Below are 57671 nucleotides of genomic sequence, written 5' to 3'. Positions count from 1 at the left end.
ACGACGTCCGAGCACCTCGCGGGCGATGCAATCGGCAAGGCTGTCCTCGACGCGTGGGTCCGCCACGACGTCGCGCAATGCGGTTACTGCCAGAGCGGCCAGATGATGAGCGCGGTCGGGCTGCTGCGCGGCAACAAGGCGCCCACCGATGCCGACATCGACGGCGCGATGGCCGGCAACCTGTGCCGTTGCGCAACCTACCAGCGCATCCGCGCCGCGATTCACGATGCAGCCAGCGCGCTTGCCTGAGCCTGCCGGGAGACTGTGATCATGCGTATCCGTACCGCCGTTCGCCTGGCTAACACCGACACCCCTACCCTCGACGCTTCGCCGGTCGCCGGAGCCGGTTCTCCGATGCTCGGCCGGCGCGATTTCCTGAAACTCACGATGGCGGCGAGCGGCTGTCTCGCACTCGGCATCGCGCCGACGCGCGCCAGCGCCGAAGCCGGCAGGCCCCTTCTGACTTCGCCACCTCAAGCATTCCTGATCATCGAACCTGACAACACGGTGACGGTGGCCGTCAACCGGACGGAGTCCGGCCAGGGCGTCAGCACCGCGCTGCCGATGGCGCTGGCCGACGAACTCGATGCCGACTGGCACAACGTGCGCACCGTGCTCGCGCCGGCCGGCGAGCCGTACAAGGATCCGGTGACCGGGATCCAGATGACGGGCGGCTCGACGTCGATCAACCACTCGTTCACGCAATACCGCGAACTCGGCGCATCGGCCCGCGCGATGCTCGTTGCTGCGGCCGCCCGGCGCTGGAACGTCGATCCGGCCACGTGCCGGACCGCGCATGGCGTCGTGACGTCCGGCAGCCACAGTGCGACCTACGGCGAACTCGCGCCGGACGCGATGGCAATGCCGGTGCCGCAGCACGTGCCGCTGAAGTCGCCCGACCAGTTCCGCATCATCGGCAAGCCGACCCCGCGCGTCGAATCGCGCGCCGTGCTCGACGGCACGCTCAAGTACGGGATGGACTGGCGCCTGCCGGACATGATGGTGGCGGTGGTCGCGCGCCCGCCGCGCTTCGGCGGACAGGTCGCGAGCTACAACGCCGCAGCGGCCCGGGCCGTCAAAGGCGTGGTCGAGGTCGTGGAAATCCCGACCGATCGCGGCGGCACCGGCGTGGCCGTGATCGCGAACGGCTACTGGCCGGCCAAACTCGGTCGCGACGCGCTGCAGGTCACGTGGAAGGACACCGGCTCGACCGTCACGTCCGCCGAACAGATGCAGGCGTACAAGCAGCTCGCCGGTACGCCCGGCACCGTGGTGCGCACAGCCGATGCCGGCAACGCGCCGCCGGCCGCGACGCGCATCCGGAAGGACTACGAATTTCCATATCTTGCGCATGCGCCGATGGAACCGCTCAGCTGCACGGTCGACGTCGGCCCGCCGAGCTGCGCGTGCGGGATCAAGATCTGGGGCGGCTCGGCGATGCAGACGACCGATCGCGCCGCGGTCGCGAAGGCACTCGGCGTCGCGCCCGGGAAAGTCCAGATCTTCACGATGATGTCGGGCGGCGACTACGGCCGGCGCTCGACGCCAACGTCGGATTACGTGGTCGAAGCCGCCCGCGTGTCGGCCGCGTACCTGGCGGCCGGCCACCTGGGCCCCGTCAAGACGATCTGGACGCGCGAGGACGATCTGCGCGGCGGTTATTACCGCCCGATGGTGCTGCATCGCGTCGACATCGGCGTCGACGGCAGCGGCGCGGTGCGGGACTGGCAGCACGTCGTCGTCGGCCAGTCGGTGCTGAAGGGTTCGCCGCTCGAGCGCACGACGATTCGCAAGAGCGGCACCGATCCCGACCTGACCGAAGGCGTGGCGAACAGCCCGTACGGTTTCCCGATGCGGGTGTCGGTCCACCAGCCGGACGTCGACGTACCGGTCCAGTCATGGCGCTCGGGCGGCAATACGCATACGGCGTTCGTGATGGAGACACTCGTCGACGAACTCGCGCACTCGGCCCGCCAGGACCCGGTCGCCTACCGGATGGCGCGGCTCTCCGGTCCCGAGCACACGCACCATCGCCAAGCGCTTGCGCTGGCCGTCGACAAGTCGGGCTACGGCACGCGCAGGCTGCCCGCCGGGCACGCGTGGGGCGTCGCGATGCACGAAACGGCCGGCACGGTCGTCGCGTACGTAACGGAAGTGTCGATCGAAGCGCAGCAACCACGCGTGCATCGCGTGACGGCAGGCGTGCATGCCGGCCGCATCGTGAACCCGACCGGCGCCGAAGCGCAGATCCAGGGCGGTGCGTTGTTCGGCCTCGCGACGACGAAGCCTGGTTTCGCGATCGACGTCGAGCACGGCGCGGTCCGCAACGCCGGGTTCGCCGACTACTCGCCGGTGCGGATGCAGGAAGCGGCGCCGGTGGACGTGTTCTTTGTTCCGTCGGACGCGCATCCGACCGGGTTGAGCGAAGCCGGGGTGCCGCCGATCGCGCCGGCGGTCGCCAACGGCGCGTTCGTGCTGACCGGCGAGCGGCTGCATGCGTTGCCGTTCGCGCCGATGCTGGTTGCGTCGAACGCGCCCGTGCTGCCTGCCGCGACGGCCGCCGAAGACGATCCGTACGCCGACCTGCCGGCCGGCGGCTGCCGAATGCCGCGCAAGGCGAAGACGGCCGCGTTGAAGCCGAAGGTCAGTCAAAGCCAGGCGGGCGTCGGGCAAGGAAACGCCGTGCCCAGGTTCCTCCGGCCAAAGCGGAGAGCAGGCATCCCGTGCGTCGACGATCTCAAGAAGCCAACGACGACCTGATGCCCCTTCTCGGAGCCCCAACGGCTCCGGGCTCGAGATTGAATGTCGCTGGCGAATGCCCTGCGACCCTGCGAAAAGCCCTGGCCACGTCAACGTGCGGTCAGGGCGAGAAGGGACAGGCTTCGGCGAGCTGGTCTTCTGATTTCAGCGATTCCGGGAATCGCCGACAAGCGGGGAAGGCGCGCAGGAATGGAGGGCATCGAGCTGATCGACGGCGCGGGTCACTGGATCCAACAGGAGCAGCCGGTTCGGCTCGGCGAGCTCCTGCTCGCCTTCGCCAAGGAGGTGGTTGGGGCGGATCACACCCGCAGTTGGGTCGGGGAATGGCTATCGTGGCTCTTGAAAATATCGCGTGGCGTCCAGACTACCGCCCCGCCAGGTCCGTCACGTTTCAGTGGCGCTCGCGGCGATACGCTCGACACTTGTTCTGCGATCTGCCGCCCCGGTCGTTTTCATCGCTGTTCCTGCAGTGCAGCAAAATGAGTATCCTATTGCCCGTACGGCCCCGATGCGTGGCGCACTCGAAGGCGTGATCCTCCCGATCATGGTGCCTTTGCTCGGACCAGACGTCGGCGCCAGCCGGCGTGTCGCACCATCCGGATTCGAGGCGCCTGCCCCGGCGCGGCCCACGCGATGATGTGCCATGACCAACATGAGAGATGGAATGACGACTGCATTCGACGAGGCGACAACGGCGGCGATCGCCGCGTTTGCCCAATTGGATTTCTACACGGCTGTGCAAGCGATGCGCGCCGAAGCCGATTACGACCACGAACGAGACCAGTGGATCTCGCGCTACATCGACGAGCACGGCGGCGGTGCGGACGATGCAGCATACGACGCCTTGCACGCGCAGGCCCAGGCATCACCGGAATACGCGCAGTTCGTCGATGCGGTTCGCCGGGAAATCCTGGAATACTTCGGCGTGACCGACGATCAACTCGACGGGATGGTCGTGCTGCGCAATGACGACAGCGATGAGCTTTGGGCGGAAGTCAACCGGCAACGGAGCGCGCTGGGAACCGGTGAAGTGCGCGGAGATCTCTGACCATTGCTTGCCATTGGGGTCTAAAGTCGTGCGGGGTGCGGCGTGCGTGGCGAGAGCCAGGTCAGTCACGTGGTGCGCCGGTCTCTTAGTTGCTGCAACTGATCCGCTAACGAAGGACCAGCTTTCGGATCTTCGGAACCAAAGCCGTCGGCGGTATCCGGAATTTCGTGTGCGAGGCGGGTTGAGACCCAGACTCCAATGATGAATCGTTCCGGGTAAAGCAGGGCGAAGTGGGTCATGACGCTCTTCCAGTCGCGCCCGCTTGCACGCTCTTGCCCGGACGTCCCAACGAGTGCAGACCGAATCGCATCGTCCTCCACGGCAACAAGCGGACGACGGCGATCTCGCTTGCATTCGCCCGGACTTCGCATTCCTGAACGAACCCCGCCACGAAGACGACCGCAAAGCATCGTGCGGCGATCGTCACCAGGCGAGCCCCGTGCCATTCATTCCTTATTTGGATGACCGGCACCCACCCTCGCCCTGAAGAACACCCGCGGAACTTCCGACCGCTCCTGTCCGCTTTGCATTCCGTTGGCGACCAGCCCCTGCGCCGAGGCGGCGGCAACCCTCGTTGCGTCGTCTCCGGCTGCATGCATTTGCGCAAGCGGGCTGAGCACCGACAGCCGAAGCGCCATCCGGGCGATGCCGGGCACCGCGTACGCCCCTGGACCGACGCGTATCGGGCGACGCCATCACCACCGCACACCTTCCGATGCATGCCGCCCCATCGTGTCATCGGGCAGCTCAATTCGTGCGGTAACATTGCGATTCGATGGAGCAACCAGCAGGATTCAAAGCGGACACCATGACTCAAGAATCCATCCAGTCCCGCCCTGATCGAGCTGTTACGCCGCTGTCTCTATCGGTCGCCAGCGATTCCGTTGATACAAGCGGGCCCCTTTCCGGTCCCGGGCCACACGGCACCTCCGGTACACCTGCCGCCGGTACGCTCGACGCACCGAAGCACGCCGCCACTTTCCGCACCGCTTCGGCCGCCGCTGATCCGGGCACCACGCACCCGGCCCGGCCGCGTATTTCCCCTGACGCCACGGCACTCAAACCGCACAACGTCCCCGTCGCGAATCGGCGCAACGCCACGCTTGGGAGCACGAAATGAAGCTCGGAGGGCTGGGCCGCAAGATTGCAGTGTCGATGGCGGAGCTGGCGCTCGGCATCATGCTGATCGTCGTGCTGATGGTCTATGCGTTCTACTACGTGATGCTCCGGCACTGGAGCGCGTTTTGCAACCAGGCGAGCTGGATTCCGTCGAACCCCGAGTTGGTATGCCTGGGCATCACGCTCCTGCTCGGCCTGATACTCGCGATCGTCGTGTCGACCCGGCTCGCGCATCGCATTCTGGTGCCGCTCAACTCCGTCGCGGACAGCATTCGCCGTGTCGCCAAGGGCGACCTGACCGCACGCGCCGTCGCCGGCGATCGATCGATTCGCGAAGCCGCACTGATCGCGGACGACTTCAATGCGCTCGCGGCCCAGCTGCAGCGCATGACGGACGAACAGGCATTCTGGAATGCCGCGATCGCTCACGAACTGCGTACGCCGGTCACGGTCCTGCGCGGGCGGTTGCAGGGGCTGGCGGAAGGTGTCTTCCAGCCGGGCGAGGCGCTGTTCCGGAACCTGCTGACCCAGGCGGAAGGACTGACGCGCCTGATCGAGGATCTCCGCGTGATCAGCCTCGCCGAAAGCGGGCATCTGAGCGTCAGCATCCAGGAGACCGACCTGGCCGCACACGTCAAGGCAGCCGTCGAGATGTTCGAGGATTCGCTGGCCGCGGCCGGTCAACACATGGTGCTCGATCTCGATACGCGGCCCGTACACTGCGACCCGTTCCGGATGCGTCAGGCGCTGCTCGCGCTGCTGGAGAATGCGCGGCGCTATGCGGTGCCCGGCGCGATACGCATTCGCACGCGCGTCGAAAACGGTACGTGTCACTTGCAGGTCGAAGACGAGGGGCCGGGCATTCCGGCCGATTGCGCGGCCCAGATTTTCGATGCATTCCGGCGCGTGGACGATACGCATTCCAGCCAGAAAGGCGGCAGCGGCCTGGGGCTGGCCGTGGTCGCGGCCATCGCGCAGGCGCACGACGGCGAGGCGTCCTGCCGCCCGACGGCGTGCGGCGGCACGGCGTTCGAGTTGCGCTGGCCCAGCAGCCCCGCATCGCAGCGCATCGCGACGCCGAACCGGAAGGACGCGGCGTCCACCACCCGGGGCACCGCCGATACCGATCCGCGCTGAACCGTTCGGCGCGCGGCCGACGCGCCCGTTGCGCCGGCCTGCCGCCTCGCAGCGCGGCGCACGCGCCCTCCACCGCTGAACGGGAGGTGCGCGTGGCCCGCGCAATGCGCCCGCCGCCCGCTCCAACGCGAACCTCGCGATAGCAGCCCCGAGCGCACGGCCGGGCATCCCGATGGCACGCACGGCAATCGGGATTTCGTCAGACGATTGTGGCGATCCGGGATTTCCGCGCCGCCCATCGCGCTTCCGGATACCGCCGAGCCACCTCGGAGTCCGTCATCTTCGGGCGCCACCCGCCTCCGCATCCCCCTCCCGCGATTCTTTCGCGCCCTCCATCAAACCTCCATCTTTTCGCACAAAAAACTCCATCGGGCGCACGCACACTGCGAACCGAAAATGCGGGCCATTGGGTGCCTGCGTCCCAAGGAGTCCACATGAAGAACCAGAAACGATGCTGCTACAGCGCCGTGTGCGCGCTGGTGGCGGCGATGCTGGCGGGCTGCGGGCCCGCCGAACAGCAGGCCGCCGCGCCGGCCACCCCGGTCGCAGCGATGACGCTCGCCGGTTCGCCGCTCGACCTGACCGAAGACCTGCCGGGCCGCGTCGCGGCCGTCCGGATCGCCGAGATCCGGCCGCAGGTCAGCGGCATCGTGCAGCGACGGCTGTTCGAACAAGGCACGGAAGTGCGTGCCGGCCAGCCGCTGTTCCAGATCAACCCGGCGCCGTTCAAGGCCGACATGGACACGGCCGCAGCGGCCCTGCAACGCGCGGAAGCCGCGCTCGAACGCGCCAAGGTGCAGACCACCCGGCTCAAGCCGCTGGTCGAGGCCGACGCGATCAGCCGTCAGGTCTACGACGACTCGGCGTCGCAACGCGACCAGGCTGCCGCCGACGTCGCGCAGGCTCGCGCGACGCTCGCACGACGCCAGCTCGACCTGAAGTTCGCGACCGTCGAAGCGCCGATCACCGGCCGCATCGACCAGGCGCTCGTGACCGAGGGTGCGCTGGTCGCGAGCAGCGACAGCCAGCCGATGGCACGCATCCAGCAGATCGACCAGGTCTACGTGGACGTGCGCCAGCCGGCCGCGTCGCTCGAATCGCTGCGCGGCGCGCTCACGGCGCAGCCGGACACCGCGGGCAACGGGCTGCCGGTCGACGTGCTGCGCGACGACGACTCGCGCTACGACGTGAAGGGCCGCATGCTGTTCTCGGGCGTCAACGTCGACCCGGGCACCGGCGACGTGCTGCTGCGCGTGCTGGTCGACAACCCGAAGCGCGAGCTGCTGCCGGGCATGTACGTGCGAGCCCGCATCCCGCGTGGGCACTACGACAACGCACTGACCGTGCCGCAACAGGCGATCATCCGCGCGGGCGGCAAGCCGCAGGTCTGGGTGCTCGACGCGAAGAGCCAGGCGCATCTGAAGGCCGTCGAAGTGGGCGAGCTGACGAACCGCAGCTACCGCATCAAGTCGGGCCTGCAGGCGGGCCAGAAGGTCGTCGTCGAAGGCATGGAGCGCCTGAGCGACGGCGCGACCGTGACGGCGACTGAATGGAAGGCGCCTGAAGCGGTCAAGACCGCTTCCTCGCACTGAGTCACGGGGAGTCTCCAGTCATGTCCCAATTCTTCATCCGGCGCCCGGTCTTCGCGTGGGTGATCGCCCTCTTCATCATCCTGCTGGGCCTGATCGCCATCCCCGAACTGCCGGTTGCGCGCTATCCGTCGGTCGCGCCGCCGACCGTCACCATTACCGCCACCTACCCGGGCGCCACGCCGCAGACGATGAGCGACAGCGTGCTGAGCCTCATCGAGCGCGAGCTCTCCGGTGTGCGGAACCTGCTGTACTTCGAATCGTCGGCGGATACCTCCGGCCAGGCGCAGATCACCGCGACCTTCAAGCCCGGCACCGATTCGGCGATGGCGCAGGTCGAAGTGCAGAACAAGCTCAAGTCGGTCGAGCCGCGCCTGCCGCCGGTCGTGCGGCAAAACGGCGTGATCGTGCAGTCGGCCGCCACGGGCTTCCTGTTGTTCGTCGGCCTCAAGTCGGAAAGCGGCCGCTACGACGAAAACGCACTCGCCGACTACATGGCGCGCAACGTCGTCGAGGATCTGCGGCGTGTCGAAGGCGTCGGCAAGGTGCAGCTGTTCGGCTCCGAACAGGCAATGCGCATCTGGGTCGATCCGCAGAAGCTGATCACCTACGGCCTGTCGATGAACGACCTGACCACGGCCGTCAGCCAGCAGAACGTGCAGATCGCCCCGGGCAGCCTCGGTGCGGCGCCCGCGCGGCCCGGCCAGCGCGTGACGGTACCGCTCACCGCGCAAGGCCAGCTCACGTCGCCGGAGCAGTTCGCGAAGATCGTGCTGCGCGCGAATGCGAACGGCTCGAAGGTCGTGCTCGGCGATGTCGCGCGGGTCGAACTCGGCCCGCAGGCGTTCACCTTCGTCAACAGCGAGAATGGCAAGCCCGCCACCTTCGCGGGCGTGCAGCTGGCGCCCGGCGCCAATGCGGTGAAGACCGCGGAGGCCGTGCGCGAGCAACTGGACATGATCGCCAAGACCATGCCGGCCGGCATGACCTACTCGATCCCGTTCGATACCGCGCCGTTCGTGAAGATCTCGATCGAGAAGGTGGTTCACACGCTGCTCGAAGCGATGGTGCTCGTGTTCCTGGTGATGTACCTGTTCCTGCAGAACGTGCGCTACACGCTGATCCCGGCGATCGTCGCGCCGGTGGCGATGCTCGGCACCTTCACGGTCATGCTGATGACGGGCTTCTCGATCAACGTGCTGACGATGTTCGGCATGGTGCTCGCGATCGGCATCATCGTCGACGATGCGATCGTCGTCGTGGAGAACGTCGAACGCCTGATGGTGGAAGAAGGCCTGTCGCCGAAGGACGCGACGATCAAGGCCATGAAGGAAATCACCGGCGCGATCATCGGCATCACGCTGGTGCTGACGGCCGTGTTCCTGCCGATGGCAATGTCGAGCGGCTCGGTCGGCGTGATCTATCAGCAGTTCACGCTGTCGATGGCCGTGTCGATCATGTTCTCGGCCCTGCTCGCGCTGACGCTGACGCCGGCCCTGTGCGCAACGATGCTCAAGCCGGTCGAGCACGGCCACCACGAGAAGCGCGGCTTCTTCGGCTGGTTCAACCGCCGCTTCGACCGCCTCACGCAATGGTACGAGACGCGCGTCGGCCGGCTGGTCGGCCGCACGGGCCGCGTGATGCTGCTGTTCGTCGCGATTTCCGCTGCGCTGGTGTTCGGCTTCCGCATGCTGCCGTCGTCGTTCCTGCCCGAGGAGGACCAGGGCTACTTCATGACCGGCTTCCTGCTCCCGGCGGATTCGACCGTCGAGCGCACGGGTGACGTGGTCAAGACCCTCGAGAAGCATCTCGCGTCGCGTCCGGCGATCCAGTCGAGCATCTCCATCATCGGCTACGGCTTCTCCGGCCTCGGCTCCAACGCGGCACTGAACTACGCGGTGCTCAAGGACTGGGACAAGCGCGAAGGTTCGTCCACGCTGGAAGAAGCCATGCACGCGCAGGCCGCGATGGGCGGCGTGACCGAAGGTACGGTCATGAGCCTGTTGCCGCCGGCAATCGACGGGCTGGGTACCAGCTCGGGCTTCACGATGCGCCTGCAGGATCGCGCCAACCAGGGCTACGCAGCGCTCAAGGCGGCCGAAACCAAGCTGCTCGAACTGGCCGCGCAAAGCAAGGTGGTGACCGGCGTCTATCCGGACAGCCTGCCGGCCGGCACGAGCGTGCGGCTGGACATCGACCGCGAGAAGGCCGAAGCGCTGGGCGTGTCGTTCACGACCATCAGCGACACGCTGTCGGCCGCGATGGGTTCGACCTACGTGAACGACTTCCCGAACGCGGGCCGCATGCAGCAGGTGATCATCCAGGCCGATGCGCCGGCACGCATGCAGATCGAGAACGTGATGAAGCTCTACGTGCGCAACGCGACCGGCGGCATGGTGCCGCTGTCCGAAGTGGTGCGTCCGGTCTGGTCGGAAGCCCCGCTCCAGATGGTGCGCTTCCAGGGTTATCCGTCCGCGCGTATCTCCGGCGGTTCGGCCCCCGGCTACTCCAGCGGCGCGGCAATGGCCGAGATGGAGCGTCTGGCCGCGCAGTTGCCGCCGGGCTTCACGGTGGCGTGGACCGGCCAGTCGCTGCAGGAGCGTGAGTCGGCTTCGCAGGCGCCGATGCTGATGGCGTTGTCGATGGTCGTCGTGTTCCTCGTGCTCGCGGCGCTCTACGAGAGCTGGGCGATTCCGTTGTCGGTGATGCTGGTGGTGCCGCTCGGCCTGATCGGCGCACTCGCCGCGGTGATGCTCCGCGGGCTGCCGAACGACGTGTTCTTCAAGGTCGGGATGATCACCGTGATCGGCCTGTCGGCGAAGAACGCGATCCTGATCGTGGAGTTCGCGAAACAGCTGCGCGAGGAAGGCAAGGGGCTGATCGAGGCTGCCGTGCAGGCGTCCAAGCTGCGCCTGCGCCCGATCCTGATGACGTCGCTCGCGTTCGGGCTCGGCGTGGTGCCACTCGTCATCGCCTCCGGCGCCAGCTCCGAGACGCAGCACGCGATCGGCACCGGCGTGCTGGGCGGCATGATCACCGCCACCGTGCTGGCCATTTTCTTCGTTCCGGTTTTCTTCGTGTTCGTGATGAGCATCCAGGAACGCATCTCGGCATGGCTCGCATCCGGCAAGAAGCGCGCCACCGTGACCCCCGAACAAGAAGGTTGATGCCATGCGATTACTCATTCTTTCCGCTGCGGTTTCCGCCGCGCTCGCGCTGTCGGCGTGCTCGATGGCGCCGAAGCTGGTCAGGCCCGAGATGCCGGTGCCGACCGCCTATACCACCGCTGCCGCGGCCGGCCCGCAAGCGAACGCGGCCGATCTCGGCTGGCGCACGATGTTCGGCGACCGTCGCCTGCAGCGCCTGATCGAGCTCGCGCTCGAGAACAACCGCGACCTGCGCCTGGCCGCGCTGAACGTCCAGGCCGCCGAAGCGCAGTACGGCATCCAGCGTTCCGCGCGCCTGCCGTCGATCGGCGCCGGCGCGAGCTTCACGCGCCAGCGCACGGCCGCCGACTCGCAATCGAACCCGCCGCTGCTCGAAAACACGCAGAACCAGTACGGCGTGAACGTCGGTCTCAGCGCATTCGAGATCGACCTGTTCGGCCGCGTGAAGTCGCTGTCCGATGCGGCGTTCGCGCGCTACCTCGCGACCGATCACGGCCGCCGGGCGGTGCAGATCACGCTCGTCGGCTCCGTGGCCAACGCGTATTTCACCGAGCGTCTCGCGCAAGAGCAGCGCGCGCTGTCCGAACGCACGCTGAACGACTGGCGCCAGTCGCTCGACCTCGCGCGCCGCCTCAAGCTCGCCGACCAGGCGAGCGGCGTCGACATCGCGCAGGCCGAAGGCCAGGTCGCGAGCGCCAGCGCCGATCTCGAGGCGCGTTCGCGCGCCGTCGAGCAGGCGGGCAATGCGCTGCGGCTGCTGGTCGGCACCGACCTGCCGAAGACCCTGCCCGATCCGCTGTCGCTGGAGCGCCAGCCGGTGATGACTCAACTGCCGGCCGGACTGCCGTCGGAATTGCTGTACCGCCGGCCGGACATCCAGCAGGCCGAGCAGAATCTCGTCGCCGCCAACGCCGACATCGGCGCGGCGCGCGCGGCATTCTTCCCGCGCCTGTCGCTGACTTCTTCGATCGGCTTCCTCAGCCCGGGGCTGGGCAGCCTGTTCGACGGCGGCCAGCGCGTGTGGAGCTTCGCACCGCAGGTCACGCTGCCGATCTTCCAGGGCGGCCGGCTGCGTTCCGAGCTGAATCTCGCGGAGGTGCGCAAGTCCAGCGCGGTCGTCGAGTACGAACGCTCGATCCAGACCGCGTTCCGCGAAGTGGCCGACGGGCTCGCCGGGCGCGAGACCTTCAGCCGCCAGATCGACGCGCAGGCCAAGGTCGTCAAGAGCGCCGAACGCCGCACCGATCTCGTGAACCTGCGCTATCGCGCCGGCATCGAGGATCGGCTGGAACTGCTCGACTCGCAGCGACAGCTGTATGCCGCGCGCCAGGCGTTGCTGGATCTGCGCAACGCCGAACTGGACAACGCGGTCGCGCTCTACAAGGCGCTCGGTGGCGGGCTGACCGACACCGACGTGCCTCCCGCCAACAGCGTGGCAAAAAACTGAGCAATGGGCCGTCGCCAATCCGTTCGCGACGACTGAAAGCACGGTGAAGTCCGGCGGCGCACGTGCCGCGCCGCCGGCCCGCCCAAGGTCACGCTCACTTCCAGTGAACCCGATGAACCCTCTGATACTCATAGCCGAAGACGATCCGGAGATCGCCGACATACTCGACGCGTACCTCGCCCACGACGGCTTTCGCACCTACCGCGTCGGTCACGGCCAGGCCGTGCTCGACGTGCAGCCCGTGCTGAAGCCCGACCTGATCCTCCTCGACGTCAGGATGCCGAAGAAGGACGGCTGGGAAGTCCTGGTCGAACTGCGCCGCCGCAGCGACACGCCGATCGTCATCATCACGGCGCTCGACCGCGAGATCGATCGCTTGCAGGGGCTGCGTTTCGGCGCGGACGACTACATCACGAAGCCGTTCAATCCGGCCGAGGTGGTCGCGCGCATCCGCGCGATCCTGCGTCGCATCGAAACGGCCACGTCCGGGCGCTTCATCAAGATCGGCAACCTTGAAATCGACACGCAAAGCTATCTGACCACGGTCCGCACGGATGCAGGGGAAACCAGCGTCTCGCTGACGCTGACCGAATTCCGGCTGCTCACGCACCTGGCCGGCTCGCCGAACCGCGTGTTCACGCGCAGCGAACTGATCGACGCCTGCCTCGCCGACGTCGATGCGCTGGAGCGTACCGTCGACAGCCATATCAGCCGGCTGCGCAAGAAGCTCGAATGCGCGGGCGCGTCCGGGATGCCGGAGGTGATGCGCGGGGTCGGCTACCGGCTGCGCAGCACCCAGTGAACGCACGCCCAGGATCGCGGCGGCGCGTGGTGCGGATCGTCGGCCTCCTGACGGTCGCTGTCGTGCTGACGATCGCGACCGGATGGTTCGTCGCCTACGGCCTGATCCTGGCCGTTTCGTCTCCTGCGACCGACAACCCGATCGCGGTTGTGATCCGGGAGACGCCGAGCTATCTGATGCTTGCGGCCGTCTTGCTGGCCGCGCTGGTCGCGACGATCGTCGACCTCGTCAGACTGGCGCGCAGAACGGGCTTATAGCAGCAGGCCGACGCTCATCGCACGCCTGCGGCCGCGCTGCGATTCCTTTGTTTTTTAATCGGGTTGTTTCCTTAATCAAGATAAAAATTGGATTTTTGACTTAATTACCGGAAAACATTTTTTTTCCAGAGATCTGATCAACTGCATGCGCGCAGCGAGGTACGAAATGAGAAATCAGGGAAATGTCGCTTCGTCAATCGATGGCGATTCCAGCGAACTGGAAAGAAGCGACGATTCACTGATCGGCTGCATAACGTTGATTCCGACCGACGCAATCGAACCGGAAGAACGCTGGCGCCACATGATGCACTCACTCAACGCATGCAGCGACGGCGCGCGAATCGACCGGCAGCGCAAGGATTGCGCACTGGATTCACGTGGAAAAATGACTTCAGGCGATCGATCGAGGTGCAGCGCAACGATCGACATTCTTGATCAACCGACGTCCAGCACGGTGGTGCTTTCGTGGCGGGATTCGGCTGGCGGACATTATGGCTACCAAAATTGGCATAAAGGATTTGCCAGACGGCCAGGGTTATGCGCGATGAGCGGAATGCCCATCACCCCGGGCGACGAGATTTTTCGGCCAAGCGTGCGAAATGGCCGACCGACGAACTGGTCCGCGATGATTCTCGCGATTCACATCGCCTGCATCGACTTTGCCCGGATCACGAAATAGAAGCGGCTCCCTTCACACTCCCAGCCGGGCGCTAACGCTGTCCGGCTCCTGGAAACCGGGCCTCTCATTGCGCCTTCCGTCCGACTGAAGCGCTGATGGGCAGCTCATCACCGAAGCGCTGGCAACAGAACCATCACCATGGCTATTTTCGAATTGATGATCGCGCTGCTACTGGCGATCCTTGTCTTGCACTATGTCGGGCATAAGCTCGGGCTCCCCCCTGCCGTCGCACTGATCATCGGTGGCGGTTTCATCGCCTTTCTGCCCGGCCTGCCCGAGGTGCATATCGATCCGGAACTGGTGCTGGTGATTTTCCTGCCCCCGTTGCTGATGGACAGCGCCCTGGGCATTTCACTCGACCACCTGCGCCGGCACATGCTGGGCGTCGGGGCACTGGCGATCGGTGCGGTGCTCTTCACCACGGTCGTGGTGGCCCTCGTCACCCACTGGCTCGTGCCCTCCCTGCCCTGGGCGGCTTGCGCGGCCTTGGGCGCACTGGTCGCGCCGCCGGATGCGGTGTCGGCCCGCGCCGCGCTGCAGCAAGTCAAACTGCCGCGCCGCCTCCTGATCCTCCTGGAGGGCGAGAGCCTGTTCAACGACGCGACGGGCCTCGTGCTGTTCCGCTTTGCGGTGGCAGCGGGCGTGACGGGCCTGTTCAGTCCGGCCGAAGCCCTTGGCAGCTTCGCACTGCTGGCGCTGGGTGGCGCACTGGTCGGCGCCTTCGTGGGTGGCGCCTGGGTGATCCTGACGCGCCATCTCGACGAAGATAGCCTGGTCATCGCCGCCGGCCCGCTATGTGCGTGGGGCTCCTATCTTCTGGCCGAACGCTTCCACGTCTCGGGGGTGATCGCCACCGTGACGACGGGCCTCATCTGTGCCTGGTTCCAGCATCGCGTGCTCAACGCGTCGGCGCGCCTGTACGGCACGGGCTTCTGGACTGTCACGATCTTCCTGCTCGAAGCGTTCGTCTTCCTGATCATCGGATCCTCGCTGCATGAGGTGATCCAGCGGGGCGACGGGCTCGACACGATGCTCGCGGAGATGGGCGTACCGGTGCTGATCGTCGTTCTTTCCGTCATCCTCGCGCGGTTTGTCTGGGTGTATGCCTCGGACGGCGCGCTCATCCTGCTGCGAAAGTTTCGCGTGACCCGCTTCCAGCCGCTCGGGCTGGCCGATGCCACGGTATTGAGCTGGGCCGGCATGCGAGGGGTGATCACCCTGGCGCTCGCCGCCAGCCTGCCGGACAGTTTTCCGGGGCGCGATTTCATCCTTGTCACGGCCATTGCCGTCATCCTCGCCACCGTGCTGGTGCAGGGACAGACGCTCGGCGCCGTGATCCGCTGGACGGGGCTCGTGGCGCCGGAAAGCGACAAGCCTCGCCTAAGCATGAGCGAGGCGGAGGCCGTGATTGCCAAGGTGCGCCATGAATTGATGGCAAAACTGGCATACAACGAGGCAGGCGAACTCGTTCACCCCATGCTCCTGGACATTCACAAGCACAAGGCCGAGGACATGGCCCGCTATGCGCGGCACGCTGACGAATACAAGCCCCACCTCGATGCACGCTCGGATACCGTGCTGAAATTGATCGCGGCCGGACGGGCCGAGCTCATGCGCCTCTACCGCGCCGGCGACATCGACGAGCACACGCTGCACGAACTGACACGCGACCTCGATCTCGAGGAGCTCAGCGCGATTTCCGCCAAGGCGTGAGGGGATGGCTATCGATGGGGACGCAACGCATTCAAGCACGGCGTCGCAATCAGAATGCTGGCGAAGAAGGTCCGCGGTCTGCAAGCCCGGCTCCATCATTTCTCCATCAAACCGCACAAAAGCGTCCATCGACGCCAAGCACACTGCGAAGCAAATCATCGAGTACGCATGCGCGAGCAACACGAATCCATGGACACGTTTCCGACCCTGATCACCTGCGAGCATTGCGACAGCGTCTACCGACGCCGCGCGCTGGCGCCGCACGAGGTCGCGCGTTGCGAACGATGCGCCGCCGTGTTGTATCGATCGAGCTGGCTCGATATCGACCGGTGGCTCGCGCTCGCGGTTGCCGCAGGCGTGGTATTTGCCATCGCCAACCTCTGCCCGATCATGCGGATCAGCGTGCAGGGGCTGCATAGCGAGGCCACGCTGTGGCAATCCGCGCTCGCGCTGGCCCAGGGCTTCGCCGCGCCGATCGCGATTCCGACGGCGCTCGCCATCGTGGTGGTGCCGTTCCTGCAGATCGCCACGCTGATCTGGTTGCTCGCCTTTGCCCGTGCGGGCCATCGCGCGCCCGCGTTCGGCCCGCTGATGCGGCTGCTCGTCGCGTTGCGGCCATGGAGCATGATCGAGGTCGGATTGCTCGGCATCCTCATCGCCATCATCAAGCTGTCGAGCATCATGCAGATCATTCCCGGCGCCGGCTTGTGGGCCACGGCCGTGCTGATGGTGCTGATCCCGCTGATCGCGGGCCACGACACGCGCCAGCTGTGGGACTGGGTCGTGCCGGTGGAACCCGCCGGAGGCCGCCCGTGAGCCTGCCCGTGCGCGCCGGCCAGCTGGGCATGATCGGGTGCCATGCGTGCGGCCTCGTCTGCCGCACGCACGCGAGCGCCGCGCCGGATGCGCACGCGCATGCCGCCGCGGTGGAACGTTGCCCGCGGTGCGGGTCCGCGCTGCACGCGCGTCGTTCGGACAGCCTCGCGCGCGCGTGGGCGCTCCTGATCGCCAGCCTGATCCTCTACATCCCGGCCAACCTGTTGCCGGTGATGCACACCACGCTGCTTGGCAGCCACAGCGAAGCGACGATCCTCAGCGGCGTCGTGGTGTTCTGGAAAGCCGGCTCGTACGGCATTGCGTCGGTCATCTTCATCGCGAGCGTCGTCGTGCCGTGCACGAAGTTTCTCGCGCTCGGCACGTTGCTCGTCACGACGGGCCGGCGCAGCGTGTCGGCCATGCGCGAGCGGGCCGTGCTGTATCGCGCGGTCGAGCTGGTCGGCTACTGGTCGATGCTCGACGTGCTGGTCGTCGCGGTCATCTGTGCGCTGGTGAGGTTCGGTCCGCTGTCCGAGATCGAGCCACGTGCCGGCATTTTGTTTTTCGGCATGGTCGTCATTCTCACGATGCTGTCTGCGATGAGTTTTGACCCACGCCTCATTTGGGACGCCGAAGAAGCATGAATCCTCCATCCGGCCCGCAAGGCCTCGAACCCCACGACCCGCCCGCGACGCGCAACCGCCTGCGGCTTTCGCTCGTCTGGCTCGTGCCGCTCGTCGCGGCGTTGATCGGCCTGTCGATGGTGATCCACGCGTGGTTGTCCGTCGGACCGGAAATCACGATCACGTTCAACACCGCGCAAGGCCTCGAAGCCGGCAAGACGCCCGTCAAGTACAAGGACGTCGTGATCGGCACCGTGACCGCCATTTCGCTGAGCGACGACAGTTCGCACGTGGTCGCGACGGTGTCGTTCGTGAAGAACGCACGCAACCTCATTCGCGACGACACGCGCTTCTGGGTCGTGCGCCCCCGCGTCGGCATGAGCGGCGTATCGGGCATCGATACGCTGTTCTCCGGCGCGTATATCGGCATGGACACGGGCCGCTCGGACCAAACGCGGAAAGCCTACACCGGGCTCGAGACGCCGCCGACCGTCATCAACGGCACGCCGGGGACGAGCTTCGCGTTGCGCGCCGCCGATCTCGGCTCGCTCGATATCGGCTCGCCGGTCTATTACCGCCATCTGATGGTGGGCCACGTTGCGTCGTACAAGCTCGACATGCAGCGCCGCGACATGAACCTGCAGGTGTTCATCGATGCGCCGTACGATCGCCTGGTAACCACCGATACGCGCTTCTGGAACGCAAGCGGCGTGGATCTTTCGCTCGACGCCAACGGCCTGAAGCTGAAGACCCAGTCGGTCGCGACGATCGTGGGCGGCGGCATCGCGTTCGCGACACCGGAAGACAGCGATGCGGCGGCGGCCACTGCCGGCCGCCTGTTTACGCTCGCCGACAACGAAGCTTCCGCGATGGCCGCGCCAGACGGGCCGTCCCAGCTCATCCGGCTCCGTTTCGAGCGGCCGTTGCGCGGGCTCGCGGTCGGGGCGCCGGTGGAGTTTTCCGGCATCGACATGGGCAAGGTCGTCTCGACCCAGCTCGACTACGACCGAGCCACCCGGCGCTTCCAGTCCGTCGTCATGGTGAAGGTCTATCCGTATCGGCTCGGCCCCGTCATCGACAAACTGCAGAAGACCGAAGGCAACGGTAATCCGCGCGTGGCCCAGTTTCTCGCGGGCCTGGTCGAGCACGGGCTCCGTGCGCAGGCGCGCACCGGCAACCTGCTGACGGAGCAGCTCTACATTTCGTTCGACTTCGTGAAAAACGCGCCGAAGGTGCCGTTCGATGCCAATGCCACGCCGCTGACCTTGCCCACCGTCGCGAGCACGTTCGACAAGCTGCCGGAGCAAGTCGCCGACATCGTCGACAAGATCAACAAGATGCCGCTGGATTCGATCGGCAAGCATGTCGATTCGAGCCTGACGAACCTGGATGCGACGCTCAGGCAGGTCAACGGCCAGTTGCTGCCGTCGACGACGCGCGCGCTCGACCAGGCGAACCAGACGTTCGGCGCGTTGCGCCAGGGCATCGCCGAGGACGGCCCGCTTCAGGAGAACCTGGCGAATACGCTGACCGAAGTCCGGCGTACCGCGCGATCGTTGCGCACGCTCACCGACATGCTGGGCCGCCGTCCCGAATCGCTGCTCCGTGGAACCGGGGCCGATCACGCGCCGATCGCGCCTGTCGACACTTCAACCCCGCCTGTCCAGCAGGAGCCACGACAACCATGAGCTTTCCGATTCGCGCCAGGACGATCGCCCTGGGCGCCGGCGCCGTCATCGCGCTGACCGCCTGCGCGTCGAACCCGGTGCATTACTACACCCTCGTCTCACCGGCCACGTCCGCGACGACAACGGCCACGGCGACGGCCGCGCGCGCCACCGCGCCGCTGGCCATCAACGTGTTGCCGGTCGGCATCCCCGCCCAGCTCGATCAGCAGCAGATGGTCGTTCGCAGCGGGGCGGGCACCGCGCTGATACTCGACAACGAACGCTGGGTCGCACCGCTCGGCGACGAGCTGCGCGCGGCGCTTTCGTCGGCACTCGTCGAGCAACTGGGCGCACGCAACGTCACCGGCCTTCCGCGTCCGTCGAACCAGACCGTCATCAGCATCCGCACGCAGGTGCGCCGCTTCGACGCGTGGCCCGGGAGCATGGCCCAGTTCGAGGCGGATTGGGTCGTCGGCACGCAGCAGGACACGCCGGGCACGCGCATTTCGTGCAGCACGCGGCTCGACGAAGCGGCACCCGGAGGCTACGCGGACATGGTGCGTGTGCAACAGCGCATGATCGGGCAGTTCGCCGCGCGGATCGCGAGCACGGTGCGCAGCTTCGGCACCGGGCGCCCTGCCTGTCCCGCCGATTCGTAATCCGTCCCGCCCGGGGGAGCCGTCCATGGGAGCGCGCGAAGGTATCCGGTTATGGGAACCGGCTACCTTGAAGCTCGATGCGCCCCGTTACGCGCGCCGCCGGTAAGTGCCCGGCGTGCTCCCCGTCCAGTGCCGGAACGCGCGATGGAACGCGCTCGGATCGTCGAAGCCGATGTCGGCGCCGATCGCCGCGATCGTGTCGGGCGTATCGGTCAGCCGCTGGATCGCGATGTCGCGACGCAGTTCGTCCTTGAGCACCTGGAACGTCGTCCCTTCGGCGGCCAGGTGGCGGCTCAGCGTGCGCACCGAGCAATGCAGGTGCTCGGCCGCCTGGTCGATCACCGGCAGGTCGGGCAACGCTTCCGACAGGTACTGCCGCACGCGATGGCACACGAGCTGTTCGCTGAACGATTCGAAGATCCAGTCGCCGGGTGCGCGCGCGAGGAACTTGCGCAGGTTGCGTTTGCTCTGCCGGATCGGCGCGTCGAGGTAGTCCGCGCTGAAACGCATCAGCGTGCGCTCGCAGTCGAACTGCACGGCGCCGGTGAAGAAGTACAGATGGTCGACCGCATGGCGTGGCCGCGGGCATGCGAACTCGATCTGCAGCAACGGGATCTTCTGCCCGATCAGCCAGGAGCATACGCCGTGCACGAGCTTGAGCATCAGCTCCTGGCCGAGCGCGCCGATCGGGCCGATGGCGTCGTTCGGGCGCAGCAGCACCTGCGCGACGAGACCGTCGCGCTTCGATTCGACGAAGAAATCGTCGAGCAGGATATGGAAGAATTGCCCGAAACGATGCAGCGCCGTTTCGAGGTTGCGCGCGTCGAGCAGGCTCAGGCACAGGTACTTCAGCGTGCCGCCGCGCAGCGGGCGCGAGAAGATGCCGGGCATCTCGTCGTCGAGGTCGATCGCGAGCGTACGGTACAGCGTCGAGAACTGCTCCTCCGTCACGCGCGCATGCGGTTCGCCAAGCAGCTCGATCGGGATGCCGGCCCCGCGCAGGTAGCGCTCGACCACGTCGCGCTGCGCGCCCGCGCTCGCGAGGAAGCCGTTGACGAGCGAGATCGGCACCGTCGCGCTCGGCGACGGCAGCGCGCGCCCGGACGCTGGCCCGGGCTGGGTGGAAAGTGAATCTGAACCGGTCATCGCGTCCCCGTCGATCGAACCGCTCGCATTGTACTTGAGCGGCCCGCGCGGAGCCTTCCGGGCCTTCGGCGCGCCACGCGCTGCGCGGCGCGCCGGCGCCATCAGTCGGTGCGGCTGAGTTCCCGGCGCAGGATCTTGCCGACGGTCGACTTCGGCAGCCGGTCGACGAAGCGAATGAGCTTCGGCACCTTGTAGGCCGCGAGGCTCGCACGGCAATGCGCGACGAGCTGCTCCTCCGTGACGCAGGCATCCTCCGCCAGCACCACGAACAGCTTGACGGCCTCGCCCGTTCGCGCGTCCGGCACGCCGATGCACGCGCATTCGGCCACGCCCGGCACGGCAGTGGCCACGGCTTCCACCTCGTTCGGGTACACGTTGAAGCCCGACACGATGATCATGTCCTTCTTGCGGTCGACGATCCGCAGGAAACCCGCTTCGTCGAACATGCCGACGTCGCCGGTGCGGAAATAGCCGTCGGCCGTGAACGCGGCCGCATTCGCTTCCGGTTTCTGCCAGTAGCCGCCCATCACCTGCGGCCCCTTCACGCAGATCTCGCCCGCGCCGCCGATCGCCACCTCGTTGTCCTGGTCGTCGAGCAGCTTCACGTCGGTCGACGGCAGCGGCAGGCCCGTGGTACCCGTGAACGAGTCGATCGACTGCGGGTTGAACGACACGACCGGCGACGTTTCCGACAGACCGTAGCCCTCGCGGATGAAATTGCCCGTCACTGCCTTCCAGCGCGACGAGATCACGTCGATCACGGCCGCGCCGCCGCCGGCCGACAGCTTCAGGCGCGACCAGTCGACTTCCGTCAGGCGCGGATGGCCGGCGAGCCCCGCGTACAGCGTATTCACGCCGACGAACACCGTCGGCCGCGCGGCCTTCAGCACGTCGATGAAGCCGTCCATGTCGCGCGGGTTCGCAACCAGCCAGTTCTGCGCGCCGATCGCGAAATAGGACAGGAAGTTCACCGTCAGCGCGAAGATGTGATACAGCGGGATCGCCGTGACGACGACCTCCTCGCCCGGCTCGCGCGCGGCCGGCACGATCGCCCCGAACTGCTCGATGTTCGCGACGAGGTTGCGGTGCGACAGCGCGGCACCTTTCGACAGGCCGGTCGTGCCGCCCGTGTACTGCAGCAGCAGCAGGTCCGCGCCGCCCAGCGCGACCGGCTCGCACGCGAGCGATTCCCCGGCGGCGATGGCATCCGCAAGCGGGATCGAACCGGGCGGCAGCGCGTCGCATGCACCGGCCGGCGCATCGACGACGCCGAGATCGCCGCGCCCGACGCTCAGCACGGTGCGCACGCGCGTGCCGCCGACCACCTCGGCGAACGTGCCCATCGATCCGCCGCACACCAAGGCGACTTCGACGCCCGCGTCGTTGAGCTGATGCTCGAGCTCGCGCGCCGTGTAGAGCGGGTTCACGTTGACCTGGATCGCGCCGATCTTCGCGATGGCGACGAACGCGACCGGAAACGCGAGCACGTTGGGCAGCATCACGGCCACGCGATCGCCCTTGCGGACGCCCACGACCTGCTGCAGATAAGCGGCCAGCGCCGTCGACAGGCGGTCGACGTCGGCATAGGTAAGCGTGCGGCCATACGAGTGGAACGCCGGGCGATCGGCGAAGCGGCGCATCGCGTCGCCCAGCAGCGCGCTTACGGAAGGATGGCGATCGGGATCGATCTCGGCGGGAATCGAGCCATACGACCCGGTCCAGTGTCTCTTCGTCATGTCTCACTCCACGGGGGACGGCGCGCCGACCGCGCGCCGTTCGCACGACGGCCTGCACGCCGGAGAAGCGCGGGCCATCGCCTGACCGGCGACTATCGCCCGCGCGGCGCACTTTGAAAATGATCCGGGAGGCCGAAAAGATGATCGAAACGGACATGCAGCGGTTCGCACTTGTCCAGACAACTTCGCCTGCCGGTGCCGTAAAGCGCTTATTCCCCGGTGAGAATTGCTAAGCAGCAAGCGGCGTGGCGCCGCCACGCGCCCTTCTTCATAATCGACGGCCGTCATTCCCCGGTCGAGACAATGCAGCCGCTCTCCCTGGCCCCCGCCGACACCTTCTCGTCCGTCCGCTTCCTGCTGACCGACATGGACGAGACCCTGACCCATCGGGGCCGCCTGTCCGCCGGCACCTATGCGGCGCTCGAACGCCTGCAGGCGCACGGCATCCGCGTGATTCCGGTGACCGCCGCGCCGGCAGGCTGGTGCGACCAGATGGCGCGCATGTGGCCGGTCGACGGCGTGATTGCGGAAAACGGCGGGCTCTTCATCCGGCGCAGCCCGGACGGGCACGGCGTCGAACGCAGTTATTGGCATGCGGAAGATGCGCGTGCCGACGCGCGCGCCGCACGCTGGCGCATCGCGCGGCACGTCGAGACGGCCGTACCCGCCGCCCGCCGCGCGGACGACCAGGACTTCAGGCTGGCCTCGCTCGCGTACGCCCGTACCGGCAGCGACCAGGACGACCGGATCCGTGACGCACTGGTCGCGGCCGGCGCGGACGCGACCATCAACAACCTGTGGATCATCGGCTGGGTCGGCGGGTACGACAAGCTGTCGATGTCGCTGCGCGTGCTGTCCGATACGTTCGGCGTCGACGCCGGCGCGGCGCGCGATTGCGTGGCCTATTCCGGCGATTCCACCAACGACGCGCCGATGTTCGGCTATTTCACGCACACGGCGGGCATGAGCACCGTGGTCGACTATCTGCAGCAGTTGCCTGCCTTGCCGCGCTGGATCACGCAAGGCCCGGGCGGCAGCGGGTTCGTCGAATTCGCCGACGCGATTCTGCGCGCCCGCCCGATCGATCGCGACTGACCGCACCCGCGTAGCGACTATCGGTCCATCTGCATGAGCAACATACGGGATCCGGCCATTCCTGCCGCCGGTTGCGCCTGCTACGATCGCTTCGCTTCCGGTTCGACGACGCCATCGGTGCCGCGCGGCGCCACCCGTGAAGCCGGCGCATCCGTACAACGGCCCATGCGCGCATAGCCGCCTGGTTTCGCCGCCCGCTCCCGCCGCCGAATAATAAGGATGACTTCATACATGCCTCCGATCGCGGCAGCGCGGCGAACCGGAACACGACATACAACAACGCTTCCAAAGGTCAGTCGCCATGCCAGAACGCATCTCGTTTGAACAACTCCCCGCCCGGCTGCTCGACGTCGTGCTCAACGTCGAGGAATACGCGAACGACACCGGCCACGATTTCCGGCTCGTCGAGCTGGTGCGCGCACGCGTGTCGCAGCTCAACGGCTGCGCCTACTGTCTCGATCGTCATATCAAGGAAGGCATCCACGCGGGCGAAGATCCGCTGCGCTACCACCTGCTGCCCGTGTGGCACGAAACGCCCGATCTCTACAGCCCGAAGGAGCAGGCCGCGCTGCGCTGGGCCGAAGCGCTGACGCTGATCAGCGAGCACACGATCGGCGACGAACTCGTCGACGCGGCGCGCAAGCATTTCGATCGCGACGAACTGGCCACGCTCACGCTGATCGTCGCGCAGATCAACACGTGGAACCGGCTCGCGAAGCCGTTCGCGTGGCAGGCCGGCGTGTTCCAGGCTGGTTGAAGGCGGTTGAAGGCGGTCGAGACCGGACGCGCCGGGTGGCGCCGGCGCGCGTATCAGGGTGAACCCTATGGCGCATGGGACCGATCCCGAGCAGAATTGCGTGCCGTAAACGATATCGATTCGGACGCAGGATGCTCCCATGCCGCGCAGTGCGCTCTTGAACCCGACGACCGCCCGCGCAGCCCGCCTGCCGGACGTCGAGCCAATCCATGCGTTACGCGAGCAGCGCTTCACGCCGGCCAAGCTGGCCGTGCTGCTCGACGTGGCGGCGCAAGCCGGCCTCGACCCGGTCGCGATGCTCGACGGCACCGGCCTCACGCCGGCCGCCGTCGCGGACCCGTTCACGCTCACGTCGCCGCTGCAGTTCCTCACTGCCGCGCGCAATGCAATCCGCCGCTACGACGGCGCCGATCTCGGCGTGCGCGTCGGCCACCGGCTGCACGTGTCGAGCTACGGGATGTACGGCTACGCGATGCTGTGTTCTGAATCGCTCGCGCACGCGTTCGAATCGGCCGTCAAATATCACCGGCTCGCGAACGGCATGCTCGCGATCCGCTGGGTCGAACAGGGCGATACCGCGTCATGGCTGTTTCCCGGCCGGCACGAGGTCGCGCTGCCCGAGCTCGACGAGCCGCTGTACCGTTTCCTGATCGACATGCAGTTCGCGCTGCACGTGACGATCATCAAGGACGTGATGGGTGCGTGGTGCGTGCCGGCGCGCGCGCAGTTCGCGCAGCCGCAGCCGGCACACGCGGCACTGCTGGCCGATGCGCTCGAATGCCCGATCGCCTTCGACCAGCCGCATCATGTGCTCAGCTACCCGGCTGCATGGCTCACGCGCGCGCCGCAGCTCGCGAATCCGATTACCGCCGCGCAGGTGTCGTCGCATTGCGCGAGCCTGCTCGACGAATTGCGCAGCCACGCCGGCGTCACGCGGCGCGTGTACCAGGAACTCACGCGCACGCCCGGGCAGTTCCCCGACATCGACGCGATCGCGGCGATCCTGTGCATCACGTCGCGCACGCTGCGCCGCAAGCTCGAAGCCGAAGGCACGTCGTACAGCGAACTGCTGGCGAGCGTGCGCAAGGCGCTCGCGGTCGACTACCTCAGCACGACCACGCTCAGCACCGAGGACATCGCATTGACGCTCGGCTTCAGCGACGCCGTGGGGTTTCGCCATGCGTTCAAGCGCTGGACCGGCATGACGCCGAGCGACGTGCGGCGCAAGCGCGGCGGTCGAACTCCGGCGTGACGGCGTTGACTACGGTCAGCGCCCGTCGCCGACGGCAGGCGGGGCCACCGCCAGCGCGAACTCGAACACCGCCCCGCGCCCAGGCCGGTCGACCAGCCGGATGCTGCTGCCGTTGAGCGCCAGCATCCGGTGCACGATCAGCAGCCCGAGCCCGCCGCTCGTCATCGCGCCGCCGCTCATCGGCCGCTGCGGCCGCTGGAACAGCCCTTCGCGCCGCGCCGCCGGAATCCCTTCCCCGGTATCGGCCACGGTCACAAGCACGCGGCCGCCGCGCGGCTCCAGCGCGACCTCGACCTCGCCGTGCGCAGGCGTGTGCCGCAGCGCGTTGTCGAGCAGGTTGGTCAGCACGCGCTCGATCATCCCGAGATCGGCCGACACGACCGGCACCCGCGGCGGAATCCGCGCATGCAGCGCGACGCCGCGCGCCTGCGCGGTCAGCTCGAATTTCTGGAACACGTCCTGCACGAGATCGACGAGCGAGAACGGTTCGCGCTCGGCCTGCACGCCGCCCGATTCGAGGCGCGCGAGCTCGAACAGCGCCTGCGCGAGCCGGCCCACCTTCGCGCTCTGCGCGAGCGCGATCGACAGGTAGCGCCGCCGTTCGGGCTCGGCGAGCGAGTCCGATTTCAGCGACAACGTCTCCAGGTAGCCGTGCAGCGACGTGAGCGGCGTGCGCAGGTCGTGCGAGATGTTCGTGATCAGTTCGCGGCGCTGCTGGTCCTGGTGCGTCAGCGCGCGCCACTGGTCGCCGATCCGGTCGGCCATCTGCGCGAACGCGGATTCGAGCACGACGATGTCGTCGCCGCGCCGGCCCGGCCGCGAGCGCGGCACCGGCGGCTGCGCGTCGGGCGTGCCGTTCGCGTCGAAGCGGCGCATCGCGTCCGTCAGCCGGCGCAGCGGGCGCGTGATGAAGCTGAACGCGGTAAGGCCCGCCAGCAGGCCGAGCAGCGCGACCAGCGCCATCGACCACAGCGTCGTGCGCAGCACGTTGCCGGCGTCGACGCGCGCGGCCAGCCGGTCGTGCGCCTCGCCGAGCAGCACCACATAGATGTAGCCCGACGGCGGCTGCCCCGCCAGCTGCAGCGGCGCCGCGCTGAACACCTTGCGCGCGTCGGGGCTGCGCGGGTCGTCGCCCAGGATCGGCAGCGGCTCGCCCGCGATGAAGCGCTGCACGGGCGCGAGATCGACGCGGTCGCGCTTCACGTGGCCGGGCGGCGCATCGTCACCCTTGATGCGCCCCGCGTTGTCGAGCAGGTACACCTCGACGCTCGGGTTCACGCCCATCAACTGGCCGAACAGCGTGCGCACGGCATCCGGGCGCAGCCCGTTCGCGTCCATCAGCGGCGCGCTGTGAGTCACACTGTTGACGATATTGGCGGCCAGGTCGCGCGACAGCCCCTGCACGACTTCCTGCTCGCGCATGTCGTTCGCACGGATCTGCAGCCACGCGGACGCGCCCGAGCACGCGAGCAGCAGCACCGAGAACACGAGCGACAGCCGCTGGGTGAGGGTGAGCTTCATCATGCGTCCCGCTGGCCCGGCGCGGCGAGCTTGTAGCCGCGGCCCCACACGGTGAGGATCCGCACGGGTTCGGCCGGATCGGCCTCGATCTTCGCGCGCAGCCGGTTGATGTGGGTGTTGACCGTGTGTTCGTAGCCTTCGTGCTGGTAGCCCCACACGGCATTGAGCAGGTCCATCCGCGAGAACACCTTGCCCGGGTGCCGCGCGAAGAAATACAGCAGGTCGAATTCGCGCGGCGTGAGGTCGATGCGCGCGCCATCCACGCTCGCCTCGCGCGCGATCGGGTCGATCGCCAGCCCCGCGACATCGAGCGTACCCGCGTCGATCCGCGAATCGCGCGCGAGCGCGTCGACGCGCCGCAGCAGCGCCTTCACGCGCGCGACGAGTTCGAGCACCGAGAACGGCTTGGCCAGATAGTCGTCGGCGCCGAGTTCGAGGCCGAGGATCCGGTGCACCTCGCTCGAACGCGCGCTCGTGATGATGATCGGCGTGTAGCGCGTCATCGCACGCGCGCGCCGGCAGATTTCGAGGCCGTCGACGCCCGGCAGCATCAGGTCGAGGATCAGCGCATCCCAGCCGCCCTGCTCGAGCAGGCGCAGCCCCTCGGCGCCGTCCGCGCTGTGCACGACCTCGTAGCGCTCGTCGCGCAGGTGCAGGCTCAGCACGTCGGCGATGTCGGCATCGTCCTCGACGATCAGGATGCGTTTCGGTTGGTCCATGGCGGCGGGCGGCGGCACGTCGGTGCCGAGGTCGGGTATCGGTTCGGGGCGGCCCCGGTCCGGCTGGCCGGATGCCCGGGGGTGAATCGCGGCAATGAGCCGCGCTGCCGCCATTGTGCAAAATTTTGAGGCGGGGAGTGATCACATTTCATTTAACTTTGAATTGTGCATGTGATCTGAGCCAATGCCCGTAAGGCTTTCCGCTGCGGCCCCCCAAAAACGAAACTTTCCTCACCCGAGTCCGAACACTAAAAAACAGACGCGACACGTTCTGAGCGATCTCGCTACGGCCGACGCTGCGCGAGGGCTAAAGGCAGGGTCCACAAACGATCAAGCGTGACGGCTACGGGCTTTACGCATGCTTTCACTCGCGACGCTGGACTCGTTCAGCAGCATCTCCGCCGCCTGCCATGCCCGTGCGGCAGCACGCGGATCCCCGATCGCACGCGCATCCGCGGTCGCCCCGCTCAGTAACATCACGTACACGCCTGCAAGCTGACGCGCCCGGCGACGCGGAACGATCTCGGATAGCAGTTGCGCCATGAGAGCCAACAAGTCATCCCGATAGCGCACCGCCACGTCGGTCACCTTGGGGCAGGTCGCACCAAACTCGGCCAGCGCACGCTCGAACAGGCAGCCCGCGAACTCCGGGCTACTAAACCAGGTGCCGTACCAGTCGAAAATCCCCTTCAGGCGCGCAGTAGCGTGCGGCATGGGGCCGAGCTTGGCCGCGATGCTCTCCATGATGAAGGTGTAGCGCTGTTCCAGCACTGCCTTGATCAGATCGTCCTTGCCCGCGAAGTGATGGTAGAGCGTCATGCGGGCAACGTCCGCTTCGGCGATGATCCAGTCGATACCGACCGGATGAAAGCCATGTCGGGAAAACAACTCACCTGCCTTGTCGACCACCTGCTGGCGTTTGCTCGCGCGCATTTATGCCTCTCCTGACTACAGGGCGGCATCTTAGCACCGCCGCCAGCACTGCTCCTTTCAGCCTGTCGGGCAAGTGTGGCCAACTGCCGGATACGATCTCGCTCTTCAGGGCAGTGAATACGGCATCCTCCACGCCCCTCTCATTCGTCTTGCGCCAGACAGGAAGGGTGTCGTTCAGGAATCCCGGCGAAAAGTTGTACGGGACAACGTTGGCACCTGTTCGTGCGATACGGCGGGTCGTAGGGTAGACAGCAATTAGCCGGCACCGAGTACTCGGGAAACACCGTCACGCACGATGCCCGGACTGTCCGCGGGCAAGAGCGCTGCGACGAGACGCTCCAGGCGGATCGGCAAAAGATGGTTCCACGTGGGTAGTGTGTGCCAGCCCGGCCGGCATCCCATCGGGCCGCAATTGCCGCTGCACGCAGCGGTTTCAGCAAGGCACCCGGCCACCGTTCATCATGCACCATCGCTGCGTCTCTTGTTGCGGGGCAGCATACGGTAGCCCGGTCCTCGGATCGATGTGGTCATACTGACCCACGGGGTGTCGAGCCCTCCACGCGGCCTGCTCGGCATACTGTTGCTCGATCGCGGCTTGCTCTCGGGCCAGGTCTGCCTTCTGCGCATCGTCCACTTTCTTCGCCATGGTCACGAGCCGTGCGAACTTTGGATCGCGAACATCCTGCAGGGGCGGAAACGGTGGCGCAGGCGGCATGATGAGCACAGGGCCGGTGTATTTCGGTATCGGCAACCTGGATGGCCGGCCAAAGTTCGCCGCCATATCCATCTCCCACAAGGCAGCGTCCATTCCGAGCACATGTTCGTAGTCGCGATTGACGACCGTCAGCGTGAGCGGCACCGACGGCGCCGGCAATGGCTGCAGGGAAGGTGGAAGCGTCTGTCGAGCCTCGGGGTAGATGGTGCGGGCATACGCGATTGCAGCGACGGAGTACTGCTGGAGGACCGCCTCGTACGCTTCCAGTATCTGCGCTCGACCATAGCCGGCAGGATTCTCGAACATCGGCTTATATGCCAACACCCTCTTGCTATACAACGCATTCGCATTCCGCTGCTCTGCGGCAAACTGCTGCTGAGGATCGGTCGGCGCAGACGCCGATAGGGGTGCACACCCCGAAATCACGCTGGCGACAAGCAATAGCCCGACTGTCGCGCGAACAGCCGACGGGCATTGACGCGACCTATCGGCAATCGCCTGGTTGACCAGGGCGAACAAAACCGTGGTTTTCTTGATTGCTCTTGTCTGCATGGCATGGCGCCTGGAAGGCTTGGTCATTTTCAGCTAGGTCCTGATCGCGACTGTGAATGCGATGCGTCGCAGTAGAAAGGAAATCGGCACAAAGCCCCTCATGGAGGCTGAACGTCAATCCAGCGCACATCGCGCGAGGATGCCCCGATTGACGAGCGATGTCAGCAACCCCGTGTATGTCGGACATGCCGCGGTCGCATTGTGTGCAAGCACATCGTCGATTTCGGCCCTGTCGTTGCGCACGCACTCGTACTGCCGAGCAGTGGTTGAATGCAGCGATGCGAACGCGCCGCACAAATGCACGAACGCAACGACTTCCTCGAACATTCTCGTATTGATCTCGACGGAGACCATCATGTCGGCGCCATATCCGCATTCCGAATCCACCTTTGCCGCATAAGCCCGCATGTCATAGGCAGGCAACCAGGGCGGATTCAATCCGTCCAGGCCACGGGCGATCTCATCGATGCTGGCTGTCAGCGTCACTGTGAAATTCCTGCCCAAACCACCCTCGGCGCCCCGGCACCGCTTGGCATCGGATCCACACCTTTACGAAGCGAGAAGAACGATATGATGAATGTATACTAGTCGATCTACTTTGACTAGAATCGCGATCAGTGAGACCGAAGCGATCGGCACAGGCACAACGGCTGCCGTGTTTTTACTTCTCGATATATTTTCCGTTCCTAATATTTGGGAAATGAACACGTTTCACCAAAGCGCTGCTCGGCGGTTAATCCACTTTCGCGATGCCAGCGACAGGCAAACACAGGCGCGCCGTACCTTGAAGCGCGCCGCCACCGACGTCTCCGGATCTTCCGCCATGCCGCGCGCCGCTGTTCTGCCGCTTCTCGCCGCATCTTGCGCGTCGAAGAGCCTGTACGGCGCCGACCTGATGCTTGGCCTGGCGCTCGCGGTGCCGGCTGCCGCACAAGCGAATGCACCCGCGCCGCGCGTGGTGTCCGAGTTGAAGGACATCCGCATGAAGGCGCTCGCCGATCTGCCCGGGGCCGCAAGCCCCGTCGATCGCGACAGTTGCCCGCAATCGGTCATCCAGCCGAAATCGGCAGCAGCCAAACTGGTCGCGGCGCAAGGTTGGGCCGTCATGTCGGACGTGCCGCTGGCGCCCTACCGCGCCGTCAGCTTCGCAGGCCGGATGGAGCCCGCAACCAGCGGCACCTGCAGCATCACGCAAGGCAACGTGGCCGTGTTCGAGAACGGCAAGCTGACGTTGACCACCGTAGGCGACGGCGACCTCCCATCCGTCACGGATTACGACGTCAAGTACCGCTGATCACTTCTCGTCGGCTGCCTCGCCCTGGCCGCCGCGAAAAACAAGAGCGCCTCATGCAACGTCTGCCCATGCGAACCCCGACCCACATCTGGCGCGCGCTATCCGCCGGCGTCCTGCTGATCGGCCTGAACGCGTGCGAGCGCGCCACGCCGCCCGCCAGCCCGACGGCAGCACCTGCGTCCGCTGCGTCTTTGCCGGTCTCCGATGTGCCGGAAATGGCTGCGGCATCGCCGCTGCAAGCGCTGCTGGATGTATTCGAAGGTGCGAGGCCGGCAACCTGGCCAGCGTTCGACAACGTGTCCGGCGTGCACTGGCGCGACGCGAAGCCGCTCGGCAATCCAGACAGCCACTCCCCCGAGGCCACGTACTACCGTGGTGGCGACATGCTGCTCACCGGCTTCGGCGACGTGGATGTGCCGGACGGCAAGGTCGGCGACGAAGCCGGCGTCAAGAAGGACAACGAAGGCCACGTCGGCGTCGTACTCAACGGCAATGCGACCGCCGTCCTGTCGATTGCGCTGCGGAAGTTCTACCCGAGCGACGACGCGCAGGACATTCTGCTGCGCCAGCTCGGCAGCGATGCCACGATCAAGCGCATCGCCGGCCGATGCGCACTCGACTACGGCACCACTGCACCGAACGTGCAAAAGAATGTGTTCTACCAGGTCAGCATCGCCAACGCTGCCGTGCCGGTGTTTGCGGAAACCTACATCGATGAAGAGGGAGGAACTCAGGGGCCGGGGGCGACCAACTTCGTGTTCTACCGCACCAGGCCGAACCAACGTATCGCGAGCATGCAGTGCAAGGGCGCCGACGCCTGAGCAGGAGCGCTTCGGCGTCAGGACGCTCGCACGAGCAGTGCATGCCGGGACCTGCTTGCCACCGCAAAGGTGGTCTAAGCAGCGGAGTTTCGGGCGCCTCATCATCCATCTGGACTGCTGATCGAATGAACGACATCGACTTGACGCCATGATGTCCACACGAAGCAGGATTCTCGAATTCGCAGTCCGGTGCACTGGCTGCCTATTCGTCACGCCGGAGATCGTCGTGGCGGCGTTGAGTCTCTGCATGCCGCCTGGCAGCGCGCACGGACAGCCTGCGGACGCGGCCACGCCGGACTGCGCAGGCCAATCGCATATCGAATCTCGGGCGCCGGCGAACCTGAGCGCGACGCAAGCGCTACAACGCATGCTGGTGCTGATTCAGGCAAGCAGCCAGGTTACCGACATCGCGCCGGAAACGGTACACCACATCTTTGGTGTGCAGATCAAATCGATTGGCAAGGATCAGTTCGGCTATGGTCAACGCTTGCCGGGCAACTGGGCATTCAGTCTCGAGAGGCTGACGATCGGTGATAGCGGTACGCGTGTGGATCTGATGTTTGATCCGATTCCCGGAGCGCAAGCTTCCCCATTGACGACGTGTGAGCCAAATTTTGCTCAATTCACGGGGGCATTGGAGTCCATGGGGTTCAGTCGCCACGCTCACTATGGCGAACACGGCCAGTGGATCTTCGATGTTTTCGAGCGACAACGCATGTCTGTTTCGGTGTACGCCATCCGGGCATTCTCCGATAACGGCGAACCGCTCGGTACGGCCTGCGTAAAGGCGGTACTGGTGCAATAGGACAACCACCTCGCCTCGAGGCTAGACACAACGCGCCGAGCCATGGCATAGACGCGACTGGCCAAGCCTGCAGCGGCGCGTTGCATGCGACAGCACATGAGCGGCGCACGTCGAGCAACGTGGCCGCTTCCGGTGCCTCTCCTCGCTCTACGTCTACGCTGAATCCGCCTGCGCGAACCCGAGCGTAAGACCGAAAGCGTCGAGGATCGTCACCGCAGTCCTGGCCATTCGCCTGGCCATTACTTCCGGGGTCTCGCGCGTGCTGCCCTGGCGAAGCCAGTGCAGCGCCGTCCAGACCAATCCACCGCCAAGCACCGTCAGGCAATCCTGCTCTGCCTCCGTACGAACGCCTTCATAGGGCGGAAGGATTCGGCCGGCGACGAACGTCACCAGTTCATCGAAAAACGCCGATGTCGCCGCATCGTTGAATACGGTCAGATAGAAGTGCTGATGCGCATGCAGGTGCTCGAGAATCAGCGCAGTCTCCACCTCCATTGACTTGACGAAGGCGACGTTCGGCGGGTTCAGCAGTTTGCCTTGCTCCTCGACGAATGCGAAAGCGCTGTCGAGCCTCACCAACGCCGCCCGCTGGGCAGCAGCCTGAAGGTCGGGGAAGTGCTGATAGAACGTGGGGCGAGCGACGCCCGCGCGCTGCACCAGTTGAGCAATGCTGAGTTTGTTCAGCGGCGCCTCGTCGAGCAGTTCGGTCACGGCACGAACGAGCGCATCGTAACTCCGTTGAAAGCGAGGATCCGCGGGATTAGGGCTTACATCAGGTGGCATAAAAAGCTCTAGACAGGTTGTTTTGTCTATTTTACATTCGTTCAATAGATTGAGAAGCGACGTTCCGGCATGCCCCTCTGAAAGGCTATTGAAATGAAATCTTCCGCCCTCGTTCCCCAACCGCCCCTGAAACCCATCATCGGTCACCTGATGGAAGTCCTCGGGCCGTCTCCGCTTGCAAAGATGATGGATCTCGCACGAACTTACGGGCCAGTCTACTGGTTCGAGGTGTTCGGGCAAGGTTACTACGTCGTCAGCGGACAAGCACTGGTCGACGAGGTGTGCGACGAAAGCAGGTTCCAGAAATCCGTCCATCAGTCTCTGCTCGAACTTAGACCCGCGATCGGGGACGGACTGTTTACGGCATTCAGCAATGAACCGAACTGGGCCAAGGCGCATCGTGTATTGATGCAGGCTTTCGGGCCACTCAGCATCTGGTCCATGTTCGACAAAATGGTCGACATCGCAGACCAGATGTTTCTCTATTGGGAACGATTCGGCCCGGAGACGGCTGTCGACGTGTCCGATCATATGACTCGTCTGACGCTTGATACGATCGCCCTTTGTGCGTTTGATTGTCGCTTCAACAGCTTCTACCGCGACGATCAGCATCCGTTCGTGGATGCCATGGTCAATACCCTCAGCGAGGCCGGAAAGCGCGAGCTGCGGCCAAAACTGGTGTCGAAGTTGATGCTCAGTCGGAGTCGAAAGTTCGACGCGGACATCGAAGTCATGCGATCGCTCGCGACCAAAATGATCGAAGACCGGCGGAAGCATCCGCACGACAACGAGGAGGCGATGGACCTGCTGGATCGAATGCTGAACGGCGTCGATCCGGTGACGGGAGAGAAGCTCGATGACGAAAATATCGTCTTCCAGATGATTACATTTCTCATCGCTGGACATGAAACGACAAGCGGGCTCCTGTCCTTTGCCACCTATTTCCTCCTCAAAAACCCGGAGATCCTGCAAAAAGCGCGGGACATGGTCGACGAGGTTGTTGGCAGCGAGACACCACGGATCGAGCATCTTGCACGGCTGCGCTACATCGAACAAATCCTCATGGAAACGCTGCGAATCTGGCCGACGGCCCCGGCGTTCGCCGTCACGCCACTCGCTGACACGACGTTCGGCGGAAAATATCCCGTTTCGCCAGACGACATCATCATGATCTTGACTCCCATGTTGCACAGGGACGTGAGCGTCTGGGGCGAGGACGTTGAAGCATTTCGACCGGAGCGATTTGCACCGGAGAATGCGGAGAAACTCCCGCCAAATTCATGGAAACCCTTTGGCAATGGCGCGCGGGCATGTATCGGCCGGCCCTTTGCAATGCAGGAAGCCCATCTCGTTCTGATCATGTTGCTGCAGCGATTCGACTTCGCGTTTGCAGATCCGAACTACGAACTGGACGTCGCCGAAACACTTACGCTCAAGCCAACAGGTCTCCGTATCAACGTGCGGCCACGAGCGCGAGGCGCACGCAAGGTATCAAATGGTGACCTGCGCGGCCGCGCGAGCATCGAAAGCCCCAGCATCGACCAGGCGACATCAATCTCCGATCGGGACGCGCCGAACATGCTCGTCCTCTTTGGCGGGAACACGGGCTCCTCGGAGTCTTTTGCCCGCCGCATTGCAGGCGACGCAAGTCGCCACGGATTTCGTGCCACCTGCGCGCCTCTTGACGAGTTCGCAGGAAAAATCGACGGATTTCCTGCGATCGTCATCGTCACCGCTTCCTACGAAGGCCAGCCGCCAGACAATGCAACGGCATTTCTCCCGTATATCGAGGCGATGAGCGAAGGAGCGTTGGACGGCGTCAAATTTGCAGTGCTTGGATGCGGAAACAAGCAGTGGGCAAGGACATATCAGGCGATCCCCAAGCGCGTTGACGCAGCCTTCGAAAAAGCAGGCGCCACCCGAGTTCACGTCAGAGGCGAGCTCGACTCCGGAGGCGATTTCTTCGGTGAGTTTGATCGATGGTACGCAGCGCTGTGGAATCACTTTTCGATCAGCTTCGGGAAAGAAGTCTCGATTTCGCAAAGTGCCGATGCCGGACTAAAAGTCAGCTTCCTTGATAACGTTCGAGAAAAATTGCTCAGCGTTGACGACATGACGCGCGCAACCGTTATCGACAATAGAGAACTGGTCGATATCCGCGCACCAGGAAGCCGCTCGAAGAAGCACATCGAATTGAAGCTACCCGAGACAATGACCTATCGCTCCGGCGATTACCTGGCCGTTCTGCCTCGCAACTCGAAGCATGGCGTCGATCGCGTCTTGCGCCGTTTTCGCCTGGGTTGGGACACTCAGGTGATCATCGATGGTACTTCAAGTAATCCACGCCTTCCGCTCGGCCAGGCAATCGGTTGCGGCGAACTGCTTTCGAGCTACGTCGAACTTGCCGTTCCGGCCACACGATCACAAGTATCCAGCCTGGCCGCCGCTACTCGCTGCCCACCAGAGAAGGTCGAGCTTGAGCGCCTGAGCGCCGGCGATTTCGAATACGAGATTCTGGAAAAGCGGACGACCGTCATGGATCTGCTCGAACGCTTCGGATCCGTCGATTTGTCATTCGACAAGTTCCTCGATATGCTGCCCGCGCTGAAGGCGCGGCAGTATTCGATCTCGTCGTCCCCTCTCTGGAAAACAGATCACGTGACCGTGACGGTCGCCGTCGTCGATGCACCGGCGCTCTCGGGCAACGGCCGTCACGAGGGGGTGGCGTCGTCGCATCTTGCGCGACTCAACACCGGTGACAGCGTGTCCATTGCGGTCAGGCCATCGAATGCGCGCTTTCGGCCGCCAGCCGAACCCGCTCTTCCGATGATCATGATTTGCGCGGGTTCCGGCATCGCCCCGTTCCGCGGCTTTCTGCAAGAGCGTGCGCTACAGAAACAGCGCGGAGAAAAGGTCGGCCCGTCGTTGCTTTTCTTCGGGATCGACGATCCCGACGTCGACTTTCTCTATCGCGATGAACTCGACGAATGGGCAAGCTGCGGCGTGGTCGAAGTGTTGCCGGCCTATTCCAACCGCCCGGAGGAAGGTGCCCGCTTTGTTCAGGACAAAGTCTGGCTGGAGCGCGAGAAAATTGCCGCACTGTTTGCGCAAGGCGCCATCGTCTATGTATGCGGGGATGGGAAGAATATGGCGCCTGCGGTGCGTGCCACGCTCGGTCGGATTTATCAGGATACAACCGGCGAGAACGATGAAAACGCCGCTGCATGGATCGACACGATGGAGCGGGAGCATGGCAGGTATGTAGCCGACGTGTTTGCATGACGGCGACCAGGTTCATGCAGCTTCCCGTCGCTCTGGAGAAGCAACGGAACGCTTGACCTGCCCCGCCGCCGCTTTCCGGAACTCACGCGGCCAGCGCTTCGATACCGGCCCGCGCCCGCCTGCTCTTGCTGCCTTCAATCCGGTTCCTGTCGAGTTCCGACCGGAACCGGATCGGCAATTTTGCTGCTCGCTTCGAGACGGTCCGCCGTGACGGGCAAGGTGGCGCGGAAGCATGGTTCCGCAGTCACATGAAACGTCGAGCCTCGATCGTTAAAAAAATCTGGATTCCTATAAAAATCGATCGACTCCATAGTTCATCGCCGCGCCACTCTGCGATGCGATGACTGCCATCCCCACATCCGCGGTATTCAGCGTATCGCCCTGGATGAGCTGTCGTCACATCGCAGCGGGTCGTCTCGCTCCCCCTCAGCAGGAATCGCTCTCCATCTGAGCCACCCGGCTTCTCTCGCGAGCGTCCGTCCCAAGTCGAACTGCGTGCCCCGGCGATACGTATGTCGCCTCCGGTCCATGCCCCACCTCACCTCTCAGGGTGTGACCACATTTTGCTCACCCGCGTCGGAACGGCCTGTTGTCTTTCAAGGCGCGACACCGTTCGGAAAGCGAACGGGTTAACCATGATCGACCATCGAAAAACGCCATGTTAACTTCCACGATCATATGACTTGGTCACTTGACCTCATCATCGTGAATACGCCAGATCACAGAAAAACCTCCTCGAATGGCTCCACGTCTGCCACCTCCGGAAGCAGGTCATGGATCACCAGGAGGTCGCGACAACGGCGAGAAGTGCCTGCGCGTTCCATCGACTGGCGTGAAAGGAATGTATGGCAGAAAGCCGAGACATTCATAGTCAACTGACTCAGTCAAAAAATTCAACTCGACGTCTGGATCACCCCGAATCAGAACGTGACGCCGCTTCTGATTTACCAGTCCACGCAGCTTTGAGGCAATCATGAACGCAGATATTCAGAACCTTCAGAACGCTCTCCCCACCGTCCCCAAGCAGACCAGCGCACAAGAGATCGTGTCGCTCATGAATCAATACGGTGGAGTCCGGATCAAGAATTATCTGACCCAGGAGCAAGTCGCGAACATCAACCGCGAGGTCGATGTTCCGCTCGATCGGCTTCGCGAAGGGTCGTCGCATGAAAACGAACTGATCAAGGAATTCCACGGCACCTATACAAAGCGCCTGACGAACATGGTCACGCACAGCAAGACTTTTGGCGACGTGCTGGACGACGATCTCTTTCACGATCTCGGCGAGGTGCTCTACCGGGAAGAGTCCGGCGACTGGTGGCTTTCGACCGCGCAGGTCATCGACATCGGCCCGGGCAACGCAGCTCAAATGCTGCATCGCGATGTCGGCAATTTTCCGCCGCTGTGCGCGCTCGGAATCAACGGGCCTACGGTGTTTACCAACCTCATGATTGCCCTGACGCGCTTCACCGAGGAAAACGGTGCCACCCGAATTATTCCGGGGAGCCAGAACTGGGACGAGGACTACTTCGACAGCAAGGGCACGCCTGAAATGACCATTGCCGCCGAGATGGACCCCGGCGACGCTTTGCTGTTCAGCGGAAAGGTAATCCACGGTGGCGGCGCGAATGTAACGAAGAACGAGCGCCGACGCGGGCTCACGCTGCCGATGCAGCCGTCCTACCTGACGCCGGAGGAAGCGTATCCCTTCATCGTCGACATGGACATCGTGAGACGCCTGTCACACCGCGTTCAGCGAATCATCGGCTTCCGTTCGCAATACCCCGCGGGCACGCCGGGCCTGTGGCAAATCGACTACGACGATATCGCCACGCACCTCGGTCTTTGAGGCGCGAACAGACGCCTGCATCGGTCCGGGATGCGGCAATGCCCTCCCGGATTCCGCTACGCACATTCGTCGGCGACGACAGCATCATGATCAGGCCGATTGCCGATCGAATGCGGGCATGGCACGCCTTTCCGGGATCGCCCTCAACAATCGACTTTCCAATACACCTCATCCAACTCAGGAGCGTGATCATGGTGAAGCGTTTATTTGTCGCAATCTCACTCGTTGCCGGGATCCTTCTTGTATTGAGCCCGGGATTCATGGTTCTGTACCACATTGAGCACTACGATTCGACCCAATAGGCTCCAACTGGAACGATCGAAAGTGCCGGCGCTGCCTTGCGCGCGGATCGTGTCGAGCACGAACCGCGTGGTGCATTGCTCGCGCTTCGGCCGACGGCGTTCGGTCTTGAGCCAGCCCGACAGTCTGTTGGCCCATGTGTCGACGACGCGCAGGCTTGCGCCCTCCGGATAGATCTATCCGCGTGGTTCAGTCTGCCGCAGCCATGCGCACACCGTGTTTCCGAACACACCGGTACGCCATACGATCTCGCGCGGCGAAACCTTCTGGCGGAAGTGCACTGCCAAATCCCAGCCCGCGTCCTCACCTTGATCGCTCCTGTATCCCTGCTCGAAGGTTGAGCGGGGATTTCCATTACGTGGGTCGGATTTCGACGAAAGCGACAGGCCTCGATGGAGCAAGTCCGAGCGAACGTCGGCAATCAAAGGCTGCGCCTCACTCGCGTGCCATCGTTTGGCGATGGCTGAAATCGTGGTGCCGCCTGCGCCGTCCAAGAGATCAGTGGAAGACGCATGCCAGAAAGAAGCGGCCAGGATCGGCACCGCGGTTGTCTTCGACCTTGTCCCGAACGACGTTCCGCCGGCGAGCGAATTTGTCATCTTGAACCGCCCAGGTTCAATGAGATATCGCGGCGCACGAGGAGAATCTCCGGGTCGTGGCTAAGCGATGTCACCCGGCTATCGCGTTGCAACGATGTTCAATGACCGTGCGCCTGGCACGCGATCGCCTCGATCACAACGGGGTTGACGTGCGCAATCTACCGCGCACAACTTGCCTCTTCCCCATCTCCGTGACATGCCGAGCGCGACGTTGCCCCACTGCTGCACAGGGCTAGTGGAAAACGCCAATTTCCGTCTGGAAGACATTTGTAGACACTAGACTTGGTCACATGACCCAGTTTCATGAAACGGTGACAAACGCCCAGACGCGCGATGCAGTAGGTTGCATTCGCGACGCCGGGCTCAACGGCGCGTCGATCTAACGACGAGACGCGAGATTTCAGAGGCTGCATCCCCCAAATTTCGGGGCCCCTGATAATTTGTCAAATGACTCAGTCAAAAGACTTGGTACCAGGTCTGACGTTCCGGGAACGAATTTTTCACAAGGAGTCGAGCATGGACAGGCTGGCAAAGAAGGACGAGTGGTTCGCAAGAGCTGAAAAGGTCATCCCTGGCGGGATGTACGGTCACCAGAGCGTCAAGTACTTGACGGAAGATTTCCCGCTGTACTTTGCAAAGGCGAAAGGTACCTATCTCTGGGACGTCGACGGCAACAAATACATCGACTACGTGTGCGGTTACGGCACGAATCTGTTCGGCTACGGCAACGAGCGGATCGAGCAGGCAGCGGCCCTCCAGTTGCAGAAGATCGACACGGCGACGGGCCCCAGCGAGGTGATGGTTCAGCTTGCCGAGGCGCTCACGCAACAGGTCAGCCACGCCGATTGGGCGATGTTCTGCAAGAACGGTTCGGACGCCACTTCGATGGCCATGGTGATCTCGCGCGCCTATCGCGAGAAGCGGAAGATCCTTGTTGCACGAGGCACGTACCACGGTGCGTCTCCGTGGAACGTGCCCTATACGACGGGGATTACCAAGGAAGACCGGGCTCACGTCGTCTACTTCGAGTACAACGATATCGAGAGTCTCAATGCCGCTGTCAAGAGCGTCGACGGTGACGTAGCGGCCATCTACGCAACGCCCTTCCGGCACGAGGTGCTCTACGATCAGTTTTTCCCGTCGATCGAGTACGCCAAGGAATGCCGTCGCCTCGCGGATGAGCAGGAAGCGCTGCTGGTCGTCGATGAGGTCCGTACGGGCCTGCGCCTGTCGCGTGACTGTTCATGGTCGGACTGGGGCGTGCACCCGGACCTCAGCTGCTGGGGCAAGGCCATCGGCGGCGGCTATGCAATCGCCGCGGTGCTCGGATCGGACAAGGCACGAGAGGCCGCGACGAATATTTTCGTCACGGGCTCCTACTGGCTCTCGGCAGTGCCGATGGCCGCGGCCATCGAAACGCTGCGCCTGGTACGAGAGACGGACTACCTCGAACACACCAGGCGGTTGGCGGACAAGCTGCGCGCCGGCATCGCCGAACAAGCCGAGCGGCACGGCTTCGAACTCAAGCAGACCGGGCCGAGCGTCATGCCCCAGATGCTGTTCGCCGGTGACGACGAGCTCGTGTCGCGCGGCCGGGCGTGGACGTCGGAAGTCATCAAAAATGGCGCGTATCTCCACCCGTGGCACAACATGTTCTTCACGGCGAGCCATACCGACGAAGACATCGCGCGTACGCTCGAAGCAACCGAAGCGGCGTTCGGCACGATCAAGCAGAAGTCGGTTGCATTGAACCGCCTCGACATTCTGGACACCGTGCAACGTTAATGCCGGATGTTTCATGAGCCTTCGGCCCCCGGCCGAAGGCTGTATTGCCGGGCGAATTCACCCGGCGTCAAACCCCTGAGTGGCCGCTCGAGCAATCGATCCGCGTGGCTTCAGGCAGCGCTCGATCCACGGTCGGACCGCGTCTTCGTCAAATTCCCGTCGACCATTCAGTGTGCTGCCGATCGCCATTCCGGCAACGACGGGCTCATTGGCCAATATGCGCGCGACATCGCTCCGGAACGCCACCAAGCGCAAGTCGCGCGCCCTTCAGCGCAAGAAATCACGCCGCTTCAGTCAGTCGCCTGCACGGAAGATCGTCGGCTGGAGGTGGGTGAAGTTCGGCACATCGCCGATCACCTCGGCCGTTCTGGCAGACGACAGCGCCGCATCGATTCCAGCCTGATCGCTGAAACGCAGTACCGTTACGCAGGCAAAGGGCTGCGAACCTGACGCCGGAAACAGAACCTCCGCCGACTGCAGGCCGAATTCGCCCCACGCTGCCCGGACAAGCGGAGCGTGGGTTGCAAGATAGTACTCGCGATCAAATGGCACACCCTCTACAGCGGGATAGCTCACGATTAAAGTAGCCACATCCATTCTCCTGCATGAAGATCCAAGGGCATTCCAGCGTGGCACGGCAATCACAGCGGATTTCGTTCCAGGCTGCCAAGGGTGTAGCGTCGATTGAAGTCCGTTTCCTTTTCCTGCGCACGCTCCAGCGCACAATAGGCGTAATACAGTGAGACGGACAGGTAAGACCAGGAAAGCAACGCGAAGATATAAAAAATCATGTGATCGCCGTCGCCAGGTATGTGGTAGAAGTCGTAGGTGCTCGCAATGATCTGCGTGGATACCAGTGCCAGGATCACGCTCAAAGCGTGGCGCTTTTCTCCAGCGCTCAGCAACCGCTTGACAACGGAAACGAGATAAACCGAGAACAAGGACCACATCACCAGGTAAAAATAGGGCTTGGGCTCAACCATGAAATCTGCCGTCCACACAACAATGGTTCCTGCCAGCGCACCCGCCATATACACGACGTCGGTGAAAAACGATGGTTTATATCGATGCGTGACAGCCATCATGCCGGCGATGGTGATAACAGGTACGCCGAAGCCCCTGGAAAACGCATCGCAAAAAAGCGTGACATTCAGAAAGACGTGCTCGCCAGTCAACGCATTGATCATTAAATTCGACGCCGAAAACGTCGTGACCAGCCACTCGAACCCGAGGAGGCAGTTGCGTTTCCTGAGAAGCTTCACGCCATATACGAGTGAAGTCGTTATCAATGCGAGGTCAGCAAGACAATAAAGATAAAATTTGAGTTCCATGACAAATTCCAATGATCGTCAAGAATTTGAGTCACCATCACGCTTGCCAACGTCAATGCCCATCCTTGCGTCACCTCTCGACCCGAGATGGCGCTACCGATACAGGTTGGTTTCGCACTGGCATGTCAGGCGGCCGGCGCCGCCCCGGCACCCGCAAGGGCCGGGCGTGTTCGTGCAGCAAGCCGATCGCTTCGCCTCGCACGTCAAGCGATAGCTGCCTGGGAATGTCGCGACTTGAGCTGTCGGATCGCAACGCTGGTCAGAAGGGTCGGCACCACCAGCAACCCGACGGAAAGCCAGCCGACCGCGCGCAAACCGGCCACGCTGAACACTGTGCCTGCAATTGCGGGGCCCACTGCCAGCCCAAGATTGATTGCCGACGCACAGGTCGCGGTGCTTCTCCCGCTGGAATCCATTTTCGAAAGTGCCCCCACCATATAAGGGGCAACCAGCGTCGCACCGGCACTGACGAGGGCCGTTGACACGAGAAACGCCCACCTGCCACCCACGCAATACATGCCCAGGCTGCATACGATCAACAGCGCGAGTCCAAAGGCGATCGGCTTGAACAAACCAAAGCGATCACCCAGCCAGGTGACCACTACCCCCACCGGCAATTGGAAGGCAGCATTGGCCATGAACAGCATGCCGAGTTGCTCCGCTTCGACGCCCCGGGTTGCAGCAACCTCTGCGGCGAATCCCATGAGGGCCGTCTGCGAAACATAGATGAAGAATGCGCTGACCAGAATCCCTCGGACGTCATTGGATTTGATGGCATCCTTCGCGACACCTTCCTCGCTTGCGTTGATGGCAGGATGCATGAATGCGCCGAGAAACAGAGCCGCCACGACAACGGCGAGCTGGACGGCATCCACACCGATATTGCCCATCGTCGCATTCACGATCGGTACAACGTACATCGCACAGGAAAATATGACGGCCATCGCCACGGCGACTTGAGCCGCAACCTTCTCCGGGTGCTTGACGTGTGAAATCACCCCATACGCGCAAACACAGCTGACGCCCAGGGCGACGCCGAGAACCAGCTTTGCAGCGACGAATATATAAAAATTATTTGAAAACATCGCGCACGTCGACAGAACGGCAAGCGCTGCCGCACCCAGCGCCCCCGTTCGCTTGTTCAACGTCGCCATGTGCCGACCGAAAATGATGATGGAAAACGAAAGACAGAGAAGTACCGCGGACGCAAGCCATCCAGCGGCGCTTTCGGACAGTCCGAACCGGGCCATCGACTCCTCGATGTTGAATGGAAGCAGGTAGGATGGAGTCCAGACCACGGCCCCTGTATAAAGCAGGGCAATTTTTTTGATTCCCTTTATTTCGTCATTCACGATCGACTCCTTGTCGTTTGCACGAATGCGAGATCGCGGCGAAGTATCGAATCGCCTTCGGACTCGCATCCATATTGGCACTATTTCGAAGACTGCCTCATCCAATCGAAAAATCGCAATATCAAACTTTCCCGCTCTTCATCGATCCCAATATCGGCCGGTGTGGCAATCAATAATACGAATTGCATGCCATGCCGAACCCGGAATGGCGCTAGTCATTAACTTCAATAAACCGTTGAAATTACACCCCGTGAATGCAAGGGGATAGCGCCCGCACGGATGCTGGAGTCCGGCATGGTGAATCTCGATTCTCCGCGGTCCTTCCAGGGCGACCTCGCATTCCGAGATTGTCGATAGTGCGAGCACGCCATCTACCGGGGCAGCAGGCACCATCGACTGTCGACTCCGTCCAGCACGCGGCCCGTATGCATAGGCGCTGACGGCCCGCAATGCCGGCCATCCCGCTTTCTCGGCACCGACACGCATTCCGTCGACCGACTCCAGCAATGACGCCGACCGACTACGCCACCTTCAGATGATGGAGTCGTCCAATTCACACGTGAAAACCGGGCCAGGATTCCATCACACATCCCGTCCGTTAATCGAAATGCCCGACCTCGAGGAAATCCTTCATTTTCAACAGGTCATTCGGGTCCGACATTTGCCCGTTCCGCTCGACAAAGCCGGCAAAAGTCGTGCCGTACGTCCAGCCGAGCAAGCGCTGCAGCTCTTCCGGATAGCGCTTCACGCGTTCAATGGGCACCGTGAGGTACTGGTTTTCTTCCTGACGGAGGATTGCCAGGTCATACGACATCGTCAGGCCGGTTCTCGGTGCGTCGCTGGTATTCTTCCCGCCGCCGTGATATGTGGAGCCGATGAAGAACAGCGCATCGCCGGCAGACATGACCGCGGGAATGGCTTCCTCCTGCTTGGGCATGCGCTCGTCGTCCCACTTGTGGCTACCCGGGATGACAACCGTGGCACCGTTTGCCTCCGTAAAGTCAGATACCGCCACCATCACCTGGAACCGGGCTTCGCGCCCATAGCTCGGGTGCCGCCAGAGCCATACGGAGTCGTCGCGATGCAAAGGCTGATGACCCTGGCCCGGTCGAATCTGAATCGCTTGCGTCACCCCCACCTGAATATCGGGAGCGACATCGACCTGGTTTTCGCCGCTCCAGATCTTGATCGGCGTCTGCAGAATGCTGCGTGCCGCGCCCAGGTAGAGCGGATGCAAGGCAACTTCGGCCATCCAGTCGGTACGCGCGAAGAGGCGCGAGACGCGACGCGTCTGCGTACCGGCGAAGTATTCGTCGACTCCGTTCGGAGCAGTCTCGAGCGTGTCAAAGAGCGTACGCTGGACCCGCGCGAGCAAGTCGGAACCGAGAAAGTTTTTGACGATCGCTCCACCATCCTGCCGAACTGCATTCGCAAGATCGTCAGGAGTACTATTACTTGAAAGGCGCTGCAACGACATGATGATTCCTCCAACAGGTTGTCAATGATTAAAAAGTGCAGCGTATCCGCGGTCGCCGCCGCCTTCTGAGATGGATGACAGGATTCGCTCGCGGAGTGCCTTCAGAATTCGCGGCGGCTGCCCGATATCTTCCTGTGCCTGCTGGAACAGCCCGGTCGCGCGCGCGTAGATGTCCAGGTCTGCGCCCTTTGGTTGATAGTCTGAAGCCGCCACGGATTCGAACAGACCCTCGAGGAAGTGAGTCTGGCCGGCGAGATAGGTTGGGATCAGGTCACGAATCTCGTCGATCGAAACGCCAGAATTCACCACGAACCTGAGGCCTTCCAGGAAGGCGGCGCCAGCTCCAAAAACGAAGGTACCCGTCAACCCGACGTCGAGCACGTTCGGCACATCGGGTCTTGCACTGACGTATGTGGATTGCGGCGCGATCTTCCGAAGAACGGGTTCAACTTCGTTCCAGATCTTCTCCTCGGCACCCAAAAGGATGACGGCGTTCTCGCTGCCGATATCGGGCGGGAAGCACTGGATTGTTCCGCTGATGAACTTTGCTCCAGCGCCACTCGCGATTTGCCCCAGCTGCTGAACCTCGGATGGGCGCCCGGTTGCCAGATTGACGATCGTTTTCCCTTTCAGGCGCTCGCCCAGCGCCTCGAAATCTGCCGCAAGGTCAATCGGTGTCGCTGTCACGACGACGATGACGTCCGCCTGAGCACAGGCTGCCGTGGCACTATCGGCAACGCGGGCTCCCAGCTCACGCATGCGCTGCGCCTTCTCCGCTTTTCTGTTCCAGACGACGACCTGCTCGCCATCCTCAATCAGGGTGGTGGCAATTGCAGCCCCCATCACCCCCAGGCCCAAGACAGCAATCAATTTGCTCATTCGCATACCCTATCGTTGTCGTTAACCACACCACCAAGAGATATCCAGCGCTCAAGTCAACAATTAGATCAATAGACTTGGTCATATGACCATAAAGCAAGGCACATGCCAACCCGGTTCAAGTGTTCGCCCTTCTCTGCATGGCGGCTGACCGGCCCGATGGCAAGACATATGCCCCGAAGCGGGGAATCAGCCGCACCAAGTGATGCCCAAAGTCACGTCAGTGGTGCAGACAAATTGACTTGATCAAATGACCACGAAGCTACAGGCACGAGTCTTATGCCTCGACAGGACATTTGGAATACGGAGTTTCCATTAGCCACCTCATGAGAGCACCGTACAAGCCAACGCAGGTGCGCCCGTTCCACCACGCACGGCGGCTTTTACGTGCACGCACGTGGGTCGCCGTACCTGCGCATCTACGAGAATGCATCATCGAAACAGGAACGCAAGCGCCGCTCGGCAAAGAAGTACCGCTCGACAAGGCGAGGCGAGCCGATGCCCGATGAATGAGTGCGCCCCGTGGTTCCCGAAGCATGCTGTGAATCGCATCGGCATCGTGATGTCTGTCTGGCACCGCGCCTCACCGGCGCCGCGATGATGCCTCGCACGTACCTGTGAACGGCATTTCTCGCGCCGCCATGGCAGCGCAACATCCGTGCAGGACCATGCCTTGCGTTGCTTGCGAAATGCCGTTCATCGTCATGCTAATATCCGAGGATTCGACTACCCTGCACGGGTAGCACCTTTGGACAAAGACATAAAACGGAGCTCTGGCCTATGCAGAGAGTACGGGCTGAAGTCCGCCGCCAGGACCTCGTAGCGGCGACTGTCGCGGTTATTGCAGAGCACGGCGTGAAGGGTGCCACGACCCGTCGCATCGCCGAGGCTGCAGGGTGCCCACTGGCTTCCCTGCACTACGTCTTTCACTCAAAGGACGAGCTGTTATTCGCCGTCTACGAATCCTTGATCGACTTGATCCGCTCGGATAGCCCCGAGGCTCCCGAGCACGGCACCCTGTCCGACCTGGCGGAGTTCAACCTGCGCGCCGTGATGACCTGGTTCGAAGCAAACCCGACATACGCGAAGACCCAGTCGGAATTGTTTACCTGGGCACTCAGGCATCAGCCCGACGTGGCCATTGGCGCCTTTCGCATCTCCCTGGAAGGCGCCCGCGGCAACCTGTCCTCCGCCGAGCCACGTGCGGATGCCAAGGCGCAGGATGCCATCGCGCGGCTGACCATTATCCTGGTCGACGGGCTGCTTTTCTCGTGGTTTGCCCAGGAAGATCCGAAACGTCTGGCGGCTGATGTCGACCACGCCTGCAAGATGCTGGCCTCGTATGCAGCGACACTTTCGGACGCGCGCTCTACCACCAAGACCGCTCGCAAGTCGGTACGGAAGCAGTAGGCTGCTGCCATCTGCCCAGAGGCCACCACTCCCCCGGTGCCTTCACAGCGACAGCGTCGTCTCTTCAAAATGACCGCACGGCTCGCGGCGCATGACGTTCGCAACTTCGTCCCACGCGCCGCCCGACTCGCATGCGCTGCTCAAAAGTGCTTCCAGGAGCCGTCGCACGCGTCCGACCGCGACGCGTGCGACGCGAGGTAGCGGGCACCGCCAGAAATCCACACCAACTGCGGCCAGGCATCCCGTTTCCATTCGCATAGCGATCGGACACTTCCGGCCGGCAACCCCGGTCTTACGTCGCCACTCTCGCGCCCACGGGTTTACCTCCATCGACAGCGCATCTCGGTCTGCTTAACTTTGTCCGATCAATTGATCAAGTCATAAGATCAACTTTCCCGGAGTCGGCTCAACCAAGCGAACTGGATATGCAGGGCACCAGTGGCCCGGCCCGTTCATGGACAAACTTTCAAGAAGCCGACATAATTCACGAGAGTTATGGTCACTTGACCATGTATCACGACGGATGAGTATTTTCGGGTACCGGAGTTTACCAATGACAAGAGTTCGCGCTGCGTTGCGGCGACAAGATTTTGTTGACGCTGCCGTTGAGGTCATCGCCGCGCACGGCGTTGCAGGGGCCACCACGCGGCGAATCGCTCAAGCCGCAGGCTGCCCTCTGGCATCGCTTCATTATGTATTCCATACCAAAGACGATCTGTTCGACGCAGTCTACGAATCCCTGTTCGAGCTTCTCGCGGCGAACGCCCCGGCTGATCGCGAATTTCAGTCTTTCGGCGAACTCGCCGGATGGCAGTTGCGCAAGACAGTCGAATGGTTCGCGCAGCATCCGTCGTATGCCCGCGTGCAGTCCGAGCTGATCCAGTGGGCCGAGCGTCATCGCCCCGATTTCGCATTGAAAACCTATGTCCAGACTGTCGAGCGCGCGATCGCTTACTTCGGCAAGTGCGCGCCACAAGTCAACCACGACATGATTGAGCCCGTAGCCAGAATGAGCATCATCCTGATCGATGGATTGCTGAATAGCTGGCATGCCGAACCGAATATTCGCACGCTCAGGGCGAACCTGGATAGTGCGAGTTCGGCTTTGGAGGCGTTTGCCACCACCCTCTCGAACTCGACCGCAAGGGTTTGAGAATCGATGCGCGCGTCGTTGCGTCGAAAACCGGCACCCTGACAGAGCGCATGCAATGCATGCTCGCCCAGCACCCCGCTCCATGGCAGACCTGGATCTCGTCACTGTCCCGTCGATGCGCGACGGCATCGTGCAGGGCGCCCAGCCGAAATGGGCGCCCGCCGTCGATTCCAGCTAGCTGACAGCGCCCGGCGTCGCGCCGAACATGGACTTCGTCTCCAGGAACTCCTCGATGCCGGCGTAGCCCCATTCGCGTCCATTGCCGGACTGCTTGTAGCCGCCGAACGGTGCTGCGATATCAACGGCCGCGCCGTTCAAATGCACCATCCCGGTTCGCAATTTTCTTGCGACACGCTCCGCCTGTTCGATCGAATCTCCATAGACGTAGCCGGACAATCCGTACGGCGAGTCGTTGGCGATGGCGACGGCATCCGATTCATCCTGATAGGGGATGATCACCAGTACCGGGCCGAAAATCTCCTCGGTTGCGATCTTCATGCGATTGTTCACGCGGCTGAAGATCGTCGGCTTGACGTAGTAGCCTCGTTCAAGCCCGGGAGGATTGCCGAGCCCGCCCGACAGGAGCACCGCGCCCTCCTCGAGGCCAACCCCGATCATTTCCTGCACCTTTCGATGCTGGCGCTGGTTCGCCATGGGCCCCATGGTTGTACCGGGATCGCGCGGATCGCCGACGACAACCTGCCCGCATGCAGCGACCGCAATCCGTTCCGCCTCCTCGATACGATGCGCCGGCACCAGCATTCGTGATGGTGCGGTGCATGTCTGGCCGGAGTTGGCCATCATCTGGAGCACACCATGCGTGACGCCCTGCTGAAAGTTTTCGCTATCCAGAATGATGTTCGCCGATTTTCCGCCCAGTTCCAGCGTCACCCTCTTGATCGTCGTCGCCGCTGCCTGAGCGACTTCCACGCCAGCGTTCGTCGAACCCGTCAGCGACACCATGTCGATCAACGGGCTGGAAGCAATCGCTCTGCCCAGGCGCTGCCCCGAGCCCTGCACGAGATTGAATACGCCGGGAGGCACACCGGCCTTCTCAAGGATCTCGGCGAGAACAATGGCCGAGTACGGCGCATTCTGACTGGGCTTCAACACGATCGTGCAGCCCGCCACCAGCGCCGGCGCAACCTTGCACATGACCTGGTTCATTGGCCAGTTCCATGGCGTAATCAACCCGCACACGCCCACCGGCTCCTTCACGATCCGCGACGTGCCCTGGGTTCGTTCGAACGGATACTGCTTTGCAACTTCCAGGGTCGTATGGAGGTGCCAGAGCCCCAGCGCCGCCTGAAGCGGACGAGAAATAGCGTCCATCGGTGCGCCCATCTCGAGCGTAATTGCGTCCGCCATATCCTGCAACCGCTCGGTATATGCACCGATCACGCGCTCGAGCATCTCGAGCCGCTCGGCTAGAGGCGTGTTCGAGAATGCCGCGAAGGCGTCGCTCGCCGCCTTCGCAGCCAGGTTCACATCCGCTTCGTCGGAGAACAGCAACACGCCGGAGACTTCGCCTGTCGCCGGATCGATGATGTCGTGCTCAATGCCACCGTTCGCCGGCGCCACCCAGCGGCCGCCGATGAACGCCCTGCGAAGATGGTCTGCTTCAAAGATCGGCATCAGTTCGCTCCATGTCAGTTGGTCTCGGGGGCGAGCCTGCAGCCGCGGAATCGCCCGGGGGATCCATACTACCGTCTTTTTTGATCATTTGGCCAAGTCGTGTGACTCAGTAATAATCAGTATTGCCGCCGGCACTTCAAAGTTGGACGCTTCAGGGAACGAACAGCCATGCAACTGCAGAAATATCTGCAATGCGTGCGGCCGGACGACGGCGAAGACGAAACCACGAGGCGACTTCCAGCGAAGCGCGCGTTACGTTGAAGCCACTTTTCTCTGGCGGACCGGTTCGGTCTACCGGCACGAACGTTCGACGCTCACCGGGCGGCACGTACAGGTCTGCTCGCCGCTCGAGTATCCAAGCGCGAATCACAGAGGGTTAACCTTCATCGACAAGGAATTTTTCGAGCAATACTTTCCACTACACGGTCACTTGATCAAGTCATGTGTCAGACTTCACGCCGGATAGCCAGGAAGTAAGCAATCCGCAAAGTAGCGCACCGCGATCCGGTCGCTTTTTGACGTCAACATCGAACGACAACTCTCCCTCGGGAGCGAAAGGTAATCACCATGGCAATCATTCAAGTACAGCAGATCATGCATGAGAACCCATTGCATGCTCGCGCTCCGCACGAACCCCGCTATGAAGCCGGCAGTGCTTTCTGCGACGGCAAATATGTCCCCATCACGGAAGCGACCGTCCCGCTCGTCGACGCAGGATTCCTGCATGCCGACGCGGCCTACGACGTCGTCACCGTCTCGCGCGGCAACTTCTTCCGGCTCGACGATCACCTCACGCGCATGGAAGAGTCGGCGGCGAAGTTCTTCCTCGAGAATCCGTTCAATCGCGACCAGGTCAAGGAGATTCTCCACAATCTCGTCCGGAACGCCGGCCTGAAGGATGCCTACGTCTGGTGGTGCGTCACCCGCGGCCCCCTGAGCGTCGACCGCCGCGACCGCAGCGCAATGAAGAACGCGATGTTTGCCTTTGCCGTGCCGTTCTTCTTCCAGGCGGACGACGAGATCCGCACGCGAGGCTCGAACCTGTTGGTCAGCAAGCGGTACAACCGCATTTCCGCGAAGGCTGTCGATCCCACGGCCAAGAACTTCCACTGGATGGACATGAAGCTCGCCCTGTTCGAAGCGATGACGCAGGAAAAGGACTGGGCGGTTCTCGTCGATGAAAACGACAACCTCACCGAGGCGGCCGGCGCGAACGTCTTTTTCGTCAAGAACGGGGAGCTTCACACCCCCGCCGAAGGCTGCCTGCTGGGCATCACGCGCCAGAGCGTCTTCGATATCGCCGCCGAGCTCGGCATCAAGGTGAACATCGGCAAGTACACCGCGACCCAACTGCGCGAAGCCGATGAAGCCTTCACGTCCTCGTCCGCAGGCGGAATCATGCCCGTCAGCGCCGTCGACGATCAGCCCCTCGGCAACCGCAACGGCCCCGGCCCGATCTCCGAGAAGATTCACAACCTCTACTGGGAGAAGCGCTGGGCAGGATGGCACGCTCAGCCGGCTGAATACTTCTCGTCGGTCCCGGCATAAGCCGGAGGCCACTCGAAAGTGGCGCGTACGGAGCCGACCCGGTCGAACCCGTCGCATTCGGCTTGGGTGGGCGACCGATAGCTGTATGCATCAACCAACCGTCCGGCCCTCCACCAGGGAGCCGGACAATACGAACGCCTACGTCGTCACGGTGGCCTGGCGTTCGCCGATTCAATAAAACAAAGCAAAAGCGCACCTTCATTTATTTCGCATAGCTAATGAACAGGCAGGGTTTCCTGAACGTTCATCCGCATTCGCCTATGCACAACCCTTTGGCGGGTGCACGTTACCTGGTCAAGGTCAAGGAGATTGCTGTGGTCAAGACTCATTCTTTCAAGAAATCCGCTTCGCTCATCCGATCGGCAGCGAAATTGTCCGTCATCGCTTCCGCAGTCGCGATGTCTTTGACCGGCGCGCTGGCCGAAGGTACGGATTCGTCTCATACGCCATCGGGCGCCGAAGTCGCCGGCACCGCGAGCGGCATTCCTGCCTGGACACCGGTGGGCAACGTCGGGGCGGGCTGGGCTTACGGCAAGCGCCGCGCGGATTTCTTCAAATACAAGTCCGACAAGCCCCTGTATACGATCGACGCCAGTAATGTCGACAAGTACGCGGACAAGCTCAACCCGGGCCAGATTGCGCTGTTGAAGAACCTGAAGGGCTTCACGATGCCGGTCTATCCTTCGCGGCGCACGTGTGGCGTTCCCGATTTCGTCGCGGAGAACACGAAGAACAACGCGGGTTTCGCCAAGATGTCGGCGGACGGATCGGAACTCACCGATGCGCACCTGCCCGGCTACCCGTTCCCTGTGCCCAAGACCGGCGCGGAAGTGATGTGGAACGCGAAGCTGCACTACCGCGGCGCCGGCGTCGAGATGCGCGACATCATCACCGTCGTCTCCCCGCGGAAGGGCGCGTCCGACTGGATCAAGAACGTTTCCGACGCGTGGATCTACCAGCCGTGGGGTGACAAGGCCGGCACGACGTTCGCGAAGGTCAATCAGGTCGAAGGCAACGCTTACTACGCGTACAAATCCCCGGCGGCCATTGCCGGCCAGGCCGCGATCTTCACGAACTACGCCGACAAGCCGACCGAAGTCTTCTACTACTTCCCGGGGCAGCGCCGGACCCGTCGCATGCCGTCGTATGCGTACGATGCGCCCCAGATCGGATTCGACAACCAGTACAACATCGATGAAGCAATGGTCTTCTCCGGACAGACGGACCGATTCTCCTGGAAGTTGCTCGGCAAGAAGGAAATGATCGTTACCTATAACGACCTGGGCATGTACGACTTCTCGGACAAATTCGAAGATGCCTATGGCCCCGACTTCGTGAACCCGTCGAAGCGTCGCTACGAACTCCATCGCGTGTGGGTCGTGGAAGCCGCGGTCAAGCAGGGGATGCGCCATACCGCGCCCAAGCGCCTGTTCTACATCGACGAAGACAGCTGGAGCTACCTCGGCGCGGTGGATTACGACGCGCAGGGCAACATCTCGAAGGTCCGCGAAGGTTACGTCATTCCGGTGTATGAGACGGGAAGCTGCGACACGCTCGCATTCGCTCAATACAACCTCGTCGACGGCCGGTACCTCGTGGACGGTTCGATGCTCGCGGCCGGACGGGACGCGAAGTGGTCGGTCGACTCGTCGGCGGACCAACACTACAAGCCCAGCTTCTACAACGCCGATAATCTCCGTGCGTTGAGCGAGCGTTGACAGGCGCCGAAACAAAATGGCTACCACCTCCTCGTTTCAGCCCCGATCCAGTGTGGCTTTCGTGCGCGCTGCGGTCTCGGCGCTCGTCGCCCTCGGGTGCGGCAGCGCGCACGCCTTCACTTTCACGATCGGGAATGTTGAAGGCAGTTTCGATTCGACGATATCGGCGGGCGTCGGCGTTCGAACTGCCTCGCCGAGCAGCAATCTCGTATCGCCGACCTACAACGTGGCCACCGGTGCGCAGACCGGTGGCGGCCGACTCGGTCAATTGAGCGGCCTCTCCGATCAGGGCGACATCAACTACGGCAAGGGAGATCCTTTCACGAGCTATCTCAAGGGCAACCACGAGCTGGTCCTGAAGATGCCGTCTCAAGGGCTCACGTTCATGGCACGGGGTACCTGGCAATACGACTACTCCGGTACCCGCACGACAGGCGCAACCAGCGGACAGGACCTGTTCTACAACCCGTCGCCCAACCTGAGCGGCGGGCTCCCGTCCAATGCCGAGAAAAACATCCGCTTCAAGCCGCGCTTGCTCGACCTGTGGGTCAGCAAGCAGTTCAACGTAGGCGACCAGATTGCACGCGTCCGTGTGGGTAATCAGGTCGTCAGCTGGGGCGAAAGCATCTGGGAAACCGGCGGCGTCAATGCGACGAATGCGATCGACGTGAATCGCGCGTCCCAGCCCGGGGCGCAGGTCAAGGAGATCATCCTGCCCGCGCCGATCGTGAGTGTCGCATCCGGCGTGGGTCACGGCGTGAACGTCGAAGGGTACTTCCAGAGCAACTGGAACCAGAATTACCTTCCGCCGGTTGGCAGCTATTGGTCGAATCAGATCGTCGGGCCAGGCAACAACGCGTATGGCGTCTCGACGGTTCATCCGAAAAACGGCGGGCAGTATGGCTTTTCCATTCGCTACCAGCCCGCGGGAACGGACCTGAATCTCGGCTTCTACACGATCGCGTACCACGACAAGTTCCCGCAAGTCTCGCTGAGTTCGACGGGCGGGACGGTCTTCCGATTTCCGGAAGACCGCCACATGATCGGTGTCAGCGCCAACTTCCCCGTGGGCGACTGGGCAATCGGTACCGAACTGTCGTACCGCCCGCGAGATGCCGTTCCGCTGAATCCGGCCAGTGGATGCGTCGCGCAAGGGGGGAACTGCTGGGTCGACGAGAAGCGATTCCAGTGGCATCTGACGACCCTCTACTCGCTCCAGCCAGGCAATTCCGGAGCATTCCTGAAGCTGCTCGGCGCCCAGACCGCCACCCTGACGACCGAGACCGTGATCATTGCTTATCCCGGGCTTCACAAGAGCTACGGCGGGTCGCCGATTTCTCCCGGTGCGCTTCTGTGGGGGAACGAATTCAACGACCTGTTCGCGACCGGCGCACTCAACTCGCCTGGCAGCGCTCAGGGAACGAAATACTCCGGCGGGATCGACGTCGATTTCAACTGGGTTTACGACGGCACCGTCATTCCCGGGTGGCAGGTCAATCCGGGGATATTCGTTCGATACGGCCTCTTTGGCAATACGCCGAACGTGAATGCCCAGTTCATGCGCGGCGTGACGGCGATGAACCTGTATGTGAATTTCATACAGAACCCGGCGAACTGGCAGGTCGGATTGAACTACACCCGTTTCATGGGCCCGACCAATCCTCTGGCCAACCCGCTACGTGACAGGGACTTCGTGGCAATCGTCGCATCTCGAAATTTCTGAGGTCTATATGAATCAAACGCCTGTTTCCGACGCAGCCCGACCCGGGAAGCTGCTAAGAACGCTTCAATCGCTGGAAAATACGCTGTTCGGTCACAGGCGTCTCGTGCTGGGGCTTCTGGTTCTTTTCACGGTCGTCATGGCCTGCTTCGCCGTCAAGCTGCGCATGGATGCCGGGTTCGAGAAGCAGCTTCCGCTGGGGCACGAGTACACGCAGACATTCAACGAGTATCGCGGTGACCTGCTCGGCGCCAACCGTTTGATCGTCGTCGTCAAGGCCCGCAAGGGCAGCATCTGGACGCCGGCCGCGTTGAAGCGACTCTATGAAGTCACCCAGGCAGTGACGTTTCTGCCGAACGTGTCTCGCAGCAGCGTTCAATCGCTCTGGACTCCGAATTCGTTTGTCAACGAGATCACCGAAGACGGGTTCCGGGCCGACCCGCTCATCCCCGGCACCGTGACGCCCGATCAGCTCGACAGCAACACGGTCGGCGCCATTTCCCGCTCGACCGCGCAGGGCGGCTTCGTCGGCAGCCTCGTGTCGCGCGACCAGAGCAGCGCAATGGTCACCGCCGATCTCAACGAGCTGGACGCCAAAGGTGAGCGGGTCGACTATGTGGCATTCGATCAGGCGCTCGAATCGCAATTGCGAGCCAAGTTCGAGGATTCGAACTATGAAATCCAGATCATCGGTTTCGCGAAGCAGATCGGTGACATTGCAAACGGTGCATCGTCCGTCCTGAAGTTCTGCGCGATCGCCCTGCTCCTGACCGCGTTGGCCGTCTACTGGTACTGTCGCTCCGTTCGCCTGACGATTCTGCCGCTGACCTGCTCGCTGGTCTCGCTCGTCTGGCAGTTTGGCACGCTGCATCTCCTCGGCTACGGGCTCGACCCGTTAGGCGTGCTGGTTCCGTTCCTGGTGTTCGCGATCGGCGTTTCACACGGCGTCCAGCAGATCAACTTCATCGTTCGCGAGATCTCGCACGGGAAGTCGGTGGAGCAAGCGGCGCGATCCAGCTTCAGCGGGCTGCTGATTCCCGGTACGCTCGCCCTGGTGACGGCTTTCGTTTCCTTCGTCACGCTGATCCTGATTCCGATCCCGATGGTGCGCGAGCTCGCGATCACCGCTTCGCTCGGCGTGGCGTACAAGATCGTCACGAATCTGGTGATGCTTCCGCTGGCGGCGTCGTTGCTCAAGGTCGACGGCAATTATGCAAAGAATGCGGAACTGCATGCCGTTAGTCGCGGCCGCGTGCTCCGCGTGCTCGCAAAAGTCGCCATTCCGCGCAATGCAGCGATCGTCCTGCTCGCTGCCGTCGTGGTGTTCTGCGTAGCGGCCTGGGAAAGCCGCGACCGCGTAGTCGGCACCCTGCAGGCAGGCGCGCCCGAACTTCGTGCCGATGCCCGGTTCAACAAGGATTCGGTTTCCATCGCGTCGAGCTACGACGTCGGTCTCGACTGGATTTCCATCGTCTTCGAAGCGCCTCCCCAGTCTTGCAACAACGTGGAAACCGGTGCCTATCAGGATCGCTTCGTCTGGTCCATGCGCGCCGTTCCCGGCGTATTGTCGGTCGTTTCGTTTTCGTCGTTGCTGCGGCAGTACAACGAGGGATACAACGAAGGCAATCCGAAGATGTCTGCGATCCCCATCGACCCCGACAACTATTCATCGTTGGCCGGCGAGGTGGCCCGCACGCCGGGCGTCATGCGCAAGGACTGCAGCATGACCGCGGTGAACATCTATCTGGCAGACCACAAGGCGACCACGATCACCCAGGTAATCAACGCCGCGAAGCATTTTCGCGATACCGACAAGCTGCCCGGCGTGAAGATCCGGCTTGCCTCCGGAAACGCCGGCGTCCTGGCCGCGGTCAACGACGAGATCGAGCGCAGCGAACTGCCGATGATGCTGTACGTCTATACGACCATCGTCCTGCTCGTCCTCGTCACGTACCGTGACCTGCGCGCCGTCCTCGCATGCTGCCTGCCGCTGACGATCGGCACCTTCATCGGGTACTGGT

At 63.3% G+C, this 57671-nt stretch carries 46 protein-coding genes (2 of these 46 running past the window's edge); 30 read left to right on the top strand and 16 right to left on the bottom strand.

Annotated elements, in window-relative coordinates; all coding sequences use genetic code 11:
* The 3 genes from B7G54_RS26180 to B7G54_RS26165 all read left to right on the top strand — a co-directional run.
* Positions 1 to 249, top strand: partial view of a (2Fe-2S)-binding protein gene (locus tag B7G54_RS26180; RefSeq protein ID WP_085041705.1) — the 3' portion only. It extends 210 nt beyond the left edge of the window; only the last 249 of its 459 coding nucleotides appear in the window; its start codon lies off the left edge, out of view; it ends in the stop codon at positions 247 to 249.
* A 21-nt stretch (positions 250 to 270) separates the two neighbouring features.
* Complete coding sequence (locus B7G54_RS26175; RefSeq protein ID WP_085041704.1) at positions 271 to 2760, top strand: xanthine dehydrogenase family protein molybdopterin-binding subunit; 2490 nt, start codon at positions 271 to 273, stop codon at positions 2758 to 2760.
* A gap of 664 nt (positions 2761 to 3424) precedes the next feature.
* A complete protein-coding gene (locus B7G54_RS26165; RefSeq protein WP_085041702.1) occupies positions 3425 to 3808 on the top strand; it encodes an ATP-dependent protease in 384 nt (127 codons plus the stop codon).
* A gap of 65 nt (positions 3809 to 3873) precedes the next feature.
* Here the strand turns inward: B7G54_RS26165 and B7G54_RS39835 are convergent, their stop codons facing one another.
* Entirely contained in the window at positions 3874 to 4047 is a 174-nt protein-coding gene (locus B7G54_RS39835) for a hypothetical protein (RefSeq protein WP_244289435.1), read from the bottom strand.
* A gap of 877 nt (positions 4048 to 4924) precedes the next feature.
* Here B7G54_RS39835 and B7G54_RS26155 point away from each other — a divergent pair.
* The 12 genes from B7G54_RS26155 to B7G54_RS26100 all read left to right on the top strand — a co-directional run bounded on the left by B7G54_RS26155 (position 4925) and on the right by B7G54_RS26100 (position 19483).
* Positions 4925 to 6064, top strand: coding sequence for an ATP-binding protein (locus B7G54_RS26155; protein WP_085041701.1), 1140 nt, complete (start codon positions 4925 to 4927; stop codon positions 6062 to 6064).
* Between the two features lie 434 nt (positions 6065 to 6498).
* A complete protein-coding gene (locus tag B7G54_RS26150; protein ID WP_085041700.1) occupies positions 6499 to 7656 on the top strand; it encodes an efflux RND transporter periplasmic adaptor subunit in 1158 nt (385 codons plus the stop codon).
* A 20-nt stretch (positions 7657 to 7676) separates the two neighbouring features.
* A complete protein-coding gene (locus B7G54_RS26145) occupies positions 7677 to 10820 on the top strand; it encodes an efflux RND transporter permease subunit (protein ID WP_085041699.1) in 3144 nt (1047 codons plus the stop codon).
* A 4-nt stretch (positions 10821 to 10824) separates the two neighbouring features.
* Positions 10825 to 12267, top strand: a complete 1443-nt coding sequence (locus B7G54_RS26140) for an efflux transporter outer membrane subunit (protein WP_085041698.1) — start codon at positions 10825 to 10827, stop codon at positions 12265 to 12267.
* 112 nt (positions 12268 to 12379) lie between these two features.
* Entirely contained in the window at positions 12380 to 13069 is a 690-nt protein-coding gene (locus B7G54_RS26135; protein ID WP_085041697.1) for a response regulator, read from the top strand.
* Positions 13070 to 13095: 26 nt separating this feature from the next.
* A complete protein-coding gene (locus tag B7G54_RS26130) occupies positions 13096 to 13326 on the top strand; it encodes a hypothetical protein (protein WP_085041696.1) in 231 nt (76 codons plus the stop codon).
* Positions 13327 to 13492: 166 nt separating this feature from the next.
* A complete protein-coding gene (locus B7G54_RS26125; protein ID WP_165765623.1) occupies positions 13493 to 14005 on the top strand; it encodes a DUF3331 domain-containing protein in 513 nt (170 codons plus the stop codon).
* A gap of 138 nt (positions 14006 to 14143) precedes the next feature.
* Complete coding sequence (locus B7G54_RS26120) at positions 14144 to 15718, top strand: Na+/H+ antiporter (RefSeq protein ID WP_085041694.1); 1575 nt, start codon at positions 14144 to 14146, stop codon at positions 15716 to 15718.
* A gap of 54 nt (positions 15719 to 15772) precedes the next feature.
* Positions 15773 to 16534, top strand: coding sequence for a paraquat-inducible protein A (locus tag B7G54_RS26115; RefSeq protein ID WP_244289434.1), 762 nt, complete (start codon positions 15773 to 15775; stop codon positions 16532 to 16534).
* A complete protein-coding gene (locus B7G54_RS26110) occupies positions 16531 to 17178 on the top strand; it encodes a paraquat-inducible protein A (RefSeq protein WP_085041692.1) in 648 nt (215 codons plus the stop codon). Before B7G54_RS26115 ends, B7G54_RS26110 begins: the two co-directional genes overlap by 4 nt.
* Positions 17175 to 18845, top strand: a complete 1671-nt coding sequence (locus tag B7G54_RS26105) for a PqiB family protein (RefSeq protein ID WP_085041691.1) — start codon at positions 17175 to 17177, stop codon at positions 18843 to 18845. Before B7G54_RS26110 ends, B7G54_RS26105 begins: the two co-directional genes overlap by 4 nt.
* The gene (locus B7G54_RS26100; protein WP_085041690.1) at positions 18842 to 19483 is read left to right on the top strand and encodes a PqiC family protein; all 642 of its coding nucleotides are present in this window, start codon (positions 18842 to 18844) and stop codon (positions 19481 to 19483) included. The genes B7G54_RS26105 and B7G54_RS26100 overlap by 4 nt, the downstream gene beginning before the upstream one ends.
* A gap of 87 nt (positions 19484 to 19570) precedes the next feature.
* Here the strand turns inward: B7G54_RS26100 and B7G54_RS26095 are convergent, their stop codons facing one another.
* Together B7G54_RS26095 and B7G54_RS26090 are read right to left on the bottom strand one after the other, a co-directional pair.
* A complete protein-coding gene (locus B7G54_RS26095) occupies positions 19571 to 20731 on the bottom strand; it encodes an AraC family transcriptional regulator (protein WP_085041689.1) in 1161 nt (386 codons plus the stop codon).
* A complete protein-coding gene (locus B7G54_RS26090; protein ID WP_085041688.1) occupies positions 20731 to 22365 on the bottom strand; it encodes an AMP-binding protein in 1635 nt (544 codons plus the stop codon). The genes B7G54_RS26095 and B7G54_RS26090 overlap by 1 nt, the downstream gene beginning before the upstream one ends.
* A 303-nt stretch (positions 22366 to 22668) precedes the next feature.
* Here B7G54_RS26090 and B7G54_RS26085 point away from each other — a divergent pair, with 303 nt between their 5' ends.
* The 3 genes from B7G54_RS26085 (at position 22669) to B7G54_RS26075 (ending at position 25469) form a co-directional block, all read left to right on the top strand.
* On the top strand, positions 22669 to 23460 hold the full coding sequence (locus B7G54_RS26085) for an HAD-IIB family hydrolase (protein WP_085041687.1): 792 nt from the start codon (positions 22669 to 22671) through the stop codon (positions 23458 to 23460).
* A 301-nt stretch (positions 23461 to 23761) separates the two neighbouring features.
* Entirely contained in the window at positions 23762 to 24217 is a 456-nt protein-coding gene (locus tag B7G54_RS26080) for a carboxymuconolactone decarboxylase family protein (protein WP_085041686.1), read from the top strand.
* A gap of 139 nt (positions 24218 to 24356) precedes the next feature.
* Positions 24357 to 25469: an AraC family transcriptional regulator gene (locus tag B7G54_RS26075; protein ID WP_085041685.1), complete on the top strand. Its 1113-nt coding sequence runs from the start codon at positions 24357 to 24359 to the stop codon at positions 25467 to 25469.
* A 15-nt stretch (positions 25470 to 25484) separates the two neighbouring features.
* Here the strand turns inward: B7G54_RS26075 and B7G54_RS26070 are convergent, their stop codons facing one another.
* The 5 genes from B7G54_RS26070 to B7G54_RS26050 all read right to left on the bottom strand — a co-directional run bounded on the left by B7G54_RS26070 (position 25485) and on the right by B7G54_RS26050 (position 30395).
* A complete protein-coding gene (locus B7G54_RS26070; protein WP_085041722.1) occupies positions 25485 to 26990 on the bottom strand; it encodes a sensor histidine kinase in 1506 nt (501 codons plus the stop codon).
* Positions 26990 to 27709, bottom strand: a complete 720-nt coding sequence (locus B7G54_RS26065) for a response regulator transcription factor (RefSeq protein ID WP_039353478.1) — start codon at positions 27707 to 27709, stop codon at positions 26990 to 26992. Before B7G54_RS26065 ends, B7G54_RS26070 begins: the two co-directional genes overlap by 1 nt.
* A gap of 330 nt (positions 27710 to 28039) precedes the next feature.
* Entirely contained in the window at positions 28040 to 28642 is a 603-nt protein-coding gene (locus B7G54_RS26060; protein WP_085041684.1) for a TetR/AcrR family transcriptional regulator, read from the bottom strand.
* Between the two features lie 433 nt (positions 28643 to 29075).
* Positions 29076 to 29936 (bottom strand): hypothetical protein, encoded by an 861-nt coding sequence (locus B7G54_RS26055; protein ID WP_085041683.1) that lies wholly within the window; start codon positions 29934 to 29936, stop codon positions 29076 to 29078.
* 87 nt (positions 29937 to 30023) lie between these two features.
* Entirely contained in the window at positions 30024 to 30395 is a 372-nt protein-coding gene (locus B7G54_RS26050; RefSeq protein ID WP_133059221.1) for a hypothetical protein, read from the bottom strand.
* Between the two features lie 91 nt (positions 30396 to 30486).
* Between B7G54_RS26050 and B7G54_RS26045 the strand changes: the two genes are divergently transcribed.
* From B7G54_RS26045 to B7G54_RS26035, 3 genes are all read left to right on the top strand, one after another.
* Positions 30487 to 31203 carry a hypothetical protein gene (locus B7G54_RS26045; RefSeq protein WP_133059220.1) on the top strand — a complete coding sequence of 239 codons (717 nt, stop codon included), beginning with the start codon at positions 30487 to 30489 and terminating at the stop codon, positions 31201 to 31203.
* A 53-nt stretch (positions 31204 to 31256) separates the two neighbouring features.
* Positions 31257 to 32024 (top strand): hypothetical protein, encoded by a 768-nt coding sequence (locus B7G54_RS26040; RefSeq protein WP_133059219.1) that lies wholly within the window; start codon positions 31257 to 31259, stop codon positions 32022 to 32024.
* A gap of 148 nt (positions 32025 to 32172) precedes the next feature.
* Positions 32173 to 32829, top strand: a complete 657-nt coding sequence (locus B7G54_RS26035; protein WP_244289433.1) for a hypothetical protein — start codon at positions 32173 to 32175, stop codon at positions 32827 to 32829.
* 153 nt (positions 32830 to 32982) lie between these two features.
* Here B7G54_RS26035 and B7G54_RS26030 read toward each other — a convergent pair whose 3' ends face one another.
* Entirely contained in the window at positions 32983 to 33540 is a 558-nt protein-coding gene (locus B7G54_RS26030) for a TetR/AcrR family transcriptional regulator (protein WP_244289432.1), read from the bottom strand.
* Positions 33541 to 33705: 165 nt separating this feature from the next.
* Between B7G54_RS26030 and B7G54_RS26025 the strand changes: the two genes are divergently transcribed.
* Complete coding sequence (locus tag B7G54_RS26025; protein ID WP_085041678.1) at positions 33706 to 36894, top strand: bifunctional cytochrome P450/NADPH--P450 reductase; 3189 nt, start codon at positions 33706 to 33708, stop codon at positions 36892 to 36894.
* Between the two features lie 973 nt (positions 36895 to 37867).
* A complete protein-coding gene (locus B7G54_RS26020; protein ID WP_085041677.1) occupies positions 37868 to 38743 on the top strand; it encodes a phytanoyl-CoA dioxygenase family protein in 876 nt (291 codons plus the stop codon).
* 476 nt (positions 38744 to 39219) lie between these two features.
* Here the strand turns inward: B7G54_RS26020 and B7G54_RS38765 are convergent, their stop codons facing one another.
* Positions 39220 to 39642: a hypothetical protein gene (locus B7G54_RS38765; protein WP_133059218.1), complete on the bottom strand. Its 423-nt coding sequence runs from the start codon at positions 39640 to 39642 to the stop codon at positions 39220 to 39222.
* A gap of 516 nt (positions 39643 to 40158) precedes the next feature.
* Between B7G54_RS38765 and B7G54_RS26010 the strand changes: the two genes are divergently transcribed.
* A complete protein-coding gene (locus B7G54_RS26010) occupies positions 40159 to 41427 on the top strand; it encodes an aminotransferase class III-fold pyridoxal phosphate-dependent enzyme (RefSeq protein WP_085041675.1) in 1269 nt (422 codons plus the stop codon).
* A 294-nt stretch (positions 41428 to 41721) separates the two neighbouring features.
* Here the strand turns inward: B7G54_RS26010 and B7G54_RS26005 are convergent, their stop codons facing one another.
* From B7G54_RS26005 to B7G54_RS25985, 5 genes are all read right to left on the bottom strand, one after another.
* On the bottom strand, positions 41722 to 42018 hold the full coding sequence (locus B7G54_RS26005) for an EthD family reductase (RefSeq protein ID WP_085041720.1): 297 nt from the start codon (positions 42016 to 42018) through the stop codon (positions 41722 to 41724).
* A 50-nt stretch (positions 42019 to 42068) separates the two neighbouring features.
* Positions 42069 to 42758, bottom strand: coding sequence for a hypothetical protein (locus B7G54_RS26000; protein WP_085041674.1), 690 nt, complete (start codon positions 42756 to 42758; stop codon positions 42069 to 42071).
* A gap of 203 nt (positions 42759 to 42961) precedes the next feature.
* A complete protein-coding gene (locus B7G54_RS25995; protein WP_244289431.1) occupies positions 42962 to 44110 on the bottom strand; it encodes an MFS transporter in 1149 nt (382 codons plus the stop codon).
* A gap of 598 nt (positions 44111 to 44708) precedes the next feature.
* Positions 44709 to 45587, bottom strand: a complete 879-nt coding sequence (locus B7G54_RS25990) for a phytanoyl-CoA dioxygenase family protein (protein WP_085041673.1) — start codon at positions 45585 to 45587, stop codon at positions 44709 to 44711.
* A gap of 21 nt (positions 45588 to 45608) precedes the next feature.
* A complete protein-coding gene (locus B7G54_RS25985) occupies positions 45609 to 46466 on the bottom strand; it encodes an NAD(P)-dependent oxidoreductase (protein WP_244289430.1) in 858 nt (285 codons plus the stop codon).
* A gap of 780 nt (positions 46467 to 47246) precedes the next feature.
* Between B7G54_RS25985 and B7G54_RS25980 the strand changes: the two genes are divergently transcribed.
* The gene (locus tag B7G54_RS25980; RefSeq protein WP_085041671.1) at positions 47247 to 47876 is read left to right on the top strand and encodes a TetR/AcrR family transcriptional regulator; all 630 of its coding nucleotides are present in this window, start codon (positions 47247 to 47249) and stop codon (positions 47874 to 47876) included.
* A gap of 553 nt (positions 47877 to 48429) precedes the next feature.
* Positions 48430 to 49029, top strand: a complete 600-nt coding sequence (locus tag B7G54_RS25975; protein ID WP_085041670.1) for a TetR/AcrR family transcriptional regulator — start codon at positions 48430 to 48432, stop codon at positions 49027 to 49029.
* A gap of 174 nt (positions 49030 to 49203) precedes the next feature.
* Here the strand turns inward: B7G54_RS25975 and B7G54_RS25970 are convergent, their stop codons facing one another.
* On the bottom strand, positions 49204 to 50664 hold the full coding sequence (locus tag B7G54_RS25970) for an aldehyde dehydrogenase family protein (protein ID WP_085041669.1): 1461 nt from the start codon (positions 50662 to 50664) through the stop codon (positions 49204 to 49206).
* 567 nt (positions 50665 to 51231) lie between these two features.
* Between B7G54_RS25970 and B7G54_RS25965 the strand changes: the two genes are divergently transcribed.
* From B7G54_RS25965 to B7G54_RS25950, 4 genes are all read left to right on the top strand, one after another.
* Positions 51232 to 52212 carry an aminotransferase class IV gene (locus tag B7G54_RS25965; RefSeq protein WP_085041668.1) on the top strand — a complete coding sequence of 327 codons (981 nt, stop codon included), beginning with the start codon at positions 51232 to 51234 and terminating at the stop codon, positions 52210 to 52212.
* A gap of 260 nt (positions 52213 to 52472) precedes the next feature.
* On the top strand, positions 52473 to 53930 hold the full coding sequence (locus B7G54_RS25960) for a DUF1329 domain-containing protein (protein ID WP_244289429.1): 1458 nt from the start codon (positions 52473 to 52475) through the stop codon (positions 53928 to 53930).
* Positions 53931 to 53946: 16 nt separating this feature from the next.
* Entirely contained in the window at positions 53947 to 55653 is a 1707-nt protein-coding gene (locus tag B7G54_RS25955) for a DUF1302 domain-containing protein (RefSeq protein WP_085041666.1), read from the top strand.
* A 7-nt stretch (positions 55654 to 55660) separates the two neighbouring features.
* Positions 55661 to 57671: the 5' portion of an efflux RND transporter permease subunit gene (locus B7G54_RS25950; protein WP_085041665.1), read on the top strand. 389 nt of this gene lie beyond the right edge of the window; 2011 of the gene's 2400 nt are visible here — the first part of the coding sequence; it begins with the start codon at positions 55661 to 55663; its stop codon lies off the right edge, out of view.

Origin of the sequence: Burkholderia puraquae (genome assembly GCF_002099195.1) — a bacterium.
Taxonomy (GTDB): domain Bacteria; phylum Pseudomonadota; class Gammaproteobacteria; order Burkholderiales; family Burkholderiaceae; genus Burkholderia; species Burkholderia puraquae.
The sequence above is the reverse complement of the archived record's forward strand: the minus strand, read 5'-3'. Positions and strand labels throughout refer to the sequence as shown.

Bases quoted from the DNA above. Each gene is read 5' to 3' on its own strand.
- B7G54_RS26175 (WP_085041704.1), top strand. From the start codon at position 271: ATGCGTATCCGTACCGCCGTTCGCCTGGCTAACACCGACACCCCTACC.
- B7G54_RS26165 (WP_085041702.1), top strand. From the start codon at position 3,425: ATGACGACTGCATTCGACGAGGCGACAACGGCGGCGATCGCCGCGTTT.
- B7G54_RS39835 (WP_244289435.1), bottom strand. From the start codon at position 4,047: ATGACCCACTTCGCCCTGCTTTACCCGGAACGATTCATCATTGGAGTC.
- B7G54_RS26155 (WP_085041701.1), top strand. From the start codon at position 4,925: ATGAAGCTCGGAGGGCTGGGCCGCAAGATTGCAGTGTCGATGGCGGAG.
- B7G54_RS26150 (WP_085041700.1), top strand. From the start codon at position 6,499: ATGAAGAACCAGAAACGATGCTGCTACAGCGCCGTGTGCGCGCTGGTG.
- B7G54_RS26145 (WP_085041699.1), top strand. From the start codon at position 7,677: ATGTCCCAATTCTTCATCCGGCGCCCGGTCTTCGCGTGGGTGATCGCC.
- B7G54_RS26140 (WP_085041698.1), top strand. From the start codon at position 10,825: ATGCGATTACTCATTCTTTCCGCTGCGGTTTCCGCCGCGCTCGCGCTG.
- B7G54_RS26135 (WP_085041697.1), top strand. From the start codon at position 12,380: ATGAACCCTCTGATACTCATAGCCGAAGACGATCCGGAGATCGCCGAC.
- B7G54_RS26125 (WP_165765623.1), top strand. From the start codon at position 13,493: ATGAGAAATCAGGGAAATGTCGCTTCGTCAATCGATGGCGATTCCAGC.
- B7G54_RS26120 (WP_085041694.1), top strand. From the start codon at position 14,144: ATGGCTATTTTCGAATTGATGATCGCGCTGCTACTGGCGATCCTTGTC.
- B7G54_RS26115 (WP_244289434.1), top strand. From the start codon at position 15,773: ATGCTGGCGAAGAAGGTCCGCGGTCTGCAAGCCCGGCTCCATCATTTC.
- B7G54_RS26105 (WP_085041691.1), top strand. From the start codon at position 17,175: ATGAATCCTCCATCCGGCCCGCAAGGCCTCGAACCCCACGACCCGCCC.
- B7G54_RS26100 (WP_085041690.1), top strand. From the start codon at position 18,842: ATGAGCTTTCCGATTCGCGCCAGGACGATCGCCCTGGGCGCCGGCGCC.
- B7G54_RS26095 (WP_085041689.1), bottom strand. From the start codon at position 20,731: ATGGCGCCGGCGCGCCGCGCAGCGCGTGGCGCGCCGAAGGCCCGGAAG.
- B7G54_RS26090 (WP_085041688.1), bottom strand. From the start codon at position 22,365: ATGACGAAGAGACACTGGACCGGGTCGTATGGCTCGATTCCCGCCGAG.
- B7G54_RS26085 (WP_085041687.1), top strand. From the start codon at position 22,669: ATGCAGCCGCTCTCCCTGGCCCCCGCCGACACCTTCTCGTCCGTCCGC.
- B7G54_RS26080 (WP_085041686.1), top strand. From the start codon at position 23,762: ATGCCAGAACGCATCTCGTTTGAACAACTCCCCGCCCGGCTGCTCGAC.
- B7G54_RS26075 (WP_085041685.1), top strand. From the start codon at position 24,357: ATGCCGCGCAGTGCGCTCTTGAACCCGACGACCGCCCGCGCAGCCCGC.
- B7G54_RS26070 (WP_085041722.1), bottom strand. From the start codon at position 26,990: ATGAAGCTCACCCTCACCCAGCGGCTGTCGCTCGTGTTCTCGGTGCTG.
- B7G54_RS26065 (WP_039353478.1), bottom strand. From the start codon at position 27,709: ATGGACCAACCGAAACGCATCCTGATCGTCGAGGACGATGCCGACATC.
- B7G54_RS26060 (WP_085041684.1), bottom strand. From the start codon at position 28,642: ATGCGCGCGAGCAAACGCCAGCAGGTGGTCGACAAGGCAGGTGAGTTG.
- B7G54_RS26055 (WP_085041683.1), bottom strand. From the start codon at position 29,936: ATGACCAAGCCTTCCAGGCGCCATGCCATGCAGACAAGAGCAATCAAG.
- B7G54_RS26045 (WP_133059220.1), top strand. From the start codon at position 30,487: ATGTATACTAGTCGATCTACTTTGACTAGAATCGCGATCAGTGAGACC.
- B7G54_RS26040 (WP_133059219.1), top strand. From the start codon at position 31,257: ATGCAACGTCTGCCCATGCGAACCCCGACCCACATCTGGCGCGCGCTA.
- B7G54_RS26035 (WP_244289433.1), top strand. From the start codon at position 32,173: ATGATGTCCACACGAAGCAGGATTCTCGAATTCGCAGTCCGGTGCACT.
- B7G54_RS26025 (WP_085041678.1), top strand. From the start codon at position 33,706: ATGAAATCTTCCGCCCTCGTTCCCCAACCGCCCCTGAAACCCATCATC.
- B7G54_RS26020 (WP_085041677.1), top strand. From the start codon at position 37,868: ATGAACGCAGATATTCAGAACCTTCAGAACGCTCTCCCCACCGTCCCC.
- B7G54_RS38765 (WP_133059218.1), bottom strand. From the start codon at position 39,642: ATGACAAATTCGCTCGCCGGCGGAACGTCGTTCGGGACAAGGTCGAAG.
- B7G54_RS26010 (WP_085041675.1), top strand. From the start codon at position 40,159: ATGGACAGGCTGGCAAAGAAGGACGAGTGGTTCGCAAGAGCTGAAAAG.
- B7G54_RS26000 (WP_085041674.1), bottom strand. From the start codon at position 42,758: ATGGAACTCAAATTTTATCTTTATTGTCTTGCTGACCTCGCATTGATA.
- B7G54_RS25990 (WP_085041673.1), bottom strand. From the start codon at position 45,587: ATGTCGTTGCAGCGCCTTTCAAGTAATAGTACTCCTGACGATCTTGCG.
- B7G54_RS25985 (WP_244289430.1), bottom strand. From the start codon at position 46,466: ATGAGCAAATTGATTGCTGTCTTGGGCCTGGGGGTGATGGGGGCTGCA.
- B7G54_RS25980 (WP_085041671.1), top strand. From the start codon at position 47,247: ATGCAGAGAGTACGGGCTGAAGTCCGCCGCCAGGACCTCGTAGCGGCG.
- B7G54_RS25975 (WP_085041670.1), top strand. From the start codon at position 48,430: ATGACAAGAGTTCGCGCTGCGTTGCGGCGACAAGATTTTGTTGACGCT.
- B7G54_RS25970 (WP_085041669.1), bottom strand. From the start codon at position 50,664: ATGCCGATCTTTGAAGCAGACCATCTTCGCAGGGCGTTCATCGGCGGC.
- B7G54_RS25965 (WP_085041668.1), top strand. From the start codon at position 51,232: ATGGCAATCATTCAAGTACAGCAGATCATGCATGAGAACCCATTGCAT.
- B7G54_RS25960 (WP_244289429.1), top strand. From the start codon at position 52,473: ATGCACAACCCTTTGGCGGGTGCACGTTACCTGGTCAAGGTCAAGGAG.
- B7G54_RS25955 (WP_085041666.1), top strand. From the start codon at position 53,947: ATGGCTACCACCTCCTCGTTTCAGCCCCGATCCAGTGTGGCTTTCGTG.